The following is a 45,257-nucleotide window of genomic DNA, read 5'->3' as shown; positions in this document are numbered from 1 at the left end:
TCTCCGCCTATTACACTGCGCGCCCCCCACTCCGGGTGTACCCCTAAGTTTGGCTCGCGCCCGAACCGGCGCTCCGGTGGGGCGGGCCCCCCCCCCCCCGGGGGGGGGGGGGGCCCCCCGCTCCGCTTTGTGCGTCCTGTCGGTGTGACCTGGTAGTACTTGGGAGCGATGAGCAGCACAGGGGAGAACGGGGGCGCCGAGCCGGAGCAGCTGGCGTTCATCCGGGAGACGGTCAAGCGGGCCAAGCCCCGGTCGTGGCGCGGGGCCAAACGGGCCGAGCACCTGCCGGTGGCCCGGGTCGTGGTGGACAAGGGCGTGCTCACCATCGACAAGCTCTTCGACTACGAGGTGCCCGCCGCGATGGCGGAGGAGGCCCAGCCGGGCGTCCGGGTGCGGGTGCGTTTCGGAGCGCGGGTGGTCAAGGGCCAGCGCGAGGGGGGGGAACTGCACGACGGGTTCATCGTCGCCCGGCTGGAGAAGAGCGATTTCGCCGGCCCGCTCGCCCCGCTCGCCCAGGTGCTCTCGCCCGAACCCGTGCTCAGCCCGCAGCTGCTGCGGCTCTGCCGCACCGTCGCCGACCGGTACGCCGGGACGCTGGCCGACGTGCTCCAGCTCGCCGTGCCGCCCCGGCACGCCAAGGCCGAGGCCGAGCCCTCCCCGGCGCCGCTGCCGCGCCCCCAGGCCCCGGCGCCCGGGGGCTGGCAGCGCTACCCGGCCGGGCCGGACTTCCTCACCGCGCTGGCCGACGGCGGCTCGCCGCGGGCGGTGTGGGCGGCGCTCCCGGGGCCCGGCTGGCCGTACGAGATCGCCCGGGCGGTCGCGGCGACGCTGGCCGGCGGGCGCGGCGCCCTGGTCGTGCTGCCGGACCGCCGCTCGGTCGCCCGGGTCGACCGGGCGCTGACCGAGCTGCTCGGCCCCGGGATGCACATGGCACTGGAGGCCGACCTCGGCCCGCGCGAGCGCTACCGGCGCTGGCTGGCGGTCAGCCGCGGCTCGGTGCACGCCGCGATCGGGACCAGGGCCGCCATGTTCGCGCCCGTCCGCGACCTCGGCCTCGTCGTGGTCTGGTCCGACGGGGACGGCAGCCACAGCGACCCGCGCGCCCCCCACCCGCACGTGCGCGAGGTGGCGCTGCTGCGCGCCGCCGAGGAGGGCGCGGCCGTGCTGCTCGGCGGGCACACGGTGACCGTGGAGGGCGCCCAGCTGGTCGCCACCGGCTGGGCCCGGCCGCTGGTCGCCGACCGGGAGACGGTGCGGCAGGTCGCGCCCCGGGTGCGGACCGTCACCGACCAGGACCAGCACCGGGACGCCGCCGCCCAGGCCGCCCGGCTGCCCTCGGTCGGCTGGGAGGCCGCCCGGGAGTCGCTGGCGGCCGGGCACCCGGTGCTCATCCAGGTGCCCCGGCGCGGCTACGTGCCCCGGCTCGCCTGCGGCCGCTGCCGCACGCCCGCCCGCTGCCGGCGCTGCGAAGGGCCCCTGGAGGCGCCCTCGGCCGACGCCCCGCTCAGCTGCGGCTGGTGCGGGGAGGCGGAGAACGACTGGCACTGCCCCGAGTGCGGCTCCTTCCGGCTGCGGGCCCAGGTGGTCGGCGCCCGGCGCACCGCGGAGGAACTGGGCAAGGCGTTCCCGCGGATCCCGGTCCGGACCTCGGGGCGGGACGCGGTGCTGGACACCGTGCCGGACGAGCCCTCGCTGGTGATCTCCACCCCGGGCGCGGAGCCGGTGGTCGAGGGCGGCTCCGGGTACGGGGCGGTGCTGCTGCTGGACGGCTGGGCCCTGCTCGGCCGGCCCGACCTGCGGGCGGGGGAGGAGACCCTGCGGCTCTGGCTGGCCGCCGCCGCCCTGGCCCGGCCCGCCGGGGAGGGCGGGACGGTCGTCGTGGTCGCCGAGCCCTCGGCCCGGCCGGTGCAGGCCCTGGTCCGCTGGGACCCGCTGGGGCACGCCGGGCTGGAACGGGACGAACGGGCGCAGCTGCACTTCCCGCCGGTGTCGCGGATGGCCGCCGTCAGCGGGAGCCCGGCGGCCGTCGCCGACCTGCTGAACCTGATCCGGCTGCCGGAGGGCGCGGACGTGCTCGGCCCGGTGCCGGTGCCCGCGCTGCGCGGGGAGGAGCAGGAGCGGGCGCTGCTGCGGGTGGCGCCCGGGCAGGGGGCCGCGCTGGCGGCGGCGCTCAAGGCGGCGCAGATCGCGCGGATCGCGCTGCGGACGCCGGAGCCGGTGCGGGTGCGGGTGGATCCGACGGACATCGGGTAGCGGTGGGGGTGGCTGGGGGCTGCTGACCGGTGGTGGCCGGCGGGGGTGACGGACCTGCGGGGGCGGGGTGAGTGGGCCACCCCGCCCCGGGGCGGCCCGGTCGGCGGCGCGGGTGGTCAGCCGCGGAGGGGGATGCCGGTCGGCGGGCGCTCGGTGGGCGTGCGGTCGCGGTCGACGGGGGTGCGGTCGAGCGGCGTCCGGTCGACGGGGGTGCGGTCGAGGGGCGTCCGGTCGACGGGGGTGCCGACGGGGGTGCGGTCGATCGGGGTGCGGTCCAGGGCGTTGCGCTCCAGGCTGGAGCGGTCCAGGCCGCCCTGGCGGGCCGCCGGGACGGTGGCGGCCAGGCCGCCGCTGCGCTCGGCGGGGACGGGCAGCTCCTCGGAGCGGTCCGGGCGGGCGGGGCCGGGGACGGCGCCGCTGGCGGCGAGGAGTTCGCTGGTCGGGCGGCGCATCCCGTAACGGCGGTGGACCGCCTGCTTGGTGACCCCGAGGGCGGAGCCCACCGAGTCCCAGGAGAAGCCCAGCGCCCGGTCGAACTCGACCGCCGCCGCCACCAGGGTCTCCACGCTCTCCCGCAGCTCCTGCGCCAGGCGCACGGTCGGCGCGGGCGCCCGCCCGTACACCACGAAGCCGGCCGAGGTGCTCGGCCGGCGGGGTCGGTAGACGTTGCCCAGCTGGGCGGTGAGCGTCCGCAGCGCGTCGACCTGGCGCCTCACCCGCTCGATGTCCCGCACCAGCAGGTGCAGGCTCGCCCGCGCCCGGGCGTCGTGGTTGATCTGCTCGGCCATGGCCTACGTGCCACCTTCCGTACGGTTCAGCTCGGCCGGGGCGCGGTGTCCCGTGCGCCCGGCCCCGGTCAATCTCTCTTGACCAACGCCGAAGCGGGGGCCGGGGTAACGCGGCTCGGCAGACTCGGGATATGCCAGAAGCCGGTGCGGGCGTCCGAGGACGGCCCGTCGGAGCGCCCGGGCGGGTTGCATAGACTTGGCGGGAACCAGCCGTTGCCCGCAGCCCGAGCCCAGTCCGGACAGGAGCCCGTACCCCGTGGCGATCCAGCCGATCCGTCTCTTCGGAGACCCCGTCCTGCGGGCCAGCGCCCAGCCGGTGACCACCTTCGACAAGGAACTGCGCAGGCTGGTCGCCGACCTCACCGACACCATGCTCGACGCCCCCGGCGCCGGCCTCGCCGCGCCCCAACTCGGCGTCTCGCTGCGGGTGTTCACCTACCACGTGGACGGCGTCACCGGGCACCTGATCAACCCGGACCTGTCGCTCAGCGAGGACGAGCAGGAGGGCCCGGAGGGCTGCCTCTCGCTGCCCGGACTGCGCTACGACACCAAGCGCGCGTACGGCGTGGTGGCCAAGGGCTTCAACATGTACGGGGACCCGGTCACGCTGGAGGGCACCCAGCTGCTCGCCCGGTGCATCCAGCACGAGACCGACCACCTGGACGGCATCATCTTCATCGACCGGCTCGACCGGGAGCAGCGCAAGGCCGCGTTGAAGGCCATCCGGGAGGCCGACTGGGGCACCGGGCCGGCGCCCGTCGTCAAGGTCTCGCCGCACAGCACCTTCGGCTCCGCTCGCTGAGTTCGTTCCTCGATTCCCGTATGCAGAAAGGCACTTGATGCGTCTCGTCTTCGCCGGCACCCCCGAGGTCGCCGTTCCCGCCCTCGACGCGCTGATCGCCTCCGACCGGCACGAGGTCGTCGCGGTGGTCACCCGCCCCGACGCCCCCGCCGGGCGCGGGCGCAAGCTGGTCGCCAGCCCCGTCGCCCAGCGCGCCGAGGAGGCCGGGATCGAGGTCCTCAAGCCGGCGAAGCCCAGCGACCCGGACTTCGTCGCCCGGCTCACCGAACTCGCCCCCGACTGCTGCCCGGTGGTCGCCTACGGCGCGCTGCTGCGCCCCGGCACCCTGGAGATCCCGAAGCACGGCTGGGTCAACCTGCACTTCTCGCTGCTGCCCGCCTGGCGCGGCGCGGCCCCCGTCCAGCACTCGGTGCTGGCCGGAGACGAGGTGACCGGCGCCTCCACCTTCCTGATCGAGCAGGGCCTGGACTCCGGCCCGGTCTACGGGGTGATCACCGAGGAGGTCCGCCCGAGCGACACCAGCGGCGACCTGCTCACCCGGCTCTCGTTCTCCGGCGCCCGGCTGCTCGCGGCCACCATGGACGGCATCGAGGACGGCTCGCTGCACGCCGTGCCGCAGCCCGCCGAGGGCGTCACCCTCGCGCCGAAGATCGCCGTCGAGGACGCCCGGATCGACTGGACCCACCCCGCGCTGCGGATCGACCGGGTGGTGCGCGGCTGCGCGCCCGCGCCGGGTGCGTGGACGGAGTTCCGGGGAGAGCGGCTCAAGGTCACCGGGCCGGTCAAGCTGCTGCCGGAGTCGGCCGAGCTGGCAGCGGGCGAGGTCGCGATGGTCGGCAAGAACAGCGTGCGGGTCGGCACCGGCTCCCACGACCTGGAGCTGGGGGAGGTGCGTCCGCAGGGGAAGAAGGAGATGCGGGCCGCCGACTGGGCGCGCGGGGCGCGGCTGGAGGCCGGGGAGCGGTTCGGAGGCTGAGCCTCCGGTTTGGCGTTACTGTTCGTTTGATCCGTACGATCCGCATGTTTCGTACGAAAAATAGCCACCGCAGCACTTTGAGGTATCTGTGAGCACGCCCCCGAACACCCCCGCAGGCGCCAAGCGCGCCCCCCGTCCGCACCGGCGGCCCAAGAAGGACCCGGCCCGGATCGTCGCGTTCCGCGCGCTGCGCGCCGTCGACGAGCGTGACGCGTACGCCAACCTGATCCTGCCCTCCCTGCTCCGCGAGGCCGAGCAGAAGGGCATGGACCGGCGCGACGCCGCCCTCGCCACCGAACTCGTCTACGGCACCCTGCGGCTCCAGGGCACCTACGACGCGGTTATCGCCGCCTGCATCGACCGGCCGCTGAGCAAGGTCGACCCGCCGGTGCTGGACGTGCTCTCGCTCGGCGCCCACCAGCTGCTCACCACCCGCATCCCCAGCCACGCGGCCGTCTCGGCGACCGTCGAGCTGGCCCGGGTGGTGCTCGGCGACGGCAAGGCCAAGTTCGTCAACGCCGTGCTGCGCCGGATCAGCGCCCACGACCTGGACGCCTGGATCGAGCGGGTCGCCCCGCCGTACGACAAGGACGCCGAGGACCACCTGGCGGTCGTGCACTCGCACCCGCGCTGGGTGGTCTCCGCCCTCTGGGACTCGCTCGGCCGCTGGCAGCCGGACGCCTCCGGGCGCACCGCGATCGAGGAACTGCTGCGGGCCGACAACGCCCGGCCCGAGGTCACCCTGGTCGCCCGGCCCGGCCGGACCACCGTGGGCGAGCTGGCCGAGGTGCTGCCCGAGGCCGAGCCCGGGCGCTGGTCCCCGTTCGCGCTGCGGCTCGCCGAGGGCGGCGACCCCGGTGCGCTGACCGCCGTCCAGGAGAACCGGGCCGGCGTCCAGGACGAGGGCAGCCAGCTGGTCGCCCTGGCGCTCGCGAGCGCGCCGCTGGACGGCCCGGACCGGCTCTGGCTGGACGGCTGCGCCGGCCCGGGCGGCAAGGCCGCCCTGCTCGCCGCCCTGGCCGCGGAGCGCGGCGCGGGACTGGTCGCCAGCGAGAAGCAGCCGCACCGGGCCCGGCTGGTGGCGCGGGCGCTGGAGGGCAACCCCGGCCCGTACACGGTGATCGCGGCCGACGGGACGCGCCCGGCCTGGCGCTCCGGCGGCTTCGACCGGGTGCTGGTCGACGTCCCCTGCTCCGGCCTGGGCGCGCTGCGGCGCCGCCCGGAGGCGCGCTGGCGGCGCCGGCCGGCCGATGTCGCGGCCTTCGGCCCGCTCCAGCGGGACCTGCTGCGCTCGGCGATCGAGGCCACCCGGATCGGCGGCGTGGTCGGCTACGCGACCTGCTCGCCGCACCTCGCGGAGACCCGGGCGGTGGTCGACGACGTGCTGCGCGAGCAGGGCGGCCGGGTCGAGTGGATCGACGCCCGGCCGCTGCTGCCCGGCGTTCCCGCGCTCGGCGACGGGCCGGACGTGCAGCTGTGGCCGCACCTGCACGGGACGGACGCGATGTACCTGGCGCTGCTGCGGCGGACGGCCTGAGCCACTGGTCGCCCGGGCGGCCTTGGGGGCCCAGGTCGCCCGGGTCGCCTGGGCTGCTGGGGTTGCCGGGGCCTGGGCTGCCGGGGTTGCACCTCCTGTAGGGGGAGGCGGCAGGGTGGTGGGCATGAACGGCGATGCGCTCCCCACCCTCCTCACCATCGGTGAACTGGCCCGGTGGACCGGGCTGACGGTGAAGACCGTCCGGTTCTACTCGGACCAGGGGATCGTGTCGCCGGCCGACCGCAACCCGGCCGGCCACCGGCGGTACGGCGCGGACGCCGTCGCCCGCCTGGACCTGGTGCGCACCTTGCGCGAGCTCGGGCTCGGTCTGCCGGAAGTCCGGCAGGTGCTCGGCCGCGAGCGCGCGCTGTCCGAGGTCGCGGCGGCGCACGCCGCGGCGCTGGACGTCCGGATCCGGGTGCTGCGGCTGCGGCAGGCGGTGCTGCGGACGGTGGCCGCGCGCGGGGCGACCACGGAGGAGTTGACGCTCGTGCACCGGCTGGCCCGATTGACGGAGGACGAACGGGGGCGCCTGGTCGGGGAGTTCCTGGCCGCGGTGTTCGGAGCGGCCGCGGTGCCCGGCGGGGCTGCGGTGTCCGGCGGGTCTGCGGTGCCCGGCGCGGAGGGGTGCTGGGGTGGGGTGGCCGAGTCGCTGACGCCCCGGCTGCCGGAGCGGCCGTCGGACGAACAGGTCGAGGCCTGGGTGGAGTTGGCGCTGCTGGCCGGGGACGACGGGTTCCGGGAGCTGTTGCGCGGACTGGCGGAGGACGAGGCGGCGGAGGGTGCGACCGGTGCACCGCCCCGGCCCGGACTGGCCGTGCTGGTGCGGAGGGCGGTCGGCCCGGCGGTGGCGGCGGGGGTGGAGCCGGGATCGGCGGAGGCGGCGCGGGTGGTCGCGGTCCTGCTGGAGCGGTACGCGGAGTTGGTGGGCAGGGCCGGGGCGGGGGAGCAGCTGCGGGCCCGGCTGCCGGAGCGGCTGGTGGAGTGCCTGGTGGACCGGCTGGTGGGGCGACTGCGGGCAATGGCGGACCCCCGGCGGGAGCGGTACCTGGAGTTGCTGGCGGTCGTCAACGGGTGGGTGGCGCCGGAGAGTTCGGGTGAGGTGCTGGACTGGGCGGTGCGGGCCGTGCAGGCGGTGCGGGCAGCGCAGGCGGTACGGGCCGTACGGGTGGGCGGGGTTACGGCTGGAGGGGTGGCGGGGCCGGGCAGTTGGTGAGGAAGGCGTGGGCCTGGGCGCGGAGGTGGTCGACCGGGGGGTCCTCGCAGATCACCTCCAGGCCGAGCGCGGCGAACTCGCGCAGGTGGTGGGAGGACTGGTAGGCGAGGTACGGGCGGTGGCCGTCGTCGGGGTCCAGTCCGACGGCGAGGGTCGCGAAGAGGGTGCGCTCCCGCTCGGTGTGGGCGAAGTCCGTCCGGGAGAGCGTCCATTCGAACTCGTACGGCTCGGGCTCGGCGGGCAGGTCGAGGAGGGTCTGGGCGAGGCGGCGGACCTCGTCCGGGTCGGCGAAGGGGAGTGACTCCGAACCGAACGGCGCGGACGCGAACAGCTCCCACGCCGGTCCGTTGCGACGGACGGTCAGTTCCCACGCGCCGTCCTGGTCGTGCCAGTGGCAGCTGAGGATCGAGTCCATGGTGGTCAACCTCCCTGTGGAGCCGGGCCGTTACGTTACGTTCTCCTCATCGTGGCACACCGGTCCGACGGGGGCGCCTGGCGTGGGCCGCTCGCGGGCGGTCCGCCAGGCCTGCTGGAGGGCGTCGTAGCCGAGCACGGTGATCGCGTGCTCGGCGAGCAGGCGGCGGGCCTCGGGGGAGACCAGGAACTCGTAGTCACTGCGGCGCACGGGCCGGCCGTCGTCGGGGCCGGTGGCGAGGCCCGGGTGGACGGCCCACTCGGTCAGGCCCGGCGGGAGGGCCGCGAGCAGGCGGGCGTAGTGGGCGGGCTTGTCCTCTACCGGTACGGCGAAGCTGTCGAGGAAGCCGTGGTCGACCACCGGCAGCCCGCGCTGGCGCAGCCGGTCCAGGGCGGGCGGCAGCCAGACCCGCACCGCCAGGTCGTACTCGGCGCCCAGGGCGAGGGCGAGGTCGAGGACGTCCTCGCGGCCGCCGTCGGCCAGGCAGTGGAAGTCCAGGTGGGTCGGGCTGAGGCCGCTCGCCCCGACGGCGTCGATCTGGGCGCGGAACTCGCGCTCCACGTCGTCGATCCGGGCGTTCGCGGTGAGCGCGGCCCGGCCGGCCGGGGTGGGGGCGTGGAACCCGCCGTCCGGCGCGAGGAGGGAGGGCACCCGGTCGCGGGCGGTGAGCGGGCCCCAGCGCAGGTGCGGTGCCTCGCAGACCAGGGTGAGGTGGACGCCGAAGGGGATCTCCGGGTGGCGGCGCAGGAGGCGGAGCGCGTGCGGGGCGGCGTGACAGGGGGTCATCAGGCTGGCGGAGGCGGCGATGCCCTGGCGGACCGCCTCGATCACGGCGAGGTTGACGGACTCGTCCAGGCCGAGGTCGTCGCAGTTGAGCAGCAGGAGGCGGGCCTCGGGAGGATGGCCGAGGAGCTGGTTGGCGCGCGGACCGTCCGGGGCGGGGACTGCGGTGGGCATGGGGGCAGTCTTCACCGGGAGGGGCGGCCGGCGCGCGGGGATTTCCGCTCGGTCGGGCTCAGTCTGTCGTGGGGGTGGGGTGCCACGGGCGGTCGGGGCGGGTCTGGACGGGGGCGGAGGTGAGGCGCAGGGCGTACACGTCGTGGTCCGGCGCCGGGGAGGGGACCGGGCCGAGGTACTCATGGCCGGTCAGGTGGCACCAGGCGGGCAGGTCGAGCGGGGCGGCCGGATCGGTCGTCAGGATGTGGACCACGGCCCCGGCCGGGAGGTGGGCGATCTGCTTGCGCAGGCGGAGCAGGAGTTGGACGCAGAGCAGGCCGGTGCCGTCGACGGTGAGCTCGGGGGCCGTACCGTCGGCGGCGGGGCGGACAGCGTCGTCGGGGGTGGTCATCGGGGGATCTCCTGGGTGATGCGCCGGAGGCGGCGGGGCAGGTCGCCCTCCTCGAAGACGTGGACCTCGGCGAGGGCGGGCTCCCGGCGCGGCGCCGCGCCGGGCGGCGGGCCGGGAGTGCGGGTCATGGTGGTGCCCTTCGCGGAGGTGAGGCGTGGTGCGGGTAGGGCTGGTGGTGGCCGTGGTGCCGGTGTTTCGGGTCCAGCCTAGGGCTTCGGGATGTGGCGGTGTTCGGGGGCGGTGCCGCCGAGGCGGGTGAGCAGGGCGGAGAGCCGGGTGAGGTCCTCGCCGCTCCACTGGTCGGCGGCGAAGTGCTCGGTGGCGATCTGGCGGGCGGTGTACAGCATCTCGGCGAGCCGCTCGCGACCGGTCGGGGTGAGGGCGGCGTACGCGACCCGGGCGTCGCGGGCGGCGGCCTCGCGGGTCACCAGGCCGATCCGCTCCAGCGGGGCGAGGCCGCGGGTGACGCCGGAGGCGGTGAGGCCGAGGGCCTCGGCGAGGTCGACCCGGCGCATCCGGCCGCCGGGGGCCTGGGCGAGGTGCAGCAGCAGGGTGAAGTCGGACAGGCTCACGCCGTGCAGGCCGCTGAGGCTCGCGTCGAAGCGCTTGACCACGGCGGTCTGGGCGCGGACCAGGCGTAGTGCGGTGTCGAGCGGGTCGGGGCGGGGGGTGGTGTCGGGGCTCGGGACGGGGTTGGTGCTGGGGCTGGGACGGGTGCTGGGGCCGGGGCTGGGGCTCGTGGGGTTTGTCATTGCCACCTCCTTGACTGCTCAAGTATATGCACGGGCGGAGCCGTCAAGGAGGTGGCAGAGGGAGGGGGTCGGTCAGCCGGTGGTGTTGGCGGCTCGGCGTTGGCGCTTGCCCAGTGGCGCCTGGGAGAGGTCCTCGGCCTGGGAGCGGAGGTTCTTGTAGCCGTAGCCGCGGTCCGTCAGCCAGGACTGCGCGACCTGTTCGGCCCGCTCGGTGGCCTCCAGGATGTCCTCCTCGGCCTCGCCCTCGTCCAGGAAGCGGAAGGTGAAGGCGGTGCGTGCGGCGAGGTCGTAGCTGAGGTGGCCCTCGCGGGTGAAGGCGGCGTGCAGCACGTCGTGCTCGGGGGCGGCGGCGAGGAGCTCGGCGCGCTGCTCGTCGCTGAGCCCGTCGAAGACGCCGCGCACCATGATGCGGAAGGTTCGGGTGGTCATGCCCCGACGATAGGCAGTGGAGGTGGCGGACCGCCAATGCGATTTCGCGGTCGAGGGGAAAGGGCGGGAGGGTCGGGGACGGGTCGGGTCACCGGTGGTCGGCCGGGGTGGGGAGGCCTGCCGTGAAGGACTCGACGGCGTCGGCGAGGGCGGCGGGCGCTTCCAGCGGGAGCAGGTGGCCGGCGTCCGGGACGACCGTGAGGCGGGCGGGCGGGAGGTGGGGGAGCAGATGGGTGCGGAGCAGGTCCGCCGGCTCGACCCGGTCGTGTCGGCCCGTCAGGACCAAGGTGGGTATCCGGATCCGGGCACTGGCGGCGCTGATGTCGGTGGCGAGGCCGTGCAGCGGCCACTCCTCGCGGGCCGGGACGTCGGCGGCCAGGCTGTCCTGGACGGCGGCGGCGCGGAGCTCCGGAGGCAGCGGGGCGGCGGTCAGGACGTGGTCGAGGGCATGGCCCGCGGACTGCGGCGAGTCGTAGGCGCGGGCGAGCGCCTGCCGGTGGTCGAGGGTGGCGGTGGGGGCCGGCCGCGGTGGGGCGGGGGCGACCAGGACGAGCCCGGCCAGGCCCTCCGGCCGCCGCGCGGCGGCGAGTTGGCACACCTTGCCGCCCATGGAGTGGCCGACCAGGACGAAGTGCTCCAGGTCGAGCCGGCGGGTGACGGCGAGGAGGTCCTCGGCGAGCTGTTCCAGGTGGTACGGGCCGGGCAGCGCGCGGGACCGGCCCCAGCCGCGCTGGTCGTAGCGCACGGTGCTGCGCTCGGGCGGCAGGTGGCCGACGAACGCGTCCCAGGTGCGGGCCGAGCCGCCCCAGTAGTGGGCGAGGACCAGGGTGGGGCCGCCCCGCCCCTGGCGCTGGGCCTGGAGGGTGCCGCCGTCGACGGGGACGGGGACGGGGACGGGGACGGGGATAGGGACGGGGGTGTGGGGAAGGGCAGAGGCAGGGGCGGGGTGGATGGTGGATTCCGGCAGCATGGTGGTCTCCTCGGGAGGGGTACTCCTCGGAGGCTACGGTCAGGAGTGGGCCTGAGGCCCGGTCGAAAGGTGCACGGTGATGGTGGAAAGCGGACACGTGCCCGGGATCCGGCAGGTGCGGTACAGCCCGGAGGCCGGGTCGGCGGGGTTCGGGGTGGAGGTGCTGAGCTTCGAGCGACTGCGCCGGATGGACCGGGCCCGGCGCCGGGAGCGGCCGCAGCGGCCGGACTTCCATGTGCTGGCGCTGGTGCGGTCGGGCCGCGGCCGGCAGGTGGCGGACTTCGTCGACCACCCGCTGGGGGAGCGGAGCGTAGTCTGGATCCGCCCGGGTGTGGTGCACCGGTGGGCGGAGGTCGACGGGGTGGACGGGCCGCTGGTGCTGTTCGAGCCGGAGGTCCTGGCGGGAGCGGTCGGGGTAGCCGAGGCAGCTGGGGTGGCTGGGGCAGCTGGGGTGGCCGGGGCTGCCGGGGTTGCCGCGTTCGGGGCGTCCTGCTGGCAGGTGGACCAGGAGGACTGGGGGTTGGTGCTGGCCGGGGTCGAGCACCTGGCGCGGGAGCACGCGGCTGCGGTGGCCCGGGAGGAGCCCTTCTCCAGGGCGTTGCTCGGGCACCTGCTGGCGGCGCTGCTGCTCCGGGCGGGCCCGCCCGAGGCGCTGCGGCCGTCGGCGGCGGCCGGCGACCGGGAGGTCTTCCGGCGGTACCGTGCGGCGGTCGAGGAGGGCTTCGCCCGGCGGCACCACGTCGCCGACTACGCCCGCGAACTCGGCTGCACCGTGCGGACCTTGACCCGGGCGAGCCGTGCGGCCAGTGGGCTCGGGGCGAAGCGCTTCCTGGACGAGCGCATCCTGCTGGAGGCCGAGCGGCTGTTGGCGCACACGGACCTGCCGCTGGCCCGGTGCGCGGAGCGGGTCGGCTTCGACGACGCCGCCAACTTCGCCGCCTTCTTCCGACGGCTCGCCGGGGAGTCGCCCGGCCGCTGGCGCGAGGCCGCGGCCGGGCGTTGAACCGGTGGGGGAAGCGTTGATGAAGGTCGCGTTGACGAAGGTCAGCGGGCGAAGGGGCCGAAGACAGTGGCGGCCAGGCGCAGGGCCTGGGGCGGCGTGCCACCGCTGGAGCCGACGGAGTAGACCAGGCGCTTGCGCAGGTCCGCGGTGGCGAACACGCCTCCGGAGTAGCCGAGATCGTGCCCGGTCTTCCCCCAGACCACGGTGCCGTCCGACAGTGGGAGGGACAGCAGCCCGGCGCTGTAGCAGGCCTTGCCCTTGTCCGGCCCCAACTGGCAGTCCCCGGTGCCGCGGTAGGGCAGCAGATGCCCGGAGGCGTCGTGCGGCAGGGCGAACAGGTCGTGCCGTTGCTGCGGGGGCAGGAGCTCGCCGTCGAACAGGGCGCGCAGGAAGCGGTCCAGGTCGGCCGGGGTGGAGACCATCGATTCGGAGTTGCCGCCCTGCTCGGAGACGTCCGTCGGGACGCCGGCGTTGCTGTCGAGGTATCCGGCCAGGTGCGGTTCGGGCATCTGCGGCGCGCCCCCGGTCAGTTCGGTGTGCCGCAGGTGGAGGGGTTCGAGGATGCGGGTGGTCACCTCCTGCTGGAGCGGGTGGCCCGTCACGTGTTCGATGAGCAGGCCGGCCAGGCGGTAGTTGAAGTTGTTGTACTCCTGCTCGGCGCCCGGCGTGGTCGGTACGGGCCAGGGCCGGTCGGTGGGCCGCAGGGTGCGCTGGACGACCTCGTCGAAGGTCTCGACCCCGAAGCGCTGGGCGATCAGGCCGTCGTTGTCGCCGTCCTTGACTCCGGCCGGGCCCTCCACGGCCTGTGGCAGCCCGCTGGTGTGGTCGAGGAGTTGGCGGACGGTGACCGCCGGGTAGACCGGGCTGCCGTTCGCCCCGTCGGGCAGCACCCCGGGCAGGTACTGCTGGACGGTGCCGTCCAGGTCGATCCGCTGCTCGGCGGCGAGCTGGAGCACCACGGCGGCGACGAAGGTCTTGTTGATGCTGCCGATCCGGAAGGCGGCGTTCGGGGCGACCGGCTGCCCGCTCACTCGGTCGTCGGCCGTGCCGCGCCAGGTCCGACCGTCGACCGTCACCCGGGCGAGCGCACCCGCGGTGGGATCCCCTGGTCGGGTGGCTATGGCGGCGTTGAGGGCGGCTCGGTCGGGGCCGCCCCGGGGCGCGGTGTCGTCGGCCAGGGCGGCCGTTGGCGTGGCGGCGAGGAGCAGGCCGCCGAGGGCGAGGGCGGTGCGCTGGGCGATGGGCATGGGTGCTCCGGGGCTGGTGGGGCGGGCGGGTTCTGCGGTGGCAGCCTTGGAGGGGGACGCGGGGTGACGGTCGGTCAGTTCCTTTCGCCTCGGGAGCGTGCGGGCGGGTCCGGTACGCGCTGGTGCAGACGGCTGCCCAGGACAGCGGCCACCGGCACGGCAGCTGCTTCGGGCCGGGTCAGGGGCCGGACGGGGTGGGCAGTTCGACGGAGTGGACCGTGAAGCCGCCGCTGGTGACGGGGGCGAAGGGGGCCAGCGCCATGCAGGTGCCCACGACGGGCTGGTAGGGCTTGCCGTCCTTGTCCACGTCCACGTTGCCCACGCCCCAGGAGAAGCCGAGGCGGTCCCGCCCGTGGCCGGGGGCGTCGTAGATGCTCAGGCCTATTCGCTGCCCGACCGGCATGGCGTCGGACTTGGTGATCACGGCCGTCAGGGTGGCGACGGGGCCGCCGGTGGCGAGGCAGTCGACCGCGGCGTCGGCCTGGTGGACCTCGCCGGTCCCGACCACGCGGTGGGAGAAGTGGACGGTGCCCCGGGCGTCGGTGGGCAGACCGTGCGGGATGCCGGGGAGGGGCCGGCTGCCGGGGGCGGCCACGGCGTCGACCGTGAAGCGGATCTCGTCGTCCGGGCGGGGGGCGTAGTGGATCCGGCCGGATCCACTGACCCGGGCGGTGAGGGTGGCGGTGGGGTCGGTGGAAGGGGCGGCGGAAAGGGCGGTGGAGGGGGTCGCACCCGCCGGGGCCGGTGCGGTGAGCGCCACGAGGGCGAGCGCCGCGAGGGCGGCCCGGGCGGAGACCTTGCGGAAGGTACGGGCGAAGCGGAACACGGTGGAGACCCCCTTCTCCGGCGGCCCCGGTGGCCGCCGTCTCGGTGACTCCAAGACTGGCCGCCGGGACCCTCTCCCCACATGTGCCGATCGGCATAACCGATCCACCGGGTTCGGCGTCCGGCCCTGCCGATCGGCCGGGCCGGGCCGGGCCGGGCCGGACGCCGGACGGCCTGGGAGCCCGCCCCCGGCTACGCCCGGGCCGGCAGCCGGGTGCAGACCGCACCCGTCGCCAGCGGCGCGGCCTCGGCGCCCAGCACCGTGAGGGCGAAGTCCGTGATCAGCGCATTGATGTCGGCGCTCTGCCGGACCAGGTAGTGGCTCCCGCCGGGCACCTCGTACCGCGCGAGGTCGGGCGCGACCTCCCGGGCGCGCAGCGCGTACTCCAGGGACTGGGCGGCGTTGGCCGCGCTGTGGTCGGCGGTGCCGTGCACGATCAGTACCCGCCGCCCGGCGAGCTGGTCGACCCGGTCGCCGGTGGGTAGCCAGGGGGCGAGCCCGGCCACCCCGACGACGTTCGGGTGCCCCGCGCACCAGAACGCGGCCCGCCCGCCGAGCGAGTTGCCGATGAGCAGCACCGGCACGCCCGGGTAGCGGCGGTCGAGTTCGTCGAGCGCCCAGCGGGTGTCGACCGCGGTGTCGGCGTCGGCGCCGTTCCAGCCGCTGTAGCGGTAGTGCAGCAGGTGCACCGCCAGCCCGTGTGGACGGCCGCGGTCGGTGAGTTCGGTGGCGAGACCCTGGAGGCCGAGTTCGGCGATCCGCAGTGGTCCGCGCTTGCTCCGGAGGAACCCGCCGGGCAGCAGCAGGGCGACGCCGGAGACCGGTCCGTCGCCCTCCCACGGGGTGAGCTGTGCGGTGTGCGGGCGCTGCGCTCGGAACACGCCGGTCCTTCCTGGTGGACGGTCGGGGGTGACGGTCGGGGGTGACGGTCTGGGGTGGTGGTGTCCGGATGGGGACAGCCGGATTCTACGGTTCCGGCGGCGGGTCGCGGTGCGTGAGGAGCGCCCGCGGGGTCCAGCCGCTCACCCGGGTACGGGCGGGAGTTGGTCTACTCGCCGGGCCGCTCGCGGTCCGCCCCCGACCCGTTCCGCCCGGCCGCCCGGGAGCGGTTCCCGAGCAGCTCCTGCACGCTCGGGAGCCGCCGCCGCTGCTGTGCGGGCGGGGCGATCGGCTGCTGCCGGGGCTCCGGGGCCGGGCCGAGCCCGACCTTGGCCGCCGCGTCGGCCAGGAAGTCCGAGGCCTGCCGCCGGGCGTTGTCCACGCTGTGCCGCAGCTGCTCGGCGTCGCCGCGGAGCTTGTCGGCCTGGCGGCTCAGCAGGTCGTCGCGCTGCTCGGTTCCGCCGCGCTGCTCGCTCCCGCCGAGCTGCTGGAGGCCGGCCGCGGCCCGGGCGGCGGATTCGCGTTCGAGCTGCTCGCCGCGGGCCCGGGCGTCGGCGATGATCTGCTGCGCCGCGGACTCGGTGAGGGTCCGGATCTCGGCCATGTCCTGCTCGGCCTGGCGGCGGAGGAAGGCGGCCTCGGCCTCGAACTGCTCGCGGAGCCGGGCGACTTCCGTGCGGGCGCGGTCGAGCAGGGCGTCCGCCTCCTGGCGCCGGGCCAGGACGTACGGGTCCGGTTCGGCGGTGCGGGCGTCCAGGAGGGTGGGCCGGTGCCCGGCGGTCCGCGGCAATTCGGCGATCCGGCGCAGGCGTTCGGCGACGCCGCCGGCGTCGGCCGGTCGGTGGGCCGGGTCCTTGGCGAGCAGGTCCAGCACCAGGGCGTCGAGTTCGGCCGGCAGTCCGGGCCGCAGGGCGCCGGGGGCGGTCGGCGGGACCTCGCCGTGCATCCGGATCAGCTCGTACAGGGTGCCGCTGAACGGCGGGCGGCCGGTGAGGACTTCGTGCAGCAGGCAGCCGAAGGCGTAGAGGTCGGAGCGGGCGTCGAGGGCGCGGTTCTCGAAGCGCTCGGGGGCCATGTAGGCGGGGGTGCCGACGATCACGTTGGTGCTGGTGACGCCGTCGTCGGCGGTGCCGGTGCGGGCGATGCCGAAGTCGACCACCTTGACCGCACCGGCGGACTGGACCATCACGTTGGCCGGTTTGACGTCCCGGTGGACGACCCCGGCCCGGTGCGCGGTGGCCAGTGCCCCGGCGATCTGGGCGGCCCAGTCGAGGGCCAGGGGCAGCGGTGGCGGCCCGGCGGCCAGGTGGCGGCTGAGTGGGGCGCCGTCGAGCAGCTCCATGACCAGGAAGAACACCGGGCGGTCGGCGGTGCGGTGCTGCCCGAAGTCGTGCACGGTGACGATGGACGGGTGGTTGAGCGCGCCGGCGGTGGCCACCTCCCGGGCGAACCGGGCGGCGTCCTTTCCGGAGCCGGCACCACCGGTGGCACCGGGGAGCAGCACCTTGACGGCGACGAGGCGTCGGATGCGCGCGTCGCGGGCCTTCCAGACCGCGCCGAAGGCGCCCTCGCCGATCTGCTCGACCAGTTCGTACCGCCCGTCGAGTACCTCGCCCGGCTGCATCCCCCGCCCCTTCCGCGCTCCGGCGCCCGTGCCCCGCTCCGGCGGCCGTGCCCCGGTCCGTTTCAACCTACCCCGGGGGCACGGGCGTTCGTCACCCGGCGCGGGCGGGCGTCAGCTCGTCCAGGACGGCGCCGAGCAGGCCGGGGAGGCGGGCGTCGAGCGCGTCGCGGCGGAGCGTGACCAGGCGGGCCTTGCCGCTGGTGCGGACGGTGACCAGGCCGGCCTCGCGCAGGATCCGCCAGTGGTTGGAGAGGGTCGACTTGGGGACGGTGAGCCCCTCGGGGCTGCAGGTGGTCTCGCCCTCCTCGGCGAGGCGGCGGACGAGTTCGAGCCGGACCGGGTCGCCGAGGGCGTGCAGGACGGTGGCGAGGTCGAAGTCCTCGGGGTGGGGCTGGGGCAGGGTCCGCATCTGGGTCCTCGGGTTCCTCGGGTTCCTCGGTGGCTCCGGCCGGCCCTGGCGGTGGGGCGGCGCGCTGTCTAGTATCTCAGTTCGACAGTTCGGGAAAGCCGAACTGATCTTGGTGGTCGAGTGGATCCTCCGGAGGTTGTGACGATGAAGGTGCTGGAGACGCTGGCCCGGGTCTACGTGGACGACCTGGAGGCCGCCCTGCCCACGCTGCGCGAACTCACCGGCGAGCGCGAGGGGTTGCGCTTCCCGTACGCCGGGGTGGAGGTCGCGCGGATCGGCGGTCTGCTGGTCGTCGCGGGCCCGGAGGAGGCGGTGGCGCGCTTCCGCAGGGTGCAGAGCACGCTGCTGGTCGACGACCTGGACGGCCTCGGGCCCCTGCTGGCCACCCTGGGGGGCGAACTGCTGGACGGCCCCAACGAGGTGCCGACCGGCCGCAACGCGACCGTCCGGCACCCGGGCGGGGCGGTGTTCGAGTACGTCGAGTTCGTGAAGGACCGGCCGGTCTTCGCGGACTGACGCGACGTCGGGGCCGGGGAAATTGCCGGTGCGGACGGGCGTTTCCGGGGGTAGGGTCCGCCGGTGACTGGTGATCGTGGGGGAATCGTGGAGGCCGGCAGCACCGGGCCGGAGCCGGAGCCGGAGCCGGAGGCGGAACCCGGGCCGGAGGCAGGGTCTGAGGCGGAGGCAGAACCCGGCGTCGGCCCCGGCCCCGGCCCTGGAGCCGACGGCCGGGCGCCGCGGGTGGGCGTGCAGGTCGCCCTCGCGGTCGTCCTGGTGGGGGCGCTGTTCGCCGGCCTCTGGTACCTGACCGGGGACGGCCGGGGCTTCGGGCCGAGCAACACGCCGGCGAAGTGCAGTCCGGCGAAGCCGACGGACTCGGCCAGGTACCCCGCGCTGTGCGCCGCGCTCAACCGCCCCGACCTGCCGGTGCTGATGGGCGTGCCGAAGGAGCGGGTGCTGGTGGCGCAGGCCGGGATGACGCTGAGCGGCGGGTCGGCCCTGGACAAGGACGCCTACGGTGCGGCGGAGGTGCAGTTCGGCGAGCTCTACGTCCAGCTCGCCGACAGCGCGTACGTCGACGTGGACGACTACGCCCGGCTGTACCCGCCGGCGGACCCGCGCGCACCCGTCCTCGGGCACAAGGCGATGTTCTACCGCACCCCCACGATGACGTTCTCCTTCGCCCTCGGCGGCGGCAAGTCCACCGCGGGCACCGGCGCCCCCGCCCACGCGCTCGCCGTCGCGAAGAACCCGGACGGGACGGGCGGCAGCTTCGAGGTGAGTGCCTGGCGCAAGGACTCGCTGCCGATCGACGACGCCGCCCTCTACCGCCTCGCCGAGGCGGTGCTGCCGGGCCTCCCGGGCTGGGCGGCGGGCTGACCGGTCGTAAGCGCCGCAGGTGTGGGCGGCTGGTGGGGCGGTGGGGCGCGATTCGTCACGATCGCGCCGGTCCGGGCCTCCCATGTGCAGGGAAGGACGTGGTTTTCCCTGCTCTTTGTTCAGGATCTTGCCCCGTTCTGCGACGATCCGATGATCGACGTCCCACTGCGGGGGCGGCGCTTCGCAGGGGAGAGACGGGCATGGCCGAGCGGCCCGAGGACAGCGTCGTCCGGGCAAGGACGAGGTGGGCAGCCAGGTTCGCCGAGCACCGGGAGACCGGGGCGGTACTGACCGGCGGTGTGCTGGGGGCCATGTTCGCGAGCATGGGCCTGGCCGTGCTGTTCGGCCCCGCGAACGGGTTCGGCGGCGACAGCCTGGGCTACCTGGGCGCCGTCAGCATCCTCGGCCTGCTGCCCTGCGGCGCCGGCTTCGTCTGGGCGCTGATCCACCCCAGGCGCGGGCTGCCCGCGGCGGCGGTCGGCGCCGTGCTGGGGCTGGCGATCTTCCTCGGCTTCGCCGGGGACGGCCTCAACGACGCCTGGCGGGCCCCGGCGGACCGCCCGTCCACGGTCCGCGCGGTCGGCAGCTGGACCAGCGGCAGCCTGGTGGTGCGGGTCCGCCCCGACCAGGTGGTCGCCTACCGCAGCAGCGGGGGAGCGGTCGCCTGGCAGTGGACGCCGCCCGGCTCCGACTCCGTGTGCACGATGAGCCGGGGGATCGGCGCGGGCGGCATCGGCCTGGTCGGGCACTCCCCGCACGGCAAGCCCTGCGCGGCGGTCACCTCGCTGGACCTCGCGGACGGCAAGCAGGGCTGGACCGCCACCGTGAACGCACCCGCCCGGGACGGCGACACCGCGGACTCCGACCTCGTCGCGGTGGCGGGCGCCCAGGCCGTGCTGCAGGGCACCGACGGCTGGCGCGCCGTCCGGCTGACCGACGGCCGGGAGCTGTGGCGCAGCGCGCCCGACACCGGGTGCACCCCGGTCGAGGTCGCGGGCGCGGACCAGGACGTGGTGACGGCCGCGGAGTGCGGTGACGGGACGGCGGTCGTGCACACCCTGGCGTCCGGGGACGGGCAGGGGCGGACGCGGGCTGCCATGTCGGCCGAGGGCGGGCTCAAGAACTTCATGGTGGTCTCCGTCGACCCGCTCGTGGTCTGGGTCGACGCCCAGGCCGAGCGCGGCACCCACGCGGTGTTCAGCTTCGACCGGACGGGTCGCCAGCGGGCGTCGATCGCGGTCTCCGGCGGCGAGTACGACCTCGACGTGATGCTGGGCGGCGTCCACGCCTTCGACGAGTTCACCGCCCGGCCGCTGCTCGGCGCGGTGGTGGTCGGGGACCTGTTCATCGTGCCGGGGGAGCGGCAGGGCGACGTCAGCATCAGCGGCGGCCCGCACCCGAGCCGCACCGCCACCGGGCGGCTGGTCGCGTACTCCCTCGCGGACGGCACCAAGCAGTGGACGGCGGGCCTGGACGACCAGGTGACGGGCGTGCTGGTCGACGGGACGTCGGTGTGGGCGATGACCCGCGACCGGCTGGCCCGGATCGACGCGGCGACCGGCCGGCAGAGCCGCGAACTGGACGTCAACGACACCTCCTCGCTCTACCCGGTGGACCTGTCGGCGGCCGGCCGGGAGGAGTTCACGGTCGTCGCCGAGGACGGCACCAGGGACGAGCCGCCGGTCCGCGGCATGGGCTGAGAGGGCCGGACGCGCCCCGAGGGCGCGGCTACTGTGCCGGTCATGTCTGATGATCTGCGGAACATCCGCCCGGGTGCTGAATCCGCCGCACCGTGGGGCGTCGAGCGGGCCACCGGCTCCCCGCCCGACCGCTCCGTGCGGCGTATCGCGACCGGCCACACCGAACCGCTGCTGGCGGTGGCGACGGCGGTGGTCGACGGCCGTCCCCTGGCGGTCACCGGCAGTTGCGACCGGACCGCGCGGGTCTGGGACCTGACCACCGGCCGGCAGATCTGCCCACCCCTCGCCGCCCACACCGGCGAGGTGTGCGCGGTGGCGACGGCGGTGGTCGACGGCCGCCCTGTGGCGGTCACCGGCAGTTGCGACCGGACCGCGCGGGTCTGGGACCTGACCACGTGCGAGCAGGTCGGCGAGCCGCTCACCGGCCACGCGGCCGCGGTGGCGGCGGTGGCGACGGCGGTGGTCGACGGCCGCCCCGTCGCGGTCACCAGCGGCGGCGACGAGACGGTGCGGGTGTGGGACCTGACCACGTGCGAACAGATCGGTGAGCCGCTCACCGGCCACACCTCGGCTGTGTTCTCGGTGGCGACGGCGCTGCTCGACGGCCGCCCCGTGGCGGTCACCGGCAGCTACGACGACACCGTGCGGGTGTGGGACCTGACGATGCGCGAGCAGATCGGCGAGCCGCTGACCGGCCATGAGGAGGGGGTGCGGGCGGTGGCGACGGGGTGGTCGACGGCCGCCCCGTGGCGGTCACCGGTGGTCACGGCGGGACGGTGCGGGTGTGGGACCTGACCGCGTGCGAGCAGGTCGGTGAGCCGCTCACCGGCCACGACGGCTGGGTGCTGTCGGTGGTCACGACGACGATCGGAGGCCGCCCCCGCATCGTCAGCGGAGGCGAGGACTGGACGCTCCAGGTGTGGGATCCGACGACGGTCAGGCGGGTCGGCGCGCCGGTGGTCGGCCATGCCGACAAGGTGCGGGCGATGGCGACCGCGGTGCTGGACGGCCGCCCCCACGTGGTCGCCGGCAGCCAGGACGGGATGCTGCGCGTGTGGGACCTGGCCCCGGGCGGCCAGGTGGGTGAGCCGTAGCGGCCCGGCCCGTTGGTGAACGGGCCGGGCCGGGATGGTAGTTGGGTGTACGGCAGCGCGGCAGGATCTGGGGCGGGGGGCCGTGTCGGGCGGGAGAGGTCCGCGGGGGCGGGGACTCTGCGGGCCCCCTTGTTCCGCAGGGCGGAGCGCGGGGCCGGGCGGCGGTGCGGTCCGTCGGGGGGGCGGGCGTGTGCGGTGTCTCGGTGCGGGCCGGCCTCCGGGCTCTCCGCAGGACAGGCTTGGGTGCGGGATCTACGGTGGAACCGGGTAGCCGCTCTTTGCCGAATGAGTGTCCACGTCGGTTCTTGTCGGCGAGTCTTCCGGCACCGGCTTCGTCCGACCTGGCGAAGCGCAGCCTCGTTCTCCCAGGAGGGGTTATGGCTACTGGGACAGTCAAGTGGTTCAACGCCGAGAAGGGCTTCGGATTCATCGAGCAGGACGGCGGTGGTCCGGACGTGTTCGTGCACTACTCGAACATCGACAGCCAGGGCTTCCGTGAACTGGTGGAAGGCCAGAGGGTCGAGTTCGACATCACCCAGGGCCAGAAGGGACCGCAGGCCGAACGCGTCCGCCTCGCAGGGTGACGGGTCGGCCCGGGCCCGCCCTGGGGCCGGAGCCAGGCGAGCCCGGGCCCGCCCGGGCCGACACGCGGGAGGACATGATGAGCGTTCGGCACACCCTGAACATCATGGACTGGCACGAGGACGGCTCCTCGACCTGGCTGCGCTGGGCCGTCAGCGCGGATCAGATGAGGATGGTCCGGGACCTCCTCGACCGGGCGCCGGACGCCGAGGGCGTCGTGACCCCGGAACAGGCGGACCAGGCACGCGCGGCCGCCGATCGGTGGCTGACCTGCGCGAACCAGGACTGGTCACCCCCGGGGTGAGGTCACACCGGAGTCGGTGCGGGGCAGCGGACACCGCCCTCTCGCGCCGTCTTCTCGCGCTCACGGCCGTTTCGTGGTGCCGAACCTCGGGCCGGGAAGGTTCAGCACGCCGACCCGTCGTGGTGTGGCGACCACCAGAGCGGGCTTGACGCCGAACGCCACCACCCGTGCGGCGACGGCCCGTTCGCCGAGCCCGGGCAGTTCGGCGACGACCTGGCGTTGGTTCAGGTCCCAGACCCGGATGGCGCCGTCGAGGACGTGAACCACGACGACCCGCCGGAGGAAGTCGTACACCAGGGCCAGTTCCCCGGACTGTTCGCCCCCGGCCGTGGCGATCGGCAGGCGGCCGAGTTCCGTGCCGGTGGCCGTCTCGTGGACGGCGACGGCGTCCGGGCCGGACACGCAGGCCAGCGTGCCCGAGGTGCTGAGGGCGAGGCCGGTCACCACCGGGCTGCCACCGAAGGCGTGCAGGACCCGGCCGTTCGACCCGTCCCAGGCGACGGCACCGGCCGGGGCCCGACCCGTGCCGTCGCCCTAGCCGATCACGATGCCCTCGGCGGCGGACAGCAGCTGCCGGGGGAGCGTGCCGCCCGCGAAGCGCAGGCGACGGTTCGGTCCCGTCAGGGCGAAGGGTGGTACGCCCGGCTCGGCCAGGGCGATCGCCCGTATGCCCTGGTGCGGGAAGGCGGCGCCGGTGGTGTACGGCTGCGACCCGTCCGGTGCGTCCAGCGCGTCCAGCGGTCGGCCGAGGACGGGTGCCTGCCCCCGCAGATCGGCCTCGACGAGGACCTGCCGGGGCCCCTGGGAGGACGTGTCCGGCATCCGCTGCAGGACGGTCAGGGCCGTGGTGTCCGGCCCGTCCGCCAGCACCACCCCCTCGTCCGGGCCGAACAGCCCGGGCACCGGCAGGGCCGGCGACAGCCTCATCAAGCCGTGGACCTCCACCGACGACCAGAGCCGCCCCAGGGCCTGCCCGCGCAGGCACACCGCCAGTGCGGGCGAGCCCTGGGCGCGGACCGGCTGCAACCACGCCTGCTCGACGACCTGTTCGGGCGTGCAGGTGAACAGCGGCCGCAGGGCCGCCAACGAGGTCGGGCCCTGGACCGGCGGGTGGTTCGGCGGAGGCGGAGGTGGAGGCGAAGACGGAATCGGGTTCGGGTTCGGGACGTGGTCGACCCTCGTCGGTACGACCACGGTCGGGGTGTAGCCCGGCAGCGGGCTCCGGAGGCTGCGGCGCAGCGAGTCGGCCGTCGCGAGCGCGTCCGGGCGCAGCGCCGGGTCCTTGCTCAGCAGCGTCCCCAGCAGATCGGCCAGTGGCCCGGCGTTCCTGAACGGCGCGGGCTGCTGGGTGAGGATCGAGACGTACAGCGCCGTCAGCGTCGTCGCGTCGAACGGGCGGCGGCCCTCGACGATCGTGTACAGCGTCGCGCCCAGCGACCACATGTCGCTGGCGGGCGCGGCCTCGACGCCCTCCAGTTGCTCGGGTGACATGTAGTGCGGGGTACCGATCGCAACACCGGTGCGGGTGAGTTGGGTGGTGGCGTCCAGGAGCCGGGCGATCCCGAAGTCGGCGATGACGGCGCGGTCGCCGGCGAGCAGGACGTTCTCCGGCTTCAAGTCGCGGTGCACGACGCCGGCGGCGTGCGCGTGGGCGAGTGCGTCGGCCATGGCGGCGCCGAGTTCCGCGACCCGGCGCCAGTCCATGGCCCCGCGTTCGCGGACCTCCTCACCGAGGGAAGAGCCGCGGACCAGCTCCATGACGATCCACGGGATGCCGCCGTCGGTGATGACGTCGTGGACGGTGATCACCCCGTCGTGCCGCAAGCGGGCCGCGACGCGCGCCTCGCGCATCGCCCGCTCCACCAACTCGCGGCGCTCCTCAGGGGGGAGGTCGTCCGGGAGCATCAGCTCCTTGAGCGCGACGACCCGGTCGAGGTTGGCATCGTGGCCACCCCACACCCGGCCCATGCCGCCGCGCCCGATCAACCGGTCGAGCCGGTACCGGCCGCTGACCACGTATCCCACCCCGATAGACATGCGGGTCACTGTAGGCAATGCCTGATCGACGGGCGAGCTGCACGGGGGAGTCGGCCCACGCCCCTGCCCGGCCCGTTGGTGAACGGGCCGGGCAGGGGGAGCAGTTAGGCGGTGAAGCGGGGGTCGCGGGCTTCGACGGCCTGGATGAAGGCGGTCCACTCGCTGTGGTTGAAGGCGAGGTGGGGGCGGTGGGGGTTCTTGTCGTCGCCGAGCCAGACGTCGCCGTTGTCGAAGCGGGCGATGATCACGCAGTTGCCGTTGGACTCGCCGGAGAAGGGGGACTTGACCCATTCGGCGTCGGCAGGGTCGTGCGCGTAGGGGTCGTGCATGAGACCTCCCCTTTGGGCAGCGGCCCGGCCCGTGGGTGAACGGGCCGGGCTGGAGGAGCAGTTAGGCGGTGAAGCGGGGGTCGCGGGCTTCGATGGCCTGGATGAAGGCGGTCCACTCGCTGTGGTTGAAGGCGAGGTGGGGGCGGTCGGGGTTCTTGTCGTCGCCGAGCCAGACGTCGCCGTTGTCGAACCGGGCGATGATCACGCAGTCGCCGTTGTCATCACCGGAGAAGGGAGACTTGAACCAATCGGCAGAGGCTGGGTCATGGTTGTACGGGTCGTGCTTCTCGCTCACGTCAGCTCTTCCAACTTGCGTTCAAGGGCGGCGATGGTCTCCTCCGGCGACAGGGCACAGCGCTGGAGTCGGGCGAAGGCCCGTTCGGCGCGGCGAACGTCGCGGCCGGTTCTACGCGGGAGCATACCGCCAACGGCTTCGATGAATACGAAGCCGTCTTCGGGGTCGTCGGGGAACCTCATCAGGGTGAGTCCCGAGGTCAAGATGCCTTGTCGACCGGCACTCAACGGCACTATCCGGATGCTGACATTCGGATACTGGGCGACTTTGATCGTATGGCGGATCTGGTCGATCAGGACGTTCCGGTCGCCGGCGACCAGCAGGGCCACCTCGCCGAAGTACGCGTCGAGGTTGAGGGCGGAATCCTTGGTCAGGCGGCGCTGACGCAGCATCCGGACTTCGGTCGCGGTCTCGATCTGTTCGTCATTGGGCGCGCTGAGACCGGCCGCGATCATCTCCTTGGCGTACCCCTCGGTTTGGACGAGGCCCGGGAAGGCCGAGGGGAAGTAGTTCAACATCTGTGAGGCATCGGCTTCGAGCGCCAGGTACTCACTGAAAGCCGCAGTGATGGAGTTGGCGAAGTCCAGGGTGCGCCACCACTGCCTTGCCGGGGCGTCGCCGAGGAGGCCTTCGAGATCCTCGCGCTCCTGGCCGGTGATCCCGACGTGGTCGAGCAGAGTTGCGAGATCGATGGCCGTGATCGGCTGCAGGGCTCGTTCGATTCGGCTGAGGCGACCGGCACTCCACCCCTTCAAACCGGCCGTGACGTCGGCCAGTGTCTTGTTGTTCTCCAGTCGCCAGGCGCGCAGCTCCTCGCCAAGGCGGATCTGCCTGATCGCGGACAGGTCCCTGCTCAAGTGGCGTCCCTCCCTCCGGGTGTTGGAGCACCAGTCTCGCCAGAGTCCAGGCCTCGACTCAAGCCAGTTTCAAGATCAATTAATTTCTTCGAGCAATGATGTTGCGGTTTCGATTTCGCATCCTCCACACTCAACGTGACCGCACGGACACGTACCTGACGTCGTGTCGAAGCGAAGGGGCACCCATGTCCGCGTTGAGCACACCTCTCCTCCGCACCTCCGAGCTCTCCCTTACCGAGCACTCCACCTCGGTCCGCATCGCCCGGCGCCACATCCGCAACCAGCTCGGCCTCTGGGGCTACTGCGGCGACAAGGTCGACGACCTCGTCCTCATCGGCTCCGAGCTCGTCACCAACGCCGTCGTCCACGCCTGCCAGGGCGACGGCGAAGTCCGCCTCTACCTCCAGGAGTTCAGCGGCGACTGCCGCCTCGAAGTCTGGGACCCGCGCTTCGACCTGCCGCTCCAGAAGCCCCGCCTGCGCCGCTTCAACGAGGGCGGCCGGGGCATCCAGCTCGTCCGCGAACTCTCGCTCGACTTCGGCGTCGTCGTCCGCCGGGGCTCGGGCAAGCGCGTCTGGGCGCGCGTCCTCCTCACCTGACCTCCCTACCCCTGTCGATCACCCCGCAAGGAAGTCCACCCGCCATGCACCCCGCCGCGATCGCCTTCCGCAACCCCGCCGCCCTGCACGCCCGTTGCGACTACGGCCGCCCCCGTCGCCTCTACTTCGAGCCCGACTACGAGACCGGCGCCGCCGTCCCCGACCCCACCGCCTGGGAGCCCCTCCCCGGCGGCTACCCCGAGCGGTTCGCCCCCGGCTACTTCACCCCCGCCTCCGGTCTGGTCGAGCTGTTCCGGCTCCCCGACACCGTCACCGACCGCGACACCCTCGCCGCGCTGGTCGAGACCCTCGGCGATCCGCACCCCGTCACCCTCGGTGACGCCGACGACCCGCCCGGGCAGTCCACCACCCACGTCCTCCCCGAGTCCGGCCGGCGCCCCGGCCTCCACGTCGACAACCACCAGAACCTCCCCTACGGCGAGCGCCGGAAGGCCCGCCGACGACTCTGCGTGAACCTCGGCCCCGGCCCCCGCTACCTCCTCCTCGCCGACACCGACATCCTGACCATCTGCCGCTGCGTCCAGGAGCGCTACGAGCAGCACCGCCCCTCCACCGACGACCTGCGCATGTACCTCGCGCTGCACCGCCCGCTGCGCCTGCTCCGCCTGCGCATCGACCCCGGCGAGGGCTGGTTCGCGCCCACCTCCTTCCTCCCCTACGACGAGTCCACCGAGGGCCTGGCCCTGCCCTCCTCCACCTCCTCCTGGCTCGGTCACTGGGAGCCGCACCTCTTCGAGTCCCCGATCTGAGCGATCCGGCCGATCTGACCGATCTGTCCGTTCCGCGCGCCTGTGTCAGGCTGGTGAGGGAGCACCGCCGACATCGGGAGGCTCGTGATGGCCGAGATCAGGGTGAACGGGGTCGGGCTGCACTACGAGGCCCAAGGCGAAGGCCCCGGTGTCGTCCTGGTGCACGGCTCGTGGACCGACGCGGACTCCTGGGCCCGGGTGGTGCCGGGCCTTGCCGAGTCCACCACCGTCGTCGCCTACGACCGCCGGGGCCACAGCCGCAGCGAGGACCCGCTGACCCAGGGCTCGGTGCACGAGGACGCCGCCGACCTGGCCGGGCTGATCGAGGGCCTCGGCCTCGCGCCGGCCTTCGTCTGCGGGAACTCGTACGGCGCGCTGATCGCGCTGCGGCTCGCCTCCGCCCGGCCCGACCTGCTGCGGGGGATCGCCGTGCACGAGCCGCCGGGCACCGGCGTCCTGCTCACCGACCCGGAGCTGCGGCCGATCGCCGCCGCCCTCGCCGTCCGGATCGCCGCCGTCCGGGAGCTGCTGGAGCAGGCGGAGTCGGCCGCGGCGGCGGAGCTGTTCGTGGAGACGGTCGCCTTCGGGCCGGGGGCGTGGGCCCAGTTGCCCGCACCGGTGCGGCACACCTTCATCCGCAACGCCCCGACCTACCTGGACGAGTTGCGGGACCCGGACGCGCTGGATCTGGACCTGACCGCGCTCGGCGACTTCACCGAGGCCGTGCTGCTCACGCAGAGCGACGACAGCCCGCCGATGTACGGCGAGGTGCTGGACATCATCGACCTCACCCTCGCGAAGGCGGAACGGCACCTCTACCAGGGCGCCGGTCACGCTCCGCACCTGTCGCAGCCGGAGGAATGGGTGCGGGTGGTGCTCCCGCGCGCATTGGTGTGAAACGGACCTGAGGGGCGCGAAATCGGGAGCACACGCCCGCTCATGCGCCCTTCGCGGTGCGCTCCTCAGGGCGCCGTCACCAGCTCCTCCCCGCGCGGCGTCCGCCGGTACAGCACCTCCCGCCCGCTGCGGACCCGGCTGACCAGCCCCGAGCGGTGCAGCACCCCCAGGTGGTAGGAGACCGTTCCGGCGCTGAGGAAGTGCCGGGCGGCCAGCGCCGCGGTGGTCGCCGGGTCGACCAGTGCGGCCAGCAGGTCCGCCCGGGTGGGCCCGACCAGCTGGGCCAGGGCGGGCGCGGGTGTCCGGGGCGCGGGCACGGACGGTGTGATCGGGTACATCAGCGTCGGCGCCCGGTGGCAGCCGTCGACCGTGTCGAGGATGACGTGGATCGAGCGGCTGACCAGCGTCGGCATCAGCAGCACCATGCGGGCCGGCAGGTTCACCTCGAAGCGGCTCTCCAGCTGGATCATCCCGTTCGACCAGGAGAGTTCCGGGGAGAGCGAGTTGAACAGCGAACCGGTGCCGTACCGGGCGACGTGCCGGCCGCGCTGGTCGATCTCGGCGTCCAGCACCGCGCGGGCGTCCGGCCAGTACGGGGCGACCGCCAGCTCCCAGTACCGGCCCAGCTCGTCCGCGACCCGCTCGGCGAAGTGGCGCGGGCCGCGCCGCAGCGTGCGCAGCACCACGTCCGGCAGCGGCCGGCCGGCCAGGTTGGCGGCGGGCAGCCCGTGGCGGACGGTGTCCAACTCGGCCAGCACCCGGTCCGGGTCGGCGCGGCGGACGGCCGTCAGCTGCTCGGCGATCGTCGGGTCCGGGCCGGTCGGGTGCGGGGCGAGGAAGTCGGGGAGGTAGCCGCCGGCCCGCTCCAGCGCCAGCCCGGACAGCAGCTCCAGCCCCTCCCGGCGCAGCACCCGGCGGGTCCGGCCGACCCAGGCGTACGGGCCGGTGCGGGAGTTGAGCGCGGAGGCGGCCATCAGGGTGTTGACCGCCTCGTGCAACGGGGAGACGACGAACCGGGTGCGGGCGAGCCCGGTCGAGTCGATCGTGAGCCGGATCATGCCGTCCACCCCTCTGCCGACCTGCCGGAACGGTCGGCTTTGTCGCCCTTTCGGTCGTCAACCCTTCGACCCTGGTCGAATCCTGACACGAATGCTCGCCATCGAAGTCGCCCGGGCGCAGGCTTCTCCCGTGACCGCGTCAGCACGGACGCGGCGCGAGCGGAAGGAACCCCGACGAACATGACGAGCACGCGCGGCCGCATCGCCGCCCTGCTGGGCGCCGTCGCGGTGGTCGCCGGCACCACCCTGGCCGGCCCCGCCGTCGCCGCCCCGGCCGAACCACCGGGCCACGGCGGCGGCGTCACCGGGCAGGCACCCTGCCAGGGCGCGCCCGAATTCACCTGCGGAACCCTCACCGTGCCGCTCGACCACAGCGGCCGGACCCCCGGCACCCTCCAGCTCGACGTGGCGATGACCGGCAGCGCCGACGCCCCCAAGGGCGACCTGGTGTTCCTCGCCGGGGGCCCCGGCCAGCCCGGCGTCCCGCTGATCCGCCGGATCGCGAGCAAGCTGGAACCCGTCCTCAAGGACTACCGCCTGATCATGTACGACCAGCGCGGCACCGGCGAGCGGGCCCTCCAGTGCCCCGGCCTCCAGGAGGACATGGGCTCCTCCGACCTCGCCGTACCCCGCAAGCAGTCCATCGCCGACTGCGCCACCGCCCTCGGCCCGAACGCCCGCTACTACAGCAGCGCGGACACCGTCGCCGACATCGACCTGCTGCGCCAGGCCCTCGGCGACCGGCGGATCACCCTGGACGGCGTCTCCTACGGCACCTTCGTCGCCGAGCGCTACGCCCTCGCCCACCCGGCGCACGTCGACCGGCTGGTGCTCGACTCGGTCGTGCCGCAGGGCGGCTACGACCCGATGGACCTGATCGCGCTGCCCGCCACCGCCCGGGTGCTGCGCACCGCCTGCCAGGCCACCGGCTGCACCACCGACCCGGCCGCCGACCTCGCCACCACCGTGCAGAAGTACGGCAACGGCGCGCAGATCCTGGACGCGCTCACCAGCTACGAGTTCGCGGACCCCAACTACGGCGGGGTGCCGGAAGCCCTGCACGAAGCGGCCGGCGGCAACCCGCAGAAGCTCCAGTCCTTCATCGACGACGTCCACAAGAACGACGCCGCCCCGGCCGAACTGCTCAGCCAGGGCCTGCACGCCGCCACCCTGTGCGCCGACGGGCGCTACCCGTGGGGCTCCTCGGACACCCCCGTGGCGGGCCGGGCGGCCGCGCTGGAGCGGACCCGGAAGAACCTGACGGCCGAGCAGACCTGGCCGTACGACCCGGCGACCGCGACCGGCCTCGGCAGCCTGCTGGTCTGCCTGGACTGGCCGCGCGAGCAGGTGCCGCCGCTGCCGCCGGCACACCGCAAGCTGCCGAACGTGCCGGTGCTGCTGCTCGGCGGGGACCGGGACCTCTCCACCCCGTACGAGTGGCTGTACCAGCAGGCGAAGCTGACGCACGACCCGCAGGTCGTGATCGTCCCGGGGGCGGCGCACTCGGTGCAGACCCGGGCGGCCAACCCGGCGGGGCGGCAGGCGGTCTACGACTTCCTGCTCAAGTAGCCGGTTCCTGCTCAAGGAGCCGGAAGGCGGCGGGCCGTTCCGCACAGGGGACGGAACGGCCCGGCGCCGCCTCAGAGTTCGGAGGAGTCCCAGCCGTCGTCCGGGAGGGACGGGTCGGGCCCCGGGCAGTCGACGTGGTCCCAGCCCCACATCATCACCTTGTACAGCATCCAGTCCGCGAGCGGCGGGTCCTCCCGGTTCTCGCGGTCGGTGAGGATCAGGGCCACCCAGACGTCCTCGACGGGCGAGAACTCCAGGGTCCGCTGGTCGGGCAGGTTCTCGTACTCCACCGTCCGCCAGGTGCAGCCCGCCGCGGTGAGTGCGGCGGTCAGCTCGGACTCGACGACGGCGGTCCGGTAGGTCCGCGTCCCGCCGCCGTCCACGGGGAGTTCGAGTTCGCCCTGCCAGGTCGCCAGGGACACCGAACGGAGCTGCCGGCAGTGGCAGAACACCGTGAGCGCGTCGCCGAAGCCGAAGGCGTGTGGCCAGCGGCCCTCGCGGTGGATCCGGCCGCCGTCCCACGGGGCGCCGTAGCGGGCGGAGAGCTCGGACAGCCGGGCGCCGTAGCGCAGTTCACCGAGGGCGCCGGTGGCGAAGAACCGGGTGAGCCGGTCGAGGAAGTCCGTCACCCCAGGCACCCGCGCACCGCCTCGATCAGCCGGTTGGCGCGGGCGTCGCCGTGGCCGATCATCCGGTTCGCGACGTAGCCGAAGCCGACGCCGAACTCGTCGTCACCGAAGGCGAACTGGCCGCCGGCGCCGTCGTTGCCGAAGCTGCGCGCGCCGAGCAGCGGGCGGAACCCGGCGGAGTCCAGCAGCAGGCCGGAGCCCCAGCGGGCGCCCATGTCGAAGCCCAGGAAGCCCTGGCCGGAGGAGACTTCGCGCACCGCGTCGGTCACGGTGTCGGCGGAGAGCAGTCGGGGGCCGCCGTCCAGGCCGGTGGCCGCGGCCGCGTACAGGCCGGCCAGTCCGGTGGCGGAGGCGACCGCGCCCGCGCCGGGCAGCTCGATCGCGTGCAGGGCCGGGTCGTTCCAGCCGTGCGGCACGTCCAGACCGGGGAAGACCAGGGCGCCGTTCATGGTGACGATCCGGGTGAGCAGGTGCTCGGGGCCGGGCATCGGGCGGCGGCCCTCGGCCTCCACCAGCCGGGCCAGGCGCGGGAGTTCGCTCTCCGGCAGGCCGATCCACAGCGGCAGGCCGAGCGGCCCGGCGATCTCCTCGCGCAGGAACGCGCCCGGGGTCAGGCCGGTGATCCGGCGGATCACCTCGCCGACGGCGAAGCCGAACACGTGGCCGTGGTACTCGTAGGTGGTGCCCGGCTCCCAGAGCGGCTGCTGGGCCTCGATCGCGCGGATCACCGGATCCCAGGCGGCGACCTCCTCGAACGGGAGCACCGCGTCCAGGGCCGGGATGCCCGCCCGGTGGCCGAGGATCGTCCGGACGGCGACGTCCTGCTTGCCGTGGCGCGCGAACTCGGGCCAATAGCGGGCGACCGGGGCGTCCAGGTCGAGGCGGCCCTGCTGGGCGAGCAGCAGGGCGCTGATGCTCACCGCGCCCTTGGCGCAGGAGAACACCGGGACGACGGTGTCCTGCGTCCAGGCCCGGCCGGTCCGCTGGTCGGCGGTGCCGCCCCACAGCTCGACCACCTTGCGGCCGCCGACGAAGACCGTGACGGCGGAGCCGAGTTCGGGGAAAGCCGCGAAGTTGCCCGCGAAGGCGTCGGCGACGGCGCCGAAGCGCTCGTCGACCCAGCCCTGGTAGTCCTGCATGGTGTACCGCCCCGTTCCGCATGCTCCAAGATCGTTGACCGGACCACGGTACGGCGTCAGGACGGTCGGGACGAGGGGATTTCCCCGGGTCGGGGAGGGTGGGGCGGATGGGGCGGGCGGGCCGCCCGAGGGCCGTCCGGCGGGTGGTCAGCGGGCCGTGGGCGGGCCGGCGGCGGGCCGTCCGGCTCAGTCCGCGGCGGGGTCGTACAGCGGCAGGAAGTTGACCACCGGCTCCTCGTACGGGTGGGCGGCGCGCACGGCCGCGAGCACGGCGGCGGCCTGCTCCCGCTCGCAGGAGGACTCCACCCGGCACTCCTCGGCCCGTTCCACCTCGCCGGCCGTGCCCAGGTGGGGCCGGGCGGCGGCGGAGGGCAGCCAGGTGCCGGTGACCCGCCAGACGCTGGCGCAGCGGGAGTACTCGCCGATCCGGCCGGCGCCGGCGGCGTGGAGGGCGTCGACGACCTGCTCGACGTGGCTCTCCGGGACGGATATCTCGATCTTGAGGCGGGACATGCCGGGGACTCTAGCGGGCGGCCGGTCGGGCGGTGCGTCGCGGCGGTCGGGGTGGTGCGCCGGGCCGGTCGGGGCCGCCCGGGTGGGCGGGGCAGACGGGACGGATGGCCGGGCGCGGGCGTGGGCAGGCTCGGGCGGACACGTCCGTACGCAGTGAGGGAGCTGCCGACATGACCGCAGTGCACGAATCCGTCCTGGACGCGATCGGCGGGACGCCGCTGATCCGCTTGGCCCGGCTGGGCGCCGGGATCGCCGCGCCGGTCTACGCCAAGGCCGAGTTCCTCAACATCGGCGGCAGCGTCAAGGACCGCGCCGCGCTGTCCATGGTGCTGGCCGCCGAGCGGGACGGGCTGTTGGGCCCGGGCGGGACGATCATCGAGGCGACCTCCGGGAACACCGGGATCGGGCTGGCCCTCGTCGGGCGGCAGCGCGGCTACCGGGTGATCGCCGGGGTGTCGGACAAGTCGGCGCCGGAGAAGGCCGACATCCTGCGGGCGTACGGCGCGGAGGTGGTGCTCGCACCGACGGCGGTGGCGCAGGAGGACCCGCGGCACCTGTTCAACGTGGTCACGCGGCTCAGCGAGGAGATCCCCGGCGCCTGGCTCGCCAACCAGTACGACAACCTGGCCAATCCTGACGCGCACCTCCGGACCACCGGCCCGGAGGTCTGGGAGCAGACCGGCGGCCGGGTGACCCACTTCGTCGCGGGCGTCGGCACCGGCGGCACCGTCACCGGCACCGGCGGGTACCTCAAGCAGGTGTCCGGCGGTTCGGTGACGGTCGTCGGCGCGGACCCGGAGTCCTCCTCCTACGGCGGCGGGGACGGCAGCCCGTGGTTCGTGGAGAGCATCGGCCACTTCCTCCACCCCGAGACGGTCGAGGACCGCTGGCCGCAGGCCCTGGACTCGGAGGTCATCGACTCCTACGAACGGATCCCGGACCGCGAGTCGCTGCTGACCGCCCGCCGGCTGGCCCGCGAGGAGGGCATCCTGGCCGGGCCCTCCTCCGGTACGGCGGTGGCGGCGGCGCTGCGGGTGGCGCGCGGGCTGGGGCCGGATGGCCTGGTCGTGGTGGTGCTGCCGGACTCGGGCCGCTCCTACCTGTCCAAGGTGCACAGCGACGCCTGGATGCGGGAGTGGGGCTTCCTGGAGGACCGGGAGGAAGCGGAGGAGGGGGCGGGCGGTCTGCGGGAACTGCTGGACGCCGCCGGGCCGCTGGTCGCCGTCGGCGCGGACCTCACCGTGGCCGGGGCGTTGGAGGCGCTGCGGGCGGCGCCCGGCGGGATCGCCCCGGCGGTGCTGGCGCGGGCGGCGCGGCCGTACGGGGTGAGCGCGACCGAGGTGGTCGGCTCGGTGTCCCGGGAGGTGCTCACGGCCGCGCTGGCCGAGGGCGGGGCCGAGCCGGACGACCCGGTACGCCCGCTGCTCGGGCCGGCCCTGCCGACGGTCGGGGTCGGGCAGTCGGCCGCCGAGGCGCGGGCGGCGCTGGCGGGCGGGCGCCCGGCGGTGGTGGTGCTGGTGGACGGCCGGGCGGCCGGGGTGCTGACCCGGGAGGTCCTGGGCTGACCTCCCCGCGGCGGGGCCGTGCGTCTCAACCCCCCGCCGCGGGCCGTGCGCCCTAACCCCCCGCCGCGGGCGCCAGGATGGCGTGGATGACCCGGTCCAGGGTGCGGTCGAAGGCCTGGTCCGGGTCGGCGGGCGGGCCCGCGGTGGCGAAGGCCTGGGCCAGGTTCGGGTAGGCGCCGCTCATCGCCGCCTGGGTGAGGTAACCGACCATCTCCGCCTGCCACTTGGCGCCCGCGGCCGCCGTCTGCTCGTACTGGGCGAACTGGCAGATGAAGCCGTTGAACAGCGCCATCGCCTCCATCCGGGCCCCGCCCGGCAGGCCGGTGGGGGCGGTGACGGCGAGGAAGTGGTCGGTGTAGCGCAGGGCGTTGGGGCCGATGCCCGGGCGGGCGAGGACCAGGGCGGGCAGCCAGGGGTGGCGGCGCAGGAGCGCGAGCTGCTCGTGCGCGAGGCCCGCCAGGTCGGCGCGGACGTCTCCGCTCGGGGCGGGCGGCAGCCGGTACTCGGCGGTGGCCGCGTCGAGCATCAGGTCGAGCAGGTGCTCCTTCTTCGGCACGTAGTTGTAGAGCGACATGGTGCCCGCGCCGAGCGCGGCCGCGACCCGGCGCATCGAGACGGCCTCCAGGCCCTCGGCGTCGGCGATGACGATGGCGGCCGCCGCGATGGAGTCGCGGCTGTGGGCCGGCCGCGGGCCGCGGCCGGTGCGCTCGGGGCGCAGCCAGATCAGCTCGGGGGCCTCGGGCGGCGTGGGCCGCGCGGGCTGTTCGGGCTGGTCGGGCCGGTCGGGAGTGCTGGGGGGCTTGCTGGACGGCACTGGAAGATCACCTCGCTTCCCCATCTTAGATACGTACGTCGTACGTAGTAGCATGGCGTTCAGCTTCTACGTACGCTGTACCTAGAGAAGGGCGTAGCCATGTCCGACACCTCCCGACCCGCCATCGAGATGGCGGGCGTGCGGAAACGCTTCGGGGCCACCGAGGCCCTGCGCGGCCTCGACCTGACCGTGCCGGCCGGGACCGTCTGCGGTCTGCTCGGCCCCAACGGCGCCGGCAAGACCACCGCCGTGCGCGTCCTCGCCACCCTGGTCGCCCCCGACGAGGGCACCGTCCGGGTCGCCGGGCACGACGCCGTCCGCGAGGCCGAGGAGGTCCGGCGGGCGATCGGCCTGGCCGGCCAGCACGCCGCACTGGACGAGGGCATCACCGGCCGGGACAACCTCCGGCTGTTCGGCCGGCTGCACCGCCTCGGCGCCCGCCGGGCCCGGGAGCGCGCCGACGAACTGCTCACCCGCTTCGGCCTCGCCGAGGCCGGCGACCGGCTGGTGCGCACCTACTCCGGCGGCATGCGCCGGCGCCTCGACCTGATCGCCAGCCTGGTCACCAGCCCGCCGGTGCTGTTCCTGGACGAGCCCACCACCGGGCTCGACCCGCGCAGCCGCCAGGGGATCTGGGACACCGTCAAGGAGCTGGCCGACGGCGGCACCACCGTGCTGCTCACCACCCAGTACCTGGAGGAGGCCGACCGGCTCGCCGACGACGTCGTGGTGGTCGACCACGGCGCCGCGATCGCCACCGGCCCACCCGAGCGGCTCAAGGCGGCGATCGGCAGCCAGGTCTCGGTGACCCTGGCCACGGTGGAGCAGCTCGCCGCCACCGCCGTGGTGCTGTCCGCCCTGTCGGGCGGCGACGCCCAGGTGGACGTCGCCGAGCGGACGGTCACGGTGCTGACCGCACCCGGGGCGTCCGTCCTGCTGCCCGCGCTGGTGCGGGAGTTGGACGGGGCCGGGGTCGTCGCCGAGGACGTCGCCGTCCGGGTGCCCTCGCTCGACGACGTGTTCCTCGCCCTCACCGGGAAGACCCGGGAGAACGCCGAGCTGGGGAGGGCCGCCTGATGGCCACCGCCGTCCGCACGTCCGCCCGCACCGCCGTCCCCGCCGCCGCGCGCCCCTCGCTCGGCGCCCGGCTGGTCTCCGACACCTGGACGTCGATGCTCCGCATCCTGCTCAACTACCGCCACTCGCCCGGCCTGCTGGCCGCCTCGCTGGGCGTTCCGGTGGTCATGGTGGTGGTCTTCGGGTACGTCTTCGGCAGCGCCATGCAGGTGCCCGGCGGCGGGGACTACCGGGAGTTCCTGATGCCCGGGCTGTTCGCCATGGTCGCCACCAACGGCATCATGCCCACCATGGTCGGCGCCGCCCGGGACGTCGGGCGCGGGGTCACCGACCGGTTGCGCTCGATGCCGGTCTCCCGTACCGGACTCCTGCTCGGGCAGAACCTCGCCGACCTGCTGGTCAGCGTCGTCGTGCTGGCCCTGCTGGCCCTGGTCGGACTGGCCGCCGGCTGGCGCGCCCGGCACGGCGCCGCCGACGCGCTGGAGGGGTTCGCACTGCTGCTGCTCTTCCGCTTCGTGATGACCTGGGTCGGCACGCTGCTCGGCCTGGCCGTCGGCAAGGAGGAGGCCGCCGGGCAACTCTCCGTCGTCGTCTTCCCGTTGGCGATGGTCACCAACGCCTACGTGCCCACCGGCGGGATGCCCGGCTGGCTGCGGGTGATCGCCGACTGGAACCCGATCAGCTCCGTGGTGGAGGCGAGCAGGGAACTCTTCGGCAACCCGGCGGCGCCCGGCTCCGCGTGGCCGATGCAGCACGCCGTCCTCGCCACGCTGCTGTGGAGCGCCGCCCTGCTGGCGCTCTGCGGGCCGCTGGCCGTACGGAAGTTCGCCACGCACGGGCGGTGACCCGCCGGGTCGCCGTAATGTGCTGGACACCGTGGCCGGTGTGGCTTTAGGTGGGGCGCCATGGAGTACACCCACCTCGGCCGTACCGGCCTGACCGTCTCCCGCCTCTGCCTCGGCACCATGAACTTCGGCCCCCACACCGAGGAGGCCGAGGCCCACCGCCTCATGGACACCGCCCACGAGCGCGGCATCAACTTCTTCGACACCGCGAACTCCTACGGCCGCGACAGCGAGGGCAACCTCCAGGGCCGCACCGAGGAGATCATCGGCCGCTGGTTCGCCCAGGGCGGCGGCCGCCGCGAGCGCACCGTCCTGGCCACCAAGGCCTACGCGAACACCAGCGACTGGCCCAACGACGGCAAGCTCTCCGCCCTCGCCATCCGCAAGGCCGTCGAGGCCAGCCTGCGCCGGCTGCAGACCGACCACATCGACCTCTACCAGATGCACCACATCGACCGGGCCACGCCCTGGGAGGAGATCTGGCAGGCGATGGAGGTCCTGGTCGCCCAGGGCAAGATCATCTACGTCGGCTCCAGCAACTTCGCCGGCTGGCACCTCGCCCAGGCCCAGGAGGCCGCCCGCTCCCGGCACTTCCTCGGCCTGGTCAGCGAGCAGTCCCTCTACAACCTCCTCGACCGGGCGATCGAACTGGAGGTCATCCCCGCCCTCCAGTACTACGGCCTCGGGCTGATCCCGTGGTCCCCGCTGCGCAGCGGCCTGCTCGGCGGCGTCCTGCGCAAGGAGCGCGAGGGCACCCGCGGCCGCAGCGCCCTGGGCTACGCGAGCGAACTCCTGGACAGGCACCGCGAACAGCTCCAGGCCTACGAGGACTTCGCCGACGAACTCGGCACCGACCCGGCCGACCTCGCGCTCGCCTGGCTGCTCTCCCGCCCCGCCGTCACCGCCCCCATCATCGGCCCCCGCACCCCCGCCCACCTCGACGCCGCCCTCCGGGCGCTCGACCTGGACCTCGACCAGAAGACCCTGGACCGCCTCGACGAGCTCTTCCCCGGCCACAAGCCGGCCCCCGAGGACTACGCCTGGTAGACCCGCGGGCCGCCCGGCCCCGGCACCCCGCCGTCCGGGGTGCCGGGGCCGGTGCGCGAGGAGCTGGTGCGCGAGGGGCCGGGGACGCGCCGCCCCGACACCCCGGCGCTGTGGTAGCAAGACGGGTATGACGGAACGGATCAGGGAGCGGGACCGGGGCGCCTACCACCACGGGGCGCTGCCGGAGGCCTTGGTGGCGGCGGCGTTCGAGGTGCTGGACGAGCAGGGCCAGGAGAAGGTGAGCGTGCGCGAGGTGGCGCGCCGGGCGGGGGTCTCGGCGGGGGCGCCGTTCCGCCACTTCGCCGACAAGCAGGCGCTGTTGACGGCGCTGGCGGACCGGGTGCTGGCGGACTTCGCGCGCTGGCAGGAGGCGGAGGTGGCGGCCGCCGAGGCGGTCGGCGGGTCGGCGATGCGGGCGCTCGGGCTGGGCTTCGTCCGGTACGCGCTGCGCCATCCGCGGCGGTTCGAGCTGGTGCGCTCGCGGGTGTTCTCGGCCCCCCGGGACCCGCAGCTGCGGGAGCAACTGGACGGCCTGGACCGGGCGTTCGCCGGCCTGGTGGTGGCGGACCAGCAGGCCGGGCGGGTCGGCCCCGGCGATCCGGAGCTGGTGCTGCTGTCCGGGCAGGCGCTGGTGTACGGGCTGGCGCAGATGATCGTGGACGGCTACCTGCCCGCCGAGCGGGCGGAGGAGCTGGCCGTCCGGGTCCTGGACACCTTCCGCGCGGGGATCGCCGGGACGGTCAACCCTCCTGAGCGGTAACGGAATTGTGGCTGCGGCGAACCTTGACCGGCCTGGTGCGCGCTGATGTAATCGCCGATTACATGAGCGCGAGTCGTGAGTCGTGAGCGCGAGTCGTGAGCGCGAGTACCGGGAGGCACAGATGCCGCTGTTCGCCAAGCCGCAACCGGGCTACACCACCGCCGCCGCCACCGGCGACACCGTGGTGCTGCTGATCGGCATGCGGATCAACCGCTTCTGGGCGGTGCACCACTGGGGCCCGGTGATGTTCGCGATGTTCCGGATGCTCTACGAGCTGGCCCGCAGCCCCGAGCGCGGCCTGCGCGGCCGCATCCTGCTCACCGCCTCGCCGCGGACGTACTACGTCGTCCAGTACTGGGAGTCGAAGGAGCACCTGTACCGCTACGCGAGCGCACCGGACGGCTTCCACCACACCGTCTGGGGCATAGCCAACCGGAAGATCCGGGAGGGCAAGCTGCGCGGTCACGTCGGGCTCTGGCACGAGACGTACATCGTCCCCGAGGGCGGCTACGAGTCGATCTACTTCGACATGCCGGCGTTCGGCCTGGCCGGCGCCACCGGCCAGCTGCCGCTGGAGGCGCGCGGCCGGCACGCCGCCCAGCGCCTGGCCTTCCGCTCGGGCGACGGCTCCGACGGGGCGGGCGGCGCGGAGCAGGCGGAGGGTGCGGCGGCCGGTCCGGACGGCCTGAGCTGCCCGTACGTCGCGGACGGCGCCGACGACCGGACGGGCGCTCAAGGAGTGTCGTGAGTCCGTCCGGCGACCCCGGTGTGGGAGCGTCGGGGGATGGTCGATCAGGAGGGCGCCGTCCGGCCGGCGCGGGTGGTGCACGAGGTGCCCTACCGGGCGCAGTGGGAGTCCGCGGAGCTGGTGCGGGACATCGTCGACGGGCGGCTGGACGCCGCGCGGGACCCGCGCTGGGGGCAGTCCGGGGCCGCCACCCCGGAGGAGTACGCCTGGTGGTCCTGGCGGCTCTGCGGCGTCGCCTGCCTGCGGATGGCCCTGGAGCACTGGTGGGGCGTCACCCCGGCGGCGATGGTGCTGGCCCGTGAGTGCCTGGCGGCCGGCGCGTACGTCCGGGACGGCGACAGCCTGCGCGGGCTGGTCCACGTGCCGTTCGCCGACTACGCCCGGCGGCGCTGGGGACTGGCCGCCCGGGCGACGGAGTCGACGCCCGCGCAGGTCGCGGACGAGCTGGCGGCCGGGCGGCTGGTGATGCTCTCGGTGCACCCGTCGATCCGGGAGCCGCACGGGCCCGAGCCGGTGCGGCGCGGCGGCCACCTGGTGCTGGCGGTGGGGACCACCGGGACGGCGCTGCTGATCCACAACCCCTCCGGCTTCCCGGGGGAGTCGCAGGCCTTCGCCCGGGTGCCGTGGCGCTCCTTCGGACCGTTCTACGCCGGGCGGGGGATCGTGCTCGGCCCGCCCGGCGCCGACGACGGTCAGGTGTTGTCCGGCAGCCCCACCGGGTAGAACGGCAGGCTGCTCCGGCACAGGGCCGAGATCGGCTTCAACGCGGCGGCCAGGGAATCGAGTTCGGCGCGCGGGTAGTCCTCCCAGACGCGCGCGGCGGCCAGGTCGGTGGCGGCCTCCAGGGCCTGGTGGTGGGTCCGGCCCAGCTCGGTCAGCGAGCCGGTCGCGGTCAGCCAGCCCCGCTCGACCAGGCGCTCGGCGGCGGCCTCCCACTCGGTGTCCGTCCAGCCGCGCACCGGCTGGAGCTGCTCGCGCCGCATGTCCATCGCGCAGCGGACCACCAGGGCCTCACAGCCGTCCAGCCCGGCCGCGACCAGCGCGGCCACGTGACCGTCCCCGCGGTGCTCGCGCATCACGGTGGCGGCCCGCCAGAGCCGCTCGTACAGCCCCGGCGGGGCCGGGAGCGCCGCGTTGGCGGCGGCCAGCACCCGGCCGGCGCAGTCCAGCCGCTCGGCGGACTGCTCCATGGTCTCGACCGCCCGCTCGACCAGACCGCGGTCCACGTGCTCCAGCAGCCGGGCCAGCGCGGCGCCCGCACCCTTGCTGCGGGCGGCCAGCGCCTCCTCCGGGCTGGCCAGCGACCACAGCGCGGGCAGGGCCCGCTCGACCATCGCCGGGGCGAAGTTGAAGAACGCGGCGGTCACCGGCGGCGCGTCCACCGCGCCGAGCGGGGCGGAGCGGCCGGCGAAGTAGCCGCGCCAGAAGCCGCGCAGGCCGGCCGCCTCGAAGGCGTCGCGACACTCGGGCTCGAAGTAGGTGACGGCGTGCACCGGCTCGAAGAGCCACCAGAGCGCGCGGGCGGGATGGACGAGATCGGCCATCGGGAGACCTTCCTCGGACGGGGCTCCGGGCGGGCGCGGGGAGCTCGGCTGGTCGGTACGGCGGCGGCGGTCGCGCGGGCGGCGGATCGTCGGGGTCGCCCGGGCGGGTGCGTGGGCCGTTCACGTGCTGATGACCACGGGGACGGCCCCGGTAATCCCCGGCGGGGTGTGACGACGGTCACGTGCGGGGGTGTCGGGGGTGTGCGGGCGGGTGGCCGGGGGCGGTCGGGCGGGTGTCGGGTGGGTCCCCGGCGGGTCCCGGGTGGGGATCCGCTCAGGCCCGCACCGGCGGCATCGCGAGCGGGTCGATCGGCATCTCGGCCCGGCAGATCGCCGCGATCGGCCGCAACGCGGCGGTCAGGCAGTCGAGTTCGCCGTCCGGCCGGTGCTCCCAGACCCGGCCGGCGGCCAGGTCGGTGGCCGCCTCCAGCTCCCGGTGCCGGATCCGGCCAAGTTCGGTGACCGCGCCCGCCGCCGTCAGCCAGCCCCGGCCGACCAGCCGCGCCGCCGCGGCCTCCCACTCCTCGTCCGTCCACCCCCGCAGCGGCTGGAGCACCTTGCGGGAGGCGCCCGTGGCGCAGTGCAGCACCGGCGCCTCGCAGCCGTCCAGCCCGGCGGCGACCAGCGCGGCCACGTGGCCGTCCCCGCGGTGCTCGCGCAGCACGGTCGCGGCGTGCCACAGCCGGCCGTACACGTCCGCGTCCGTGGGTCGGGGCAGCGCGGCGTTGGCGGCGGCCAGCACCCGGCCCGCGCAGTCCGCCCGGTCCACGGCCTCCTCCAGCGCCGTCGCCGCGGTCTCGACCAGCTCGGGCGCCACCGGCGCCAGCAGCCGGGCCAGCACCGCCGCCGAGCCCTCGGTCCTGGCCGCGAGCACCCGCTCGGGGCTGGCCCTGGTCCACACCCGGGGGAGGGCGCGTTCGACCGCCGCCGGGGCGAAGCTGAAGAACGCGGCGATCACCGGCGGGGCGCCCACCGCGCCCAGCGGGGCCGAGCGGGCGGCGAAGTAGCCGTGCCAGCCGCCGTCCAGCCCGGCCGCCTCGAACGCCGCCCGGCTCTCGGGCTGGAGGAAGGTGACGGCGTACACCGGTTCGAAGAGCCACCAGAGTGCGCGGGCGGGGTGGACGGGTTCGGACAATCGAGACACCTTCCTCTTCCTCGTCGTGGGCGGGGCCCGACGAACGGGAGGGCACCGGCGGTCGCTCCAGAGCTGACCGCCACCGGGGCCGTCCCGGCAACCCGGGCAGCGTGTGATCACGGTCACGCGCCGGTCGGCGGGTGCGGTCGACGGCCGTACGGCGCGAGATGATGGCCCGAGGCGCCCGCCTCCCGGGTGCCCAGCCCTCGCAAGCCCTCGTACGAAGGTAGTCGGCCATGTCCCAGATCAGCCCCAGCATCCTCTCCGCCGACTTCGCCCGGCTCGCCGACGAGGCCGAGGCGGTCCGGGGCTCCGACTGGCTGCACGTGGACGTCATGGACAACCACTTCGTGCCGAACCTGACCCTGGGCGTCCCGGTGGTCGAATCGCTCGCCCGGGCCACCGACATCCCGCTCGACTGCCACCTGATGATCGAGGACCCGGACCGCTGGGCCCCGCAGTACGTCGAGGCCGGCGCCGGCTCGATCACCTTCCACGTGGAGGCCGCCGCCGCCCCCGTCCGGCTGGCCCGCGAGATCCGCGCCAAGGGCGCCCGCGCCTCGATGGCGCTCAAGCCGGGCACCCCGATCGAGCCCTACGAGGACCTGCTGCCCGAGCTCGACATGCTGCTGATCATGACGGTCGAGCCCGGCTTCGGCGGCCAGGCCTTCCTGGACATCATGCTGCCGAAGATCCGCCGCACCCGTGAGCTGATCGCCAAGCACGACCTGGAGCTGTGGCTGCAGGTCGACGGCGGCGTCTCGGCGGCCACCATCGAGCGCTGTGCCGAGGCCGGCGCGGACGTGTTCGTGGCCGGGTCGGCCGTCTACGGCGCGGCGGACCCGGCCGAGGCCGTCCGCAGCCTGCGCGAGCTCGCCGCCGGGGCGAGCAAGGACGCCTGGTGGGCCTGCGAGCACTGAGTCGCCCCGCCGCCGGGGCGGCGCCCGCGACGCTTTCACGGCGGCCCCCGCAGTGGCGGCCGGATGGCCGGGCACGGGTGGAGGAACCCCGCACCGTCACGGATGATCGGTGACGGTGCGCCCTCCCCGGCCCGGCCCTTCCCATGACGGTGGTGGAACCGCGATGAGCAACCTCGACCTCAAGCCCGCCCCGACCACCTGCGGCCGCGAGGCCAGCAGCGGACCGGTGCAGGACCTGCTGACCGGACGCCTGGTCCAGCTCGGCGAGAGCACGGCCGTCCGCCGACTGCTCCCCAACCTGGGCCGTCGGATGGTGGGCGCCTGGTGCTTCGTCGACCACTACGGCCCGGACGACATCGCCGACGAACCCGGGATGCAGGTGCCGCCGCACCCGCACATGGGCCTGCAGACCGTCAGCTGGCTGCACAAAGGGGAGGTCCTCCACCGCGACAGCCTCGGCAGCCTGCAGACCGTCCGGCCGTACGAGCTGGGCCTGATGACCTCCGGGCGGGCGATCTCCCACTCCGAGGAGTCCCCGCGCCCGCACGCCCGCTACCTCCACGGCGCCCAGCTCTGGGTCGCCCTCCCGGACGCCCACCGGCACACCGCCCCCTCCTTCGAGCACCACCCCGACCTGCCGGTGGTCACCGCGCCCGGCCTGCGCGCCACCGTCATCCTCGGCACCCTGGACACCGCCACCTCGCCCGGCACCACCCACAGCCCGCTGGTCGGCGTCGACCTCGCCCTCACCGAGGGCACGGACCTCCGGCTCCCGCTGGTCCCCGAGTTCGAGTACGCCGTCCTCGCCATGACCGGCCGGATCGACGTCGACGGCGTCCCCGTCGAACCCGGCTCGATGCTCTACCTCGGCTGCGGCCGTCGCGCGCTCCCGCTCCTCGCCCGCTCCGACGCCTCGGCGCTGCTCCTCGGCGGCGAGCCCTTCGAGGAGAAGATCGTCATGTGGTGGAACTTCATCGGCCGCTCGACGGAGGACATCGCCCAGGCCCGCGCCGACTGGACGACGGGCGACCGCTTCGGCGAGGTCCACGGCTACGCCGGAGCCCGCCTCCCCGCCCCGGAACTCCCCGCCGTCCCGTTGAAGCCGCGCGGCCGCGAGCGCTGAGCCCAGCCGGGTGTGCTGCCGAGCCCGCCACCGGTGTGACCGGCCCGTTTGCGCGGGGCCGCTGCCGGGCGTAGTGTTCTCTAGCTGCTCGGCTGGGAGCACCGGACACGCGTAGGCGCGGACGGTCCCGGAGCAGCCAATCCCTTGAAACACCACTTCCCGTCCTGGGCTGTGTCGCGTTCGCTTTTTCGCGCCCCGGCCCGAGGTTAATTCGGCGTGCGCGTTTATGGGGATTGCGGCTGGATTCGCTTTTCGAAGCGGGGGTCGGCTACAGTTTGAAACGTCGGACGGGGCGCCAAGCCGCAGAAGACACCAGCAAATCCGGTGAATGAAACTCCGGAAAACGGAGCGGAAAACATCTGGTAAGCTGGAAACACGAAAGAACGAAGCGCCCGGAGGGCCCGCTGGAAGGCGGTCCGAAGGAAGCGTCCGTTCCTTGAGAACTCAACAGCG

At 74.5% G+C, this 45,257-nt stretch carries 50 protein-coding genes and 1 pseudogene; 26 read left to right on the top strand and 25 right to left on the bottom strand.

All coding sequences use genetic code 11. The features are described from left to right. Positions 1–168 precede the first annotated feature (168 nt). Positions 169–2,253, top strand: a complete 2,085-nt coding sequence (locus ACFXOZ_RS29715; protein ID WP_380593315.1) for a primosomal protein N' — start codon at positions 169–171, stop codon at positions 2,251–2,253. Between the two features lie 442 nt (positions 2,254–2,695). Here ACFXOZ_RS29715 and ACFXOZ_RS29710 read toward each other — a convergent pair. Further along, positions 2,696–3,041 (bottom strand): annotated as a pseudogene (locus tag ACFXOZ_RS29710) (hypothetical protein); the annotation flags it as partial. A 256-nt stretch (positions 3,042–3,297) separates the two neighbouring features. Between ACFXOZ_RS29710 and def the strand changes: the two are divergent. The 4 genes from def to ACFXOZ_RS29690 all read left to right on the top strand — a co-directional run bounded on the left by def (position 3,298) and on the right by ACFXOZ_RS29690 (position 7,572). Beyond that, positions 3,298–3,843: a peptide deformylase gene (def, locus tag ACFXOZ_RS29705; protein ID WP_375889921.1), complete on the top strand. Its 546-nt coding sequence runs from the start codon at positions 3,298–3,300 to the stop codon at positions 3,841–3,843. Positions 3,844–3,880: 37 nt separating this feature from the next. Next, the gene (gene fmt, locus ACFXOZ_RS29700) at positions 3,881–4,819 is read left to right on the top strand and encodes a methionyl-tRNA formyltransferase (RefSeq protein ID WP_380524830.1); all 939 of its coding nucleotides are present in this window, start codon (positions 3,881–3,883) and stop codon (positions 4,817–4,819) included. Between the two features lie 88 nt (positions 4,820–4,907). Further along, positions 4,908–6,356 carry an RsmB/NOP family class I SAM-dependent RNA methyltransferase gene (locus ACFXOZ_RS29695; protein WP_380593314.1) on the top strand — a complete coding sequence of 483 codons (1,449 nt, stop codon included), beginning with the start codon at positions 4,908–4,910 and terminating at the stop codon, positions 6,354–6,356. A 124-nt stretch (positions 6,357–6,480) separates the two neighbouring features. After that, positions 6,481–7,572: a MerR family transcriptional regulator gene (locus ACFXOZ_RS29690; RefSeq protein WP_380593313.1), complete on the top strand. Its 1,092-nt coding sequence runs from the start codon at positions 6,481–6,483 to the stop codon at positions 7,570–7,572. On the opposite strand, the gene ACFXOZ_RS29685 is transcribed toward ACFXOZ_RS29690, so the two are convergent. The 7 genes from ACFXOZ_RS29685 to ACFXOZ_RS29655 form a co-directional block, all read right to left on the bottom strand. Beyond that, the gene (locus ACFXOZ_RS29685; RefSeq protein WP_375889914.1) at positions 7,535–7,987 is read right to left on the bottom strand and encodes a hypothetical protein; all 453 of its coding nucleotides are present in this window, start codon (positions 7,985–7,987) and stop codon (positions 7,535–7,537) included. The genes ACFXOZ_RS29690 and ACFXOZ_RS29685 overlap by 38 nt on opposite strands. A 30-nt stretch (positions 7,988–8,017) precedes the next feature. Then, on the bottom strand, positions 8,018–8,944 hold the full coding sequence (locus ACFXOZ_RS29680; protein ID WP_380593312.1) for a polysaccharide deacetylase family protein: 927 nt from the start codon (positions 8,942–8,944) through the stop codon (positions 8,018–8,020). Between the two features lie 58 nt (positions 8,945–9,002). Next, on the bottom strand, positions 9,003–9,335 hold the full coding sequence (locus ACFXOZ_RS29675; protein WP_380524835.1) for a sulfurtransferase TusA family protein: 333 nt from the start codon (positions 9,333–9,335) through the stop codon (positions 9,003–9,005). Continuing rightward, positions 9,332–9,463 carry a hypothetical protein gene (locus ACFXOZ_RS29670; protein WP_380524836.1) on the bottom strand — a complete coding sequence of 44 codons (132 nt, stop codon included), beginning with the start codon at positions 9,461–9,463 and terminating at the stop codon, positions 9,332–9,334. Before ACFXOZ_RS29670 ends, ACFXOZ_RS29675 begins: the two co-directional genes overlap by 4 nt. 78 nt (positions 9,464–9,541) lie before the next feature. Continuing rightward, entirely contained in the window at positions 9,542–10,087 is a 546-nt protein-coding gene (locus ACFXOZ_RS29665; protein ID WP_380593311.1) for a MarR family transcriptional regulator, read from the bottom strand. Positions 10,088–10,159: 72 nt separating this feature from the next. Continuing rightward, positions 10,160–10,516: a DUF6204 family protein gene (locus tag ACFXOZ_RS29660; protein ID WP_375889906.1), complete on the bottom strand. Its 357-nt coding sequence runs from the start codon at positions 10,514–10,516 to the stop codon at positions 10,160–10,162. 88 nt (positions 10,517–10,604) lie between these two features. After that, positions 10,605–11,486 carry an alpha/beta fold hydrolase gene (locus ACFXOZ_RS29655; RefSeq protein WP_380593310.1) on the bottom strand — a complete coding sequence of 294 codons (882 nt, stop codon included), beginning with the start codon at positions 11,484–11,486 and terminating at the stop codon, positions 10,605–10,607. Positions 11,487–11,565: 79 nt separating this feature from the next. Here ACFXOZ_RS29655 and ACFXOZ_RS29650 point away from each other — a divergent pair, with 79 nt between their 5' ends. Beyond that, positions 11,566–12,489, top strand: a complete 924-nt coding sequence (locus tag ACFXOZ_RS29650; protein WP_380593309.1) for a helix-turn-helix domain-containing protein — start codon at positions 11,566–11,568, stop codon at positions 12,487–12,489. A 41-nt stretch (positions 12,490–12,530) separates the two neighbouring features. On the opposite strand, the gene ACFXOZ_RS29645 is transcribed toward ACFXOZ_RS29650, so the two are convergent. From ACFXOZ_RS29645 to ACFXOZ_RS29625, 5 genes are all read right to left on the bottom strand, one after another. Next, positions 12,531–13,736: a serine hydrolase domain-containing protein gene (locus ACFXOZ_RS29645; protein ID WP_380593308.1), complete on the bottom strand. Its 1,206-nt coding sequence runs from the start codon at positions 13,734–13,736 to the stop codon at positions 12,531–12,533. 178 nt (positions 13,737–13,914) lie between these two features. Next, positions 13,915–14,562 (bottom strand): hypothetical protein, encoded by a 648-nt coding sequence (locus ACFXOZ_RS29640; protein WP_380593307.1) that lies wholly within the window; start codon positions 14,560–14,562, stop codon positions 13,915–13,917. Positions 14,563–14,753: 191 nt separating this feature from the next. Beyond that, positions 14,754–15,443 (bottom strand): alpha/beta hydrolase, encoded by a 690-nt coding sequence (locus ACFXOZ_RS29635; protein WP_380524842.1) that lies wholly within the window; start codon positions 15,441–15,443, stop codon positions 14,754–14,756. 167 nt (positions 15,444–15,610) lie between these two features. Next, entirely contained in the window at positions 15,611–17,065 is a 1,455-nt protein-coding gene (locus tag ACFXOZ_RS29630) for a protein kinase (RefSeq protein ID WP_380593306.1), read from the bottom strand. A gap of 91 nt (positions 17,066–17,156) precedes the next feature. Continuing rightward, entirely contained in the window at positions 17,157–17,474 is a 318-nt protein-coding gene (locus tag ACFXOZ_RS29625) for an ArsR/SmtB family transcription factor (RefSeq protein WP_375889894.1), read from the bottom strand. Between the two features lie 144 nt (positions 17,475–17,618). Between ACFXOZ_RS29625 and ACFXOZ_RS29620 the strand changes: the two genes are divergently transcribed. From ACFXOZ_RS29620 to ACFXOZ_RS29590, 7 genes are all read left to right on the top strand, one after another. Further along, positions 17,619–17,990, top strand: a complete 372-nt coding sequence (locus ACFXOZ_RS29620) for a hypothetical protein (RefSeq protein ID WP_380593305.1) — start codon at positions 17,619–17,621, stop codon at positions 17,988–17,990. A gap of 63 nt (positions 17,991–18,053) precedes the next feature. Next, positions 18,054–18,854: a DUF6215 domain-containing protein gene (locus ACFXOZ_RS29615; protein WP_380593304.1), complete on the top strand. Its 801-nt coding sequence runs from the start codon at positions 18,054–18,056 to the stop codon at positions 18,852–18,854. A gap of 200 nt (positions 18,855–19,054) precedes the next feature. Continuing rightward, positions 19,055–20,554 (top strand): PQQ-binding-like beta-propeller repeat protein, encoded by a 1,500-nt coding sequence (locus ACFXOZ_RS29610; RefSeq protein WP_380593303.1) that lies wholly within the window; start codon positions 19,055–19,057, stop codon positions 20,552–20,554. 42 nt (positions 20,555–20,596) lie between these two features. Further along, a complete protein-coding gene (locus ACFXOZ_RS29605) occupies positions 20,597–21,349 on the top strand; it encodes a hypothetical protein (protein WP_380593302.1) in 753 nt (250 codons plus the stop codon). Then, positions 21,337–21,648: a WD40 repeat domain-containing protein gene (locus ACFXOZ_RS29600; protein WP_380593301.1), complete on the top strand. Its 312-nt coding sequence runs from the start codon at positions 21,337–21,339 to the stop codon at positions 21,646–21,648. Before ACFXOZ_RS29605 ends, ACFXOZ_RS29600 begins: the two co-directional genes overlap by 13 nt. Positions 21,649–22,025: 377 nt before the next feature. Further along, complete coding sequence (locus ACFXOZ_RS29595) at positions 22,026–22,232, top strand: cold-shock protein (protein WP_375889879.1); 207 nt, start codon at positions 22,026–22,028, stop codon at positions 22,230–22,232. 77 nt (positions 22,233–22,309) lie between these two features. Continuing rightward, on the top strand, positions 22,310–22,534 hold the full coding sequence (locus ACFXOZ_RS29590; protein WP_375889877.1) for a hypothetical protein: 225 nt from the start codon (positions 22,310–22,312) through the stop codon (positions 22,532–22,534). 60 nt (positions 22,535–22,594) lie between these two features. On the opposite strand, the gene ACFXOZ_RS29585 is transcribed toward ACFXOZ_RS29590, so the two are convergent. From ACFXOZ_RS29585 to ACFXOZ_RS29565, 5 genes are all read right to left on the bottom strand, one after another. Continuing rightward, on the bottom strand, positions 22,595–22,978 hold the full coding sequence (locus tag ACFXOZ_RS29585) for a hypothetical protein (protein WP_380593300.1): 384 nt from the start codon (positions 22,976–22,978) through the stop codon (positions 22,595–22,597). Between the two features lie 90 nt (positions 22,979–23,068). Next, on the bottom strand, positions 23,069–24,571 hold the full coding sequence (locus ACFXOZ_RS29580; protein WP_380593299.1) for a serine/threonine-protein kinase: 1,503 nt from the start codon (positions 24,569–24,571) through the stop codon (positions 23,069–23,071). Between the two features lie 104 nt (positions 24,572–24,675). Beyond that, positions 24,676–24,900: a DUF397 domain-containing protein gene (locus tag ACFXOZ_RS29575; RefSeq protein ID WP_380593298.1), complete on the bottom strand. Its 225-nt coding sequence runs from the start codon at positions 24,898–24,900 to the stop codon at positions 24,676–24,678. A gap of 61 nt (positions 24,901–24,961) precedes the next feature. After that, a complete protein-coding gene (locus ACFXOZ_RS29570) occupies positions 24,962–25,195 on the bottom strand; it encodes a DUF397 domain-containing protein (protein ID WP_380593297.1) in 234 nt (77 codons plus the stop codon). Then, positions 25,192–26,052: a helix-turn-helix domain-containing protein gene (locus ACFXOZ_RS29565; RefSeq protein ID WP_380593296.1), complete on the bottom strand. Its 861-nt coding sequence runs from the start codon at positions 26,050–26,052 to the stop codon at positions 25,192–25,194. The genes ACFXOZ_RS29570 and ACFXOZ_RS29565 overlap by 4 nt, the downstream gene beginning before the upstream one ends. Before the next feature lie 185 nt (positions 26,053–26,237). Between ACFXOZ_RS29565 and ACFXOZ_RS29560 the strand changes: the two genes are divergently transcribed. The 3 genes from ACFXOZ_RS29560 (at position 26,238) to ACFXOZ_RS29550 (ending at position 28,318) form a co-directional block, all read left to right on the top strand. Continuing rightward, positions 26,238–26,651 carry an ATP-binding protein gene (locus ACFXOZ_RS29560; RefSeq protein ID WP_380401569.1) on the top strand — a complete coding sequence of 138 codons (414 nt, stop codon included), beginning with the start codon at positions 26,238–26,240 and terminating at the stop codon, positions 26,649–26,651. A 44-nt stretch (positions 26,652–26,695) separates the two neighbouring features. After that, positions 26,696–27,421: a hypothetical protein gene (locus ACFXOZ_RS29555; protein WP_380593295.1), complete on the top strand. Its 726-nt coding sequence runs from the start codon at positions 26,696–26,698 to the stop codon at positions 27,419–27,421. An 87-nt stretch (positions 27,422–27,508) separates the two neighbouring features. Further along, positions 27,509–28,318: an alpha/beta fold hydrolase gene (locus ACFXOZ_RS29550; protein ID WP_375889862.1), complete on the top strand. Its 810-nt coding sequence runs from the start codon at positions 27,509–27,511 to the stop codon at positions 28,316–28,318. A 65-nt stretch (positions 28,319–28,383) separates the two neighbouring features. Here the strand turns inward: ACFXOZ_RS29550 and ACFXOZ_RS29545 are convergent, their stop codons facing one another. Continuing rightward, positions 28,384–29,376 (bottom strand): helix-turn-helix domain-containing protein, encoded by a 993-nt coding sequence (locus ACFXOZ_RS29545; protein ID WP_380593294.1) that lies wholly within the window; start codon positions 29,374–29,376, stop codon positions 28,384–28,386. A gap of 180 nt (positions 29,377–29,556) precedes the next feature. Here ACFXOZ_RS29545 and ACFXOZ_RS29540 point away from each other — a divergent pair, with 180 nt between their 5' ends. Further along, the gene (locus tag ACFXOZ_RS29540) at positions 29,557–30,945 is read left to right on the top strand and encodes an alpha/beta fold hydrolase (RefSeq protein WP_380593293.1); all 1,389 of its coding nucleotides are present in this window, start codon (positions 29,557–29,559) and stop codon (positions 30,943–30,945) included. 71 nt (positions 30,946–31,016) lie between these two features. Here the strand turns inward: ACFXOZ_RS29540 and ACFXOZ_RS29535 are convergent, their stop codons facing one another. From ACFXOZ_RS29535 to ACFXOZ_RS29525, 3 genes are all read right to left on the bottom strand, one after another. Next, the gene (locus ACFXOZ_RS29535) at positions 31,017–31,574 is read right to left on the bottom strand and encodes a hypothetical protein (protein ID WP_375889856.1); all 558 of its coding nucleotides are present in this window, start codon (positions 31,572–31,574) and stop codon (positions 31,017–31,019) included. Then, on the bottom strand, positions 31,571–32,713 hold the full coding sequence (locus ACFXOZ_RS29530) for a serine hydrolase domain-containing protein (protein WP_380593292.1): 1,143 nt from the start codon (positions 32,711–32,713) through the stop codon (positions 31,571–31,573). The genes ACFXOZ_RS29535 and ACFXOZ_RS29530 overlap by 4 nt, the downstream gene beginning before the upstream one ends. Positions 32,714–32,899: 186 nt before the next feature. Next, positions 32,900–33,226 (bottom strand): hypothetical protein, encoded by a 327-nt coding sequence (locus ACFXOZ_RS29525; protein WP_375889852.1) that lies wholly within the window; start codon positions 33,224–33,226, stop codon positions 32,900–32,902. 170 nt (positions 33,227–33,396) lie between these two features. Between ACFXOZ_RS29525 and ACFXOZ_RS29520 the strand changes: the two genes are divergently transcribed. Next, entirely contained in the window at positions 33,397–34,791 is a 1,395-nt protein-coding gene (locus ACFXOZ_RS29520) for a pyridoxal-phosphate dependent enzyme (protein WP_380593291.1), read from the top strand. A gap of 52 nt (positions 34,792–34,843) precedes the next feature. Here the strand turns inward: ACFXOZ_RS29520 and ACFXOZ_RS29515 are convergent, their stop codons facing one another. Continuing rightward, the gene (locus ACFXOZ_RS29515; RefSeq protein WP_380524859.1) at positions 34,844–35,605 is read right to left on the bottom strand and encodes a TetR/AcrR family transcriptional regulator; all 762 of its coding nucleotides are present in this window, start codon (positions 35,603–35,605) and stop codon (positions 34,844–34,846) included. A 99-nt stretch (positions 35,606–35,704) separates the two neighbouring features. Between ACFXOZ_RS29515 and ACFXOZ_RS29510 the strand changes: the two genes are divergently transcribed. The 6 genes from ACFXOZ_RS29510 (at position 35,705) to ACFXOZ_RS29485 (ending at position 40,805) form a co-directional block, all read left to right on the top strand. Beyond that, entirely contained in the window at positions 35,705–36,682 is a 978-nt protein-coding gene (locus ACFXOZ_RS29510) for an ATP-binding cassette domain-containing protein (protein WP_380524860.1), read from the top strand. Continuing rightward, positions 36,682–37,527 carry an ABC transporter permease gene (locus tag ACFXOZ_RS29505; protein WP_375889844.1) on the top strand — a complete coding sequence of 282 codons (846 nt, stop codon included), beginning with the start codon at positions 36,682–36,684 and terminating at the stop codon, positions 37,525–37,527. Before ACFXOZ_RS29510 ends, ACFXOZ_RS29505 begins: the two co-directional genes overlap by 1 nt. 60 nt (positions 37,528–37,587) lie before the next feature. Further along, on the top strand, positions 37,588–38,574 hold the full coding sequence (locus ACFXOZ_RS29500) for an aldo/keto reductase (protein ID WP_380593290.1): 987 nt from the start codon (positions 37,588–37,590) through the stop codon (positions 38,572–38,574). A 127-nt stretch (positions 38,575–38,701) separates the two neighbouring features. Next, entirely contained in the window at positions 38,702–39,334 is a 633-nt protein-coding gene (locus ACFXOZ_RS29495; RefSeq protein ID WP_380401594.1) for a TetR/AcrR family transcriptional regulator, read from the top strand. A gap of 127 nt (positions 39,335–39,461) precedes the next feature. Then, positions 39,462–40,082, top strand: a complete 621-nt coding sequence (locus ACFXOZ_RS29490) for a DUF4188 domain-containing protein (protein WP_380524869.1) — start codon at positions 39,462–39,464, stop codon at positions 40,080–40,082. 36 nt (positions 40,083–40,118) lie between these two features. Continuing rightward, a complete protein-coding gene (locus tag ACFXOZ_RS29485; RefSeq protein ID WP_380524861.1) occupies positions 40,119–40,805 on the top strand; it encodes a C39 family peptidase in 687 nt (228 codons plus the stop codon). Here the strand turns inward: ACFXOZ_RS29485 and ACFXOZ_RS29480 are convergent. Beyond that, entirely contained in the window at positions 40,775–41,626 is an 852-nt protein-coding gene (locus ACFXOZ_RS29480; RefSeq protein WP_380524862.1) for a hypothetical protein, read from the bottom strand. The genes ACFXOZ_RS29485 and ACFXOZ_RS29480 overlap by 31 nt on opposite strands. Before the next feature lie 274 nt (positions 41,627–41,900). Then, positions 41,901–42,761 carry a hypothetical protein gene (locus tag ACFXOZ_RS29475; RefSeq protein WP_380593289.1) on the bottom strand — a complete coding sequence of 287 codons (861 nt, stop codon included), beginning with the start codon at positions 42,759–42,761 and terminating at the stop codon, positions 41,901–41,903. Between the two features lie 236 nt (positions 42,762–42,997). On the opposite strand from ACFXOZ_RS29475, the gene rpe reads away from it, so the two are divergent. Continuing rightward, a complete protein-coding gene (gene rpe / locus ACFXOZ_RS29470) occupies positions 42,998–43,681 on the top strand; it encodes a ribulose-phosphate 3-epimerase (RefSeq protein ID WP_380593288.1) in 684 nt (227 codons plus the stop codon). Between the two features lie 163 nt (positions 43,682–43,844). After that, on the top strand, positions 43,845–44,804 hold the full coding sequence (locus ACFXOZ_RS29465) for a pirin family protein (RefSeq protein ID WP_380593287.1): 960 nt from the start codon (positions 43,845–43,847) through the stop codon (positions 44,802–44,804). Positions 44,805–45,257: the final 453 nt, after the last annotated feature.

Source organism: Kitasatospora sp. NPDC059160, from assembly GCF_042755465.1.
In the GTDB taxonomy this organism is placed as follows: Bacteria; Actinomycetota; Actinomycetes; order Streptomycetales; family Streptomycetaceae; genus Kitasatospora.
This window is presented reverse-complemented; position numbering and strand designations above follow the sequence as displayed.

Bases quoted from the DNA above. Each gene is read 5' to 3' on its own strand.
- ACFXOZ_RS29465 (WP_380593287.1), top strand. From the start codon at position 43,845: ATGAGCAACCTCGACCTCAAGCCCGCCCCGACCACCTGCGGCCGCGAG.
- ACFXOZ_RS29620 (WP_380593305.1), top strand. From the start codon at position 17,619: ATGAAGGTGCTGGAGACGCTGGCCCGGGTCTACGTGGACGACCTGGAG.
- fmt (WP_380524830.1), top strand. From the start codon at position 3,881: ATGCGTCTCGTCTTCGCCGGCACCCCCGAGGTCGCCGTTCCCGCCCTC.
- ACFXOZ_RS29550 (WP_375889862.1), top strand. From the start codon at position 27,509: ATGGCCGAGATCAGGGTGAACGGGGTCGGGCTGCACTACGAGGCCCAA.
- ACFXOZ_RS29560 (WP_380401569.1), top strand. From the start codon at position 26,238: ATGTCCGCGTTGAGCACACCTCTCCTCCGCACCTCCGAGCTCTCCCTT.
- ACFXOZ_RS29650 (WP_380593309.1), top strand. From the start codon at position 11,566: ATGGTGGAAAGCGGACACGTGCCCGGGATCCGGCAGGTGCGGTACAGC.
- rpe (WP_380593288.1), top strand. From the start codon at position 42,998: ATGTCCCAGATCAGCCCCAGCATCCTCTCCGCCGACTTCGCCCGGCTC.
- ACFXOZ_RS29530 (WP_380593292.1), bottom strand. From the start codon at position 32,713: ATGCAGGACTACCAGGGCTGGGTCGACGAGCGCTTCGGCGCCGTCGCC.
- ACFXOZ_RS29625 (WP_375889894.1), bottom strand. From the start codon at position 17,474: ATGCGGACCCTGCCCCAGCCCCACCCCGAGGACTTCGACCTCGCCACC.
- ACFXOZ_RS29485 (WP_380524861.1), top strand. From the start codon at position 40,119: ATGGTCGATCAGGAGGGCGCCGTCCGGCCGGCGCGGGTGGTGCACGAG.
- ACFXOZ_RS29715 (WP_380593315.1), top strand. From the start codon at position 169: ATGAGCAGCACAGGGGAGAACGGGGGCGCCGAGCCGGAGCAGCTGGCG.
- ACFXOZ_RS29590 (WP_375889877.1), top strand. From the start codon at position 22,310: ATGAGCGTTCGGCACACCCTGAACATCATGGACTGGCACGAGGACGGC.
- ACFXOZ_RS29495 (WP_380401594.1), top strand. From the start codon at position 38,702: ATGACGGAACGGATCAGGGAGCGGGACCGGGGCGCCTACCACCACGGG.
- ACFXOZ_RS29480 (WP_380524862.1), bottom strand. From the start codon at position 41,626: ATGGCCGATCTCGTCCATCCCGCCCGCGCGCTCTGGTGGCTCTTCGAG.
- ACFXOZ_RS29680 (WP_380593312.1), bottom strand. From the start codon at position 8,944: ATGCCCACCGCAGTCCCCGCCCCGGACGGTCCGCGCGCCAACCAGCTC.
- ACFXOZ_RS29630 (WP_380593306.1), bottom strand. From the start codon at position 17,065: ATGCAGCCGGGCGAGGTACTCGACGGGCGGTACGAACTGGTCGAGCAG.
- ACFXOZ_RS29525 (WP_375889852.1), bottom strand. From the start codon at position 33,226: ATGTCCCGCCTCAAGATCGAGATATCCGTCCCGGAGAGCCACGTCGAG.
- ACFXOZ_RS29670 (WP_380524836.1), bottom strand. From the start codon at position 9,463: ATGACCCGCACTCCCGGCCCGCCGCCCGGCGCGGCGCCGCGCCGGGAG.
- ACFXOZ_RS29520 (WP_380593291.1), top strand. From the start codon at position 33,397: ATGACCGCAGTGCACGAATCCGTCCTGGACGCGATCGGCGGGACGCCG.
- ACFXOZ_RS29580 (WP_380593299.1), bottom strand. From the start codon at position 24,571: ATGTCTATCGGGGTGGGATACGTGGTCAGCGGCCGGTACCGGCTCGAC.
- ACFXOZ_RS29645 (WP_380593308.1), bottom strand. From the start codon at position 13,736: ATGCCCATCGCCCAGCGCACCGCCCTCGCCCTCGGCGGCCTGCTCCTC.
- ACFXOZ_RS29665 (WP_380593311.1), bottom strand. From the start codon at position 10,087: ATGACAAACCCCACGAGCCCCAGCCCCGGCCCCAGCACCCGTCCCAGC.
- ACFXOZ_RS29500 (WP_380593290.1), top strand. From the start codon at position 37,588: ATGGAGTACACCCACCTCGGCCGTACCGGCCTGACCGTCTCCCGCCTC.
- ACFXOZ_RS29655 (WP_380593310.1), bottom strand. From the start codon at position 11,486: ATGCTGCCGGAATCCACCATCCACCCCGCCCCTGCCTCTGCCCTTCCC.
- ACFXOZ_RS29540 (WP_380593293.1), top strand. From the start codon at position 29,557: ATGACGAGCACGCGCGGCCGCATCGCCGCCCTGCTGGGCGCCGTCGCG.
- ACFXOZ_RS29660 (WP_375889906.1), bottom strand. From the start codon at position 10,516: ATGACCACCCGAACCTTCCGCATCATGGTGCGCGGCGTCTTCGACGGG.
- ACFXOZ_RS29685 (WP_375889914.1), bottom strand. From the start codon at position 7,987: ATGGACTCGATCCTCAGCTGCCACTGGCACGACCAGGACGGCGCGTGG.
- ACFXOZ_RS29545 (WP_380593294.1), bottom strand. From the start codon at position 29,376: ATGATCCGGCTCACGATCGACTCGACCGGGCTCGCCCGCACCCGGTTC.
- ACFXOZ_RS29675 (WP_380524835.1), bottom strand. From the start codon at position 9,335: ATGACCACCCCCGACGACGCTGTCCGCCCCGCCGCCGACGGTACGGCC.
- ACFXOZ_RS29595 (WP_375889879.1), top strand. From the start codon at position 22,026: ATGGCTACTGGGACAGTCAAGTGGTTCAACGCCGAGAAGGGCTTCGGA.
- ACFXOZ_RS29690 (WP_380593313.1), top strand. From the start codon at position 6,481: ATGAACGGCGATGCGCTCCCCACCCTCCTCACCATCGGTGAACTGGCC.
- ACFXOZ_RS29510 (WP_380524860.1), top strand. From the start codon at position 35,705: ATGTCCGACACCTCCCGACCCGCCATCGAGATGGCGGGCGTGCGGAAA.
- ACFXOZ_RS29605 (WP_380593302.1), top strand. From the start codon at position 20,597: ATGTCTGATGATCTGCGGAACATCCGCCCGGGTGCTGAATCCGCCGCA.
- ACFXOZ_RS29610 (WP_380593303.1), top strand. From the start codon at position 19,055: ATGGCCGAGCGGCCCGAGGACAGCGTCGTCCGGGCAAGGACGAGGTGG.
- ACFXOZ_RS29555 (WP_380593295.1), top strand. From the start codon at position 26,696: ATGCACCCCGCCGCGATCGCCTTCCGCAACCCCGCCGCCCTGCACGCC.
- ACFXOZ_RS29575 (WP_380593298.1), bottom strand. From the start codon at position 24,900: ATGCACGACCCCTACGCGCACGACCCTGCCGACGCCGAATGGGTCAAG.
- ACFXOZ_RS29505 (WP_375889844.1), top strand. From the start codon at position 36,682: ATGGCCACCGCCGTCCGCACGTCCGCCCGCACCGCCGTCCCCGCCGCC.